Consider the following 56,945-nt stretch of genomic DNA (forward strand, 5'->3'; position numbering starts at 1 on the left):
GCGCATACTCTCTCTCAGCCTTCTCACCACCGCAGCCCTGCTGGCGGCGAATGCAGTCGCACAGCAGCCGGTGCTGACCGGGCAAGCAGCCTTCACCGACTACAACCAGCAGAAGCCTGGCGTTCGCCACAAGATCACCCTCGCCGATCTACCTCAGCCCAATCCCAGCGAGGCAGTCAACAACACCGCCCACCTGATCCCGCGTCCCGCCAATGCCTGGCCCATCGCCCCCGCGGGCTTCAAGGTCACCCTCTACGCCGGTGGAGACGCCGCTCCCCTGCAGCGCGCAGACAATAAGGAGCACATGGAGCTCAGCGGCGGCACCTTCACCCAGCCCCGCCTCATGCGCACCGCTCCCAATGGAGATATCTTTCTCGCCGACCCCGGTGCCGGCACGGTCTTCGTCCTTCGCGGCGTCCGTCCCGACGGCAAAGCCGCCACCCTTGAGAAGTACGCTACGGGCCTCGATCACCCCTTCGGCATCGCCTTCTACCCCGCTAAGAACCCCAAATACATCTACGTAGGCAATGCCACCACCGTCCAGCGCTTTGCCTACAAGGTCGGCGACCTGCACGCCTCCGGCTCCCCCGAAACCATGGTCCCCGATGTCCCCGGCTACGCCCAACTCACCGGCGGCGGCCACTCGACGCGCGACGTCGTCTTCACCGCAGACGACAAGCACATGCTCGTCTCCGTCGGCTCCGGATCCAACGTCGATGACCCCGACACCCATCCCAAAGAGTTCCACCGCGCCGACGTACTCGAGTACACCCCCGACGGCAAGTTCGTCGAGGTCTACGCTCACGGCATCCGCAACTGCGTCGGCGAGGCCATCAACCCCATCACCCATCAACTCTGGTGCTCCACCAATGAGCGCGACAATCTCGGCAACCACCTCGTACCCGACTACGTCAGCTCTGTCCCCGAAGGCAGCTTCTTCGGCTGGCCCTGGTACTACATGGGAGGCCACCAGGATCCGCGCCTCCCGCAACCCTGCGCCAACGGCACCGGCCCTAATCCCCAGGCGCCTGTACTAACCGCTGATCAGGCGAAGAACTGCAAACGCGTCGACCTTAGCTCCAAAGTCGTCACGCCCGACGTCCTCGTCCAACCCCACATGGCCTCGCTGGAGATGCTCTTCTATCCGGCGCACACCAGAGCCGATTCATTCCCCGCCGAGTATGCCGGTGACGTGTTCGCCGCAGAGCACGGCTCCTGGAATCGCAAGATCCGCGCTGGCTACGAAGTCATCCACATCCCCATGAAGAACGGTCACGCTACCGGAGAGTACGACGACTTCCTCACCGGCTTCGTAACCGCTGACGGCGAGGTCTGGGGCCGTCCCGTCGGTGTCACTGTAGGCAACGACGGCAGCCTCTTCGTCACCGACGACGGCTCACGCAGTGTCTGGCACGTTGTCTACACGGGCAAGTAGCTACAACCTGGGCACCCCATCTTCGGCACGATTTATGCGCCTAAGATGGGGTGTCTTTGATTTTGCCGTTGTTTGTTTTTCGTCGTCATCCTGAGCCATAGGCGAAGGACCCCCGCATTTACGAATGCGGGAGTCTTCACGCCATCCCAACCAACTCCCGCGCCAACCGATCCAGCAAACTCTTCGGATCGGACGAAAGCCCCGTCCGCACAGGCGATATCTGGATAACCGCACTACGCGGCGCGGTAAGCCAATAGAAGCGCTCCTTCTTAGACAGCCGCGCGATCGGCCCCGCTGCAGGATCACCCGCACAGATACGGCAGATGGCCTGAAGATGCCGCGCCACCATACTCACATCCAGCGCTGGCCACAGCGCCCGAAGACGTGCCTCATTCACCTCGATGCGTGCGTCCAGAAAGTTCTGTTCCGACGAATAGACGATCACTCCCGCATTCACAAACTCGTCCCGCTCAACGCGCGGAACCACGCGTACTGTCGCGTAATTAAACGATTTGGGAGCGAGCATGCGCGATCTCCTGTTCAAAGATATTCGACGCTTCCAGCCGCCACAGCAGAAACTCGCGATAGGAGCTGCGCCGTTGCGAAGCAGTAACGGCATCCCTCTCCGAAGTCAGCCAATCCTCAGGAAGCAGCTGCAGAATCGCCTCCAGCTTCGCATCCGTTATAGTCCTGTGTGCCGTCTCGGAAGCGGCCGCAATATCGCCGGCCCAGCGCAACAGAATGTGCTCGCGAATCTGCTCGAACTTCGATGTGGCCTTCTCCTTCGCGGTCGGCCAGTTATGGTGAAAGTACAGCGACGCTCCATGATCGATCAGCCACAGCTTCTCCTCCGACAACAAGAGGTTCGCGTTGCGAGCCGTGCGATCCACGTTCAGCACAAAGGCATCGAACCAGACACACAGTGAGGCCGTCAGCAGCGAGGCTTCATCACCCGCCGCCGGATCGAAGGTCGTCGCGCCAGGCAGATACTCCAGGCCAACATTCAAGCCCACGGAGGCTTTCAGCAGATCGCGAATCTCCGTATCGGGTTCATTTCTCCCGAAGGCCGGATCGATCTGAACGAAGACGATCTTCGGAACGCACAAGCCAAGCAGCCGCGCAATCTCTCCAGAAATCAACTCGGCCACCAGCGCCAGAGCCCCCTGCCCTGCTCCTCGAAACTTGACGACGTACATCCTGCCATCATCCGCCTCGACGATAGCCGGCAGAGATCCGCCCTCTCGCAGAGGTGCCACATAGCGGGTGCCGTTGACGGTGCGAAGAGGCATGAGCCTAGTCTAACCTTCACCGGGTGCCGTTCCTTTTGTCCGCATTACTGCTCGGTCGTGGAGCGATTGTCCGGGAAGGGCTGATGATCTCTTATCATCTCCACGAACGAGCCAATCTCTCGAATCACGAGATCGGGCCTATCGTTCTGAAGGTAATGGTCGCTTCCCTTAGCGATGATGCGTCTGCTCTGACCGGACAGGCTCTTCGCCTCCTCCTGCATCTGGTTCCACGCGATGGAGTTGGCCTTTGAAACGGCTGCCGGCCAGTTCGGGGCGAGAACGTTCGGGTCACGCGAAAGGATCAGGACCGGAAGGTTGCCAAAGGGCCCTGCGTGGATCGTCTCTTCTCCTGAGGCCCGCTCGGCATCCAGTTCGTTCTCCATCGCGTCCATCTGCGATGGAATGCACGAATCCGCTTTGATCCATGCGCTGTAGGCTTCAAAGCCCGGAGGGATGGACGTGCAGACTCCCTGTAGTCGATACCAGCCTAGGATCATCAGCAGCTTCTGCCACGGCATCTGACGGCGCTGCTCCTCTTGAATCTTTACCAGCTCCTTCGGAATACGATCGTCCTGAAGCGGAGTAGCGCCATCGACGAAGACCAGCCCGGCCAGGTCGTCAGGATAATGCGCTGCGTAAGACCGTAGATAGATTCCTGAGATGGAGTGTCCCACCAGCACGAAAGGCCGCTGAACACCGGCAGCCCCGATCAGCTGGTGAAGTTGCGAGGAGATGGCGTTGGCATCCTGAACACCTGGCCGCGATTCGCTCCAGCCGAAACCGGCACGGTCGTACGAGCAAACTCTCGTCTGCCGCACGAGCGCGGGTTGCACCTTCGCCCAGCCCGTAAAGTCATCGCCCAGGCCTGAACTCAGCACGATCGTCGGCGAACCTTCCCCCGTGCAGTACAGGTGCATGGAGTAGCCGCCTATGTCGTATAGCTTGCCGGGAACTCCAGCCATCTGACGATAGTGGCGAAGACTCAGCGCGTTGTAGGCAACTCCACTACCACCAGCCAACAGGCAGAGGAGAACAATCGTCGTCCCGATTCGGGCTAGGAGCTTGTGCGATCCCATTCAGATGTCATCGTACCGGATGATTCGGCCTGCATCAGTAGCGAGAAGTTGTCGTCTCGACGTTGATCCATGCGGAAGAACAACCCCAGAACTGTCATCTCGACCGAAAGCAAAGGCAACCGCCTAGGGGGGTCCAGGGAATTGCAATTGCCGTTGTTTGTTTTTCGTCGTCATCCTGAAGCGTAGCTGAAGGACCACCGCATTCATGGAGGCACGGACGCAAAGCGCGACACAAGCATTGGTGACGCGCTTTGCGTCTGCAGGCCTCCCCTGTGCGTAGTCGAACGGGCTGCGGCAAGAGCGCTGCCTTCAGTCGAGATGACAACGTATGGGAAGGGAAAAACACATCACACTAACGGGAAAAAACCTCACCCTGCCGCCAGCATATGCGCCTTCTTCTCCTTCAACTCACCCAACAGCCGCTCGACCTTTTCATCGCGTTCGAGCTTCGCAAAGTCGTCCTCCAGGGTGTCGTCTTCGAGCATCTGCTTGCCCGCATAGTTCTGAGCCTCCGCACTCTGGATACGCGCTTTGACGCGTTCCAGCGCCGGGCCACGTCCCAGGCTGACAGCAACCTGCTCCGCTGCCTCACGTGCCGTAATCGCCTTGCCCGCCATCTGCGCGCGGCGATGCTGCGCGACCAGCAGCACGCAATGAGCCTGCGTCGCTTTCAACTTGCCCTGCAGCTTGTTGTACGTCGTACGCATCCCATCGACCTCCTCGGCCTGCTCCTCGACCTGATGCACAAGATCCCCAGCCATCTGTTCGTGGCTCAGAGCACGTTCGAGCGCCGCTCGCGCCAGGTCATCCTTGCCCTTGTTCACCGCCAGTTCAGCCTTCGCACGCCAGTCCGCTGCTGTCTGCTCCTGCTCCTTCGTCTTCTTTTCGAGCAGGTGCCGATCGGCGATCGCAATCGCTACCTGCGTCTTCAATTGGAGTAGCTGGTTCTCCATGTCGAGCGCCAGTTGCTTCAACATCTTTTCGGGATCTTCGGCGCGGTCGATCAAGTCGTTCACATTCGCGCGCAGCAGAGTTGCCACTCTTTCCATTAGCGATAGTGCCATGACGGTTCTCCTTCTCAGTACATGATTCAAATGAAAGCGGCGCGTGAAGGGTTACCCTCACGCGCCGCACTGTTTACTCCCTCTTATCGCCTTCGATCGTCGGTGGAACATCGGACGCGCCGCCGTTCGGGCGTTGCGCCATCTGCTTGATGTTCCCCATCAGCTCGCTCATCTTCATGCCGCTGAGAGCCTCGAACAACGCGGGCACCTGTGCGGCAATCTCGGTCATCTCGCCGGTGAGCTTGTGCGCGCCGACGCCCTTCCCGTCGCCCGTGGACACGATCGTGATCTTGTCCACCTTGCTCAACGGCTCGCTCATCGCGCGAACGACATCAGCCATGTTCGTGATGAGTTTGTCGACGACCGCGGCCTGCGACCACTCCTGGTAGGCCTCGGCCTTGATGTTCATGGCCTTGGCTTCCGCCTCGCCCTTCTGGAAGATGATCGAAGCCTCCGCCTCACCCTGGGTACGAATGGCCTGCGCCTTACCTTCGGCTTCGGCAACGATGCGCGCCTTCTCGGCGTTCGCCATGTTCCCAATGCGCTGCGCCTCGATCTCCGACTTCTTCAGCACAGTTGCGATGAGTTCTTTTTCATTACGCAGAATCTCGGCCTCCTGCACCTTGACCTGCGCCTCTTTCTCAATCTGCTGCACGCGGACCTGCTCGGCGATGACCTTCTGCTGCATGACGTTGGTCTGCAACTCGTACGCCTTGTCGGCCTGAGCCTCCTGCTTCCGAGACTGCTCCGTGAAGGCAGCTTTCTGGATGTCGAGATCGCGCTGCGCCTCCGCCTGCTTGGCCAGCGACATCGTCTCCGCCAGCACACGCTCCTGATCGGCTGCAGACTTGGCGACTGCGGCCTCTCTTAGAGCAATGGCCCGGCGGATAGCTGTGTCACGTTCGGCTTCGGCCGTGGCAATCTCGGCATCGCGGCGGATGCGCGCAATATCCGGGCGGCCCATGTTGGTGATGTACTCATTCTTGTCGCGCACCTCCTTGATCGTGAAGCTCACGACCTCCAGGCCCATCTTGCTCATATCCTCGGCACAGGTAGCGCGCATGCGCTCACCCACCATCTCCGGCTCCTTCACAATCTGCTCGACGGTGAGTTGGCCGATGATGCCACGCAGATGACCTTCCATCACCAGGCGGATAAGACCTTCGCGCTGCGGCGGAGTCTTTGACAGGAACTGCTCGGCAGCGGTCATGATCGACTCGTTGTCCGAACGCACCTTGATTTGCGCCACAGCCTCTACCGTTACCGCAACGCCCTGCTTGGTATACAGGTCCTGCTGCGGAGCAACATCGAAGCTCATCAGCTCGAGCGAAAGCTCTCTGCAGTTTTCAACCACCGGGAAGATGACCGCGCCATGCCCCTTGATCACGCGAGGACCGCGAAAACCGTAGACGATCAACGCTTCATTCGGGCCGGCCTTGCGAAACATCTTGGCCAGCATGCCCATCAGCACAAGGGTTGCAAGAACACACAACCCAACGACGACAATGATTTGATTCGACATTTCCTGCCTCTCTCAATTCGTCCAGTTTTGGAGGGTACGGGCTTCAGCCCGTACGTTAGGAATCCGTGTGAAATAGGCGGCTTTAGCCGCTGAGGGAACTTCCGGCACGGAGTCCTTCTTTCTTCAGCCAAGCTGTTTCGCTCAGGCCTCTTTACGGCTCCTTGCTTTCTTTCTCAAGGTTTCTCACTGGCCCATCGGCTAACAGGCCATGTTCAAACTCATCCCAGCGCCGCACATACGCGACGCCGCGGGCATAGCGCATGACCACCACCTCCGCGCCGCGTTCGAGCGCTGTTCCATCGTCCGACCGCACGGCGGCACTGCGACGTACGCCATTCTGCGAGTACAGAATCTCGCCCACGCCGCTTTTGGGAATCGCTCCACTCAAGCGGCCGATCACGCCGGTCATCTCGGTATCCGAAGGTTCAAGCGTCCGCTCGCGCGGCAGCAGCACCCCGACCAGAAACCAGAACACCAGCGCTGCTCCCGCAACTCCACTCACCACCGAGAAGAACAGCACCAGCATGCCGCCAAAGATGTTGGCCCGATGCAGCAGGTATCCCGTACCGCCGAACCAGCACAGAAACGTCACTAACGTGAAGCCGTTGAGCGGCGAGATGTGCGTAGCTGCGCCTTGTCCGTGCACGCCCCCAACCTTGCCCACATGGCCGGCATGACCATGCAGGTGCAGATGCCCCGCATGAAGATGCAGAAAGCCTCCGAAGAAGGCGATCAGGCTCAACACCAGCCCTACGCCGAAGCACGTCAGGTAGATCGCATTCCAATCCCAGGTTCCCATCATCGCCCCACTCCTTTCTTCGACTTCTTCGCCTTCACAACACTCTTGCCTTTGCTCGCCGCCGCACTCGCTGCCGTCGGTTCGATCAGAGCCAGCGGCCTGGCCGCGGTCTTCTGTACGGGCCGCAACAGCTCCAGCAGACGCTCCGCAAGCGACGGTGTCTCCAACACGCTTTCCAGCAGCAGCAGGCACCCACGCGAATCCTCATGCCGCGCAACAGCCAGCAACGCCCGTCGCAACTCAGGATCGCGGCGGAAGCGCTCTGCCCCGCCAATCAGCCAGAGGTCGAGCTTGTCCTCCAGGCCGCGTACGTCACTCAGCAGCTCGGCGTGATAGCCCTCGGGGTCATCGACCAGATATCCCGGATGTACCTTGAAGAACTTGGCCAGCAGCAGTCGCGAGGTATTCGTTAGGTGCGGCCGGGCGCCGCTCTCGATCTGCGACAGATAGCTCTGGCTGATCGACTCGTCCATCTCCGCCGCGATCGCACGCACCAACTCGCCTTGCGTCATGGCGCGCCCCAGCCCACGCAAGCTGCCTTCTACCTCACGCAGGTACCGGATTTTGTCGCACAGTTTCATGACTCACTCTCCACTAATTGCGGATTGCAATAAATATATTGCTAATTGCAATATTCGTCAAGCCCCCTCAAAACCGGTCAGCGTGCGCAAGCCTTGTACCGCCTTTCCTTCGCCTAGCTGTCTGACAAATTTGCCTTCTTGTAAGAGCGTTCGATAGAGTCGGAAGCGAAGATTGAAGCATTTACTGCATAGTCCAACAGCAAGGAGTTATCCGTGCCCTGGTTCACCCTCGAAGAAGACGCCCTTTCGCAGCAGCAGATCGCCGAAGCCTGTACCCGCCTGCTCGCCGAAGCCCGCAACCGCATTAGCGGCAATCTGAAGCGCGTTCTACTGCTTCCGCCCGATCTCACCCGCGCCCACTCCGGCGCAGGCCACATCACCGAGCTGCTCTATCGCGAACTCGACGCAGCAGGAGCACACGTAGAGGTCATCCCGACACTCGGCCAGCATGTGCCACACACCGAGGCTGAGAACAAGTGGATGTTCGGCAGCATTCCCAACGACCGCATCTTCGCGCATGACTGGCGCGACGGCTGCACCCACGTCGGCGTAGTACCGGGCAGCTACGTGGACGCAACCACCGGCGGCGCCGCCGACTGGGACATTCCCATCGACCTGAACACCAAATTGATGACAGAACAGTGGGATCTGGTCATCAACATCGGACACGTCGTTCCGCACGAAGTGCTGGGCTTTGCGAACCACAACAAGAACTACTTCATCGGAGTCGCGGGCAAAGACACCATCTGCGCCTCGCACATCGCCGCCGCGGTCTATGGCATCGAGAACAACCTCGGCTGCCTGGTCACACCGCTGCGCGCCTGCTTCAACTATGCCGAAGAGAAGTTCATGAAGGACGTGCCCGACTGCTATATCCAGATCGTCATGCAGCGCGACAAGGAGAATAAGCTCGTCACCAGCGGGCTCTTCGTCGGCGACGATCTCGAGACCTACCTGCAGGCCGCGCGTCGCAGCCGTGAGCAGAACATCATCGTCTTCGACAAGCCCATCAAAAAGGTGGTCGCCGTCATGCAGGCCGACGAGTTCCGCGCGACCTGGGTGGCAAACAAGGCTGTCTACCGCACCCGTATGGCCATCGCCGATGGCGGCGAACTGCTCATCATTGCACCGGGAGTCGAGCGTTTCGGAGAGCAGCCCGAGGTCGATGCCCTGATCCGCAAGTACGGCTACAAGGGCACACCCTATACCCTCGCTCTCTACAAGACCGAAGCCGACATGCAGGCGATTCCTCACGGCGTCGCGCACCTCATCCACGGCTCCAGCGAAGGTCGTTTCACCATCACCTACGCCCCCGGCCATCTGACGAAAGCTGAGATCGAACAGGTCGGCTACAACTATGCCGATCTCGCCGAGGTGCAGGCGCGCTACAATCCCGCAACGATGAAAGAGGGCTGGAACACGATGCCCGACGGCGAAGAGGTCTTCTACATCTCGACTCCTTCAGCGGGTCTCTGGGCAACGAAAGAGAAGCTCAACGACCCACATCGCCGCGACCTGAGCAGCCCCGAGCAGTTGGCTGCCGCGGAGAAAGCAACACAGTGAGCATTCCGACCGACAACGCGACAACACAGGCTCTCGATAACATCGAGAGCCTGCGCGTGGCCTTGCGCACCATCCTCGCGCAACACGCCCGGCTGATGGTGGCTTACTCCGGCGGCGTCGACTCTGCCTACCTCGCATGGGAGGCCCACGAAGTGCTCGGCGCGAATATGCTCGCGGTCATCGCCGACTCACCCAGCCTGCCCCGCAAGGAATTGGCTGCCGCCATCGCCTTTGCGGAATTCCATGCAATACCGCTGCACATTCTGCAAACCCACGAGATGGAGCGCGCCGACTACGTACGCAACGATGGGCAGCGCTGCTTCCACTGCAAAGACGAACTCTTCGACGCCATGGAAGCTCTGCGCGCCGAGCTCGGCTTCGCCACCATCGCCTATGGCCGCAACACCGATGACTCCGGTGACTTCCGCCCCGGCCAGAAAGCCGCGGAACTGCATCACGCGGCGGCACCCTTAGCCGAGGCCGGACTGGGCAAGCAGGCGATCCGCGCTCTGGCGCAAGCAGCAAACCTGAGCGTGTGGGACAAACCGGCATCCGCATGCCTGTCATCGCGTCTGGAGTATGGACGACCCGTAAGTCGTGAGGCGCTGCTGCAGGTCGAGCAGGCTGAAGATGCGCTGCACGAGCTCGGCTTTCTCAGCGTGCGTGTGCGGCACCATGGTGAGCTGGCACGCGTTGAACTGGATCGCAACACACTCGCACAGGGGCTGACGCTGGCCATGCTGGACCGCATCACAACCGCCGTGAAAGCCGCGGGATTCACCTATGTCACGCTCGACACACAGGGTTATCGCTCCGGTTCGATGAACGCTGTTCTGCCGGTCGAGATGTTGATGGGAGCGCGTTCCAGCCATGCGTCGTGAGGCCGTGCTCGAGCTGCTGCGGCAGCTCGAAGCGAACAAGACCACCCCTGAAAAGGTCGCCGACAGGCTGGCCTCACTGCCCTTCGAAGACCTCGGCTTCGCCAAGCTCGACCACCATCGATCCCTCCGTTCGGGAATGCCGGAGGTTGTCTTCGCTGCCGGCAAGACGCCACAGCAGGTCGCATCCATCTTTGCGAAACTCACGGCCAGCGGTATAAGCGTGCTGGCCACCCGCGCAACACAGGAACACTTCTCCGCCGTCCGCGATATCGTACCCACGGCGCAGCACAGTGAACTCGCCCACTGCATCACACTCGCCCAGAACGCTCCACCTACGCAGGGCCACGTCGCCGTCGTCTGCGCAGGCACTAGCGATCTGCCCATCGCGGAGGAAGCCGCTGTTACCGCGGAGATCTTCGGCGCGGAGGTCACGCGCATCAACGATGTGGGAGTGGCGGGGCTGCACCGCCTGCTGGCTCAACTCGACAAGTTGCGGACCGCCGATGCCATCGTCTGCTGCGCCGGCATGGAAGGAGCGTTGCCCAGCGTCGTCGGCGGACTCGTGGAGGCCCCGGTAATCGCTGTGCCAACCAGCGTTGGCTACGGTGCTGCGTTTGAAGGTGTCGCGGCGCTGTTGGGGATGTTGAATGCCTGCTCGCCGAATATCACAGTGGTCAATATCGACAACGGGTTTGGCGCAGGCTATGTGGCAACACTGATCGCTCGCGGACCCCGCAATTCACGCTAATTCGGCTGAGCCTCCAGGCGAATCTGGCGCCAGACGCGATAGTGTGAAGCTTCGCCACAGGTTGCAAGGTCAGCGTCGTCGCAGGTTCGCTCCAGAACATCTACAGGGTTGTCCATGGTGGCGGAGAGGATACGGCCCGATAGCAACGAAATCTTGATATCAGCTTCAAAGGTCTCGAGACCAATGCCGGCAATATACTTCCCCTCCTGGGTCTTTTCCACCTGTACCCAGTTGTTCGGCCTGGAGCCGACGGGCTTGAGCATCCACGCAGTGGGCAACTTAAGTTGAAGTTCCGCAGGAGGAACGTGACGCACAATCAGTATGGCCGTGTGCGCTGCCTCGTCGACCGACTGTAGCGAGATGTCGAAGTCGATGACATCCTGACCAAGAAGAACGTGAGTGCCATAGGCCCAGGAGTTGGGGACGCTGCGTTTGACGAAGACATGATCGCCCACATGGATAAGGTCTTTTTGCCGCATCGCGAGCTGGACATCGGCGTAGAACGTAAGCAGGTCGGCGATGGGGCCGATGAGCACCGGCTGCACCGTTCTAAGGCTGGGCATGGCGAGACGATAGCCCGGATCGAGGGATACAGTCTGTTGAAGCTGCTGACTTTCAGGTGAGAGGGTGAAGGCTTCCCCGTCGCTATGGACATCTGACCAGTGAAATTGTTCGACGAAATTCCCTGAGGCATCCTTTGTTACGAGCCCCTTTGCAACGGCATCATATCGGCGGGTCGTGGATTGGCCTTCGTTGATTCCTTGCATTCTGTAGACAAGGGATTCGCCTTGTTCATAGTGCCGGGCGAGTGTGGGTTGGGTCACAGGAACAACTATCGTCTGCGAGAAAAGCGCGAAGGACCCTGACAGGGTAAGACAAAGGACGAGTCGAGCGAAGCGACGCACAGAACTCCTTTGATTGCTTTACAGATGCAAGGTATTTACAGTCCGCCTGCCGGTCCGCCGCCAAGCTGCGCCATGGTCGTCCGCAGATACTTATGCGGGTTTACGGCAGTGCCGCGAACCTGGACTTCGTAGTGCAGGTGCGAACCGGTCGCCCTGCCGCTGTGGCCGACGAAGCCAATTACCTGCCCCTTCACCACTTCCTGCCCCTCGGTCACGTTGTAGCCCTGCAGATGGCCATACACCGTGACAATACCGTTTCCATGATCGATCTGGATCTCGCGGCCATAGCCCGTACCCAGGCTTGCCTTTACAACACGGCCATTGGCAGGAGCATGCACCGGTGTGCCATCGGGTGAAGTGATATCGACGCCCTTATGGAATTCGCCGACCCCCATGCCCAGCACGGGGTCTTCACGCTGGCCAAAACCGCTGTTGATTGGGCCAAGAATGGGCCACATATCCGGCATATTGACGGAGTCCGAATCGGCGTCAAGGCTGGCAAAGCCGCTCAATACGCCACGAGCGCCAAGGTTCTGATCCAGGCCCTGCCCGATATTCCGTGCCGCCAGGCCTTGAGCAGCCGTGGTCCGAAGTGCATAAAAGGTGTCGAGCGACTTGTAGTAGCTGTCATCTGTAAGGTCGGCAGAGTCGTCCGTGAGGGGGGCCTTAGCAGCGTCGACGGCAGGAGTCTTAGCGGCATGCGAACCGTGCGACATCGTGAGTTTGCCCGCAGTCAAACCATAGATCGCGGAGACCTCGTTGGCCAGCGAACCGAGACTGGCGGCCTGCACATCTTTCTCGTGCGCGGTCTTTTCGAGGTGCGCGTAGTCCTTGCGGGTAAGCGCCAGTTCGTCACGCAGGTGGTTGATCGTCTCGGCCTTGGCCAGCATGCGCGAATAGGAACCCGCCATGCCCGCGATCGTGAACATACCGACGATCGCCGCTACGACAAACACAGTTACGTAGCGCATGGGAACCAGGACACGATCCACCGTGCCGTTCTCTCCGCGTGTGACGTATACGATGTAGCGTTTTTTCAAAGCGATGACAGCCTCGTACCGGTTTCGCACAACTGTAGAATGCAGCTTACAAATACCGGGCGATGTTCTTACTGGCGAGCAAACCCGACACGAAAGTAAAAGTCAGACTCAGCTCACTGAAACCCAACAGCCTCTCCAAGGTGAGCAGATTAGCTCTTTTCATCTTAACGGAGCGCGGCCTTGACGACAACCCTGAATGGAGGAATGGGCATCCGATTACGCCGATTTATGCTGAGGTACTGAGTCGCCGAAAACCCGGCAAAATCATTCGCGGCACCCGTTAATAGCGCGCTAGTTGCCGCATTCGGCCAGCGGGGCCAACTTTGTGCCGAACTGATGAAGAGCGTCGTCGAGTGTTTTTTCGGTTTCCGCGAGGGATTTAGCGCCAACAACCACCGCTTTGGGCGTGCCACAAACCTCCAACCGTTCTCCCTGGCTTCCCGTAAGTTGTTCAAAAATAGCTGGATCGCCATACATGGGCACCCCGCCGATCAAAACAAGCTGGAGATCCTGGGGAGAGGCGTGTGTAAGGCTCCAGTAAGCGTCCTGCCCACTCTTGCGGACAACCATAAGGTCTGCGGCATGGCCGGCGGCAAGCGAACCTAGTTGTCCCGATAGCCCTACCAGCTCCGCCGCATTCGACGTGGCCATGAGCACCAGGTCGCGTTCGGTAAAGAGCGGGGGCGATTGCGTCTGGTTCCAGATAGAGGCATAGTTCAACTCTCCCAGGAGGCCATCGCTGCCGGTAGGACTCCAGTCCGGGGCCAGCGCTATGCGCACACCAGCAGACTGCGCGGCGGCAACATTGGCGGTATCGCCGTAGAGTTCGATGTTGCTCCGCGGAGACCAGATAAAGCCGACATCCTGCTTCGCCATCTCCGCAAAGTCTTCGGGCTTCAGCGCAACACCGTGGATGAGCGAGACTCCGGGCCGAAGCAGGCCGCGGCCTTTGAGCATCGTGAATTCGCGCGCCGCCGAGGCATCATTCGGTGCACCTTCCGCCACATGGATCAGAAGCGCACCGCGAGGCTGCGCCGAAAGAACCTCTTTAGCGGCAATCAATTCCGGCTCACTCATCTGGAAAGGAAAGACGTCATAGAGAATCTTCCCCAAATGCCCGAAAGAGCCGTCTAGTTCCGGGTCGTAGTCGAGGTTGCGAGCCAAACCGTGTACACAAGAAAGATGCGGGCTACCGGTTACGCTGGTCTCTCCTTCGGAGATGGCTTTGACCTCCGCGTAGCGTTCCATCTCGCACTCCAGCCCTTCTTTGACCAAGGCATCGTGAGGCACTGTCAGCAGTATTTTGCTAATGGGCTTTTGCTGCCAGTCGTAACGGCTGCCGAACTCCTGGATGGGCTTCCAGCGAGGCAGGACATTCCACGTAAGGTGGTTATGCAGATCGATCAGGCCGGGCGCGATGACACCATCGGTATGCACCACCTTCGTTCCCGCAGGCAGCTTGACGTCGGCGCCCGACGCAAGGATGCGGCCGTTCTGGATGAGCACCGTGCCCTGCGGAACAACCTCCTGCGGTGTGACCAAGGTGCCGATCAAAGCGATGGGCGTCTTTTGCGCTGGTGAAGCAAACGGCACAAACAACAGACAGACAATGCAACACAACCGGAACAGTCTTCGGTGCATTCGGCGCATAAGACCCTCAAAGGAAGCTACAGCGGATGGGAGATGGCAACAGCGTGTCTGCGAGTCTACAGCACGGATACGCGACGAAAATCGGCGATTTGTTGCGAGCAAAGTATCCTGAGATTCATGTCGCGCTCTTCTCCAGTCCGGAATTCATCTTCACGTGTAGGTGGTGAACTTGCGCTGATCGAGCACATTCGCCGGCGGGCGGGTGACGGGCCTGCAACGTCCCTGCGGCTGGGCATCGGTGACGACTGCGCCATCCTGCGCCCTCGTGCCGGGCAAGACCTGCTGGTAACGACGGACTTCTCGCTCGAAGGGCGGCACTTCCGCCGTGATTGGCACACACCGGAGTCGATTGGGCACCGCGCCCTGGCCCGTGGGTTAAGCGATCTGGCGGCGATGGGGGCTCGCCCGATGGCAGCGTTTCTCTCGCTCGGCCTGCCACGTAGCGTGGCACAAGATGCGGATTGGCTCGATGGCTTTCTGGATGGACTGCTGGGGCTTGCGGCGCAGCATGGCGTGCCGCTCGCGGGCGGCGATACGTCAGAGTCGCCCAGCGAGCATGTGCTGGCCGACATCGTTCTCCTGGGCTCCGCGCCGCAAGGGCGTGCGCTGCGCCGCTCCGGGGCTAGGGTTGGCGATCTGATTTACTGCACAGGAGCGATCGGCGGCGCAGCGGTGGGGTTGTCGCGCTTGCAGAACAAAGGCAAAGATTCTGGACGAAGAAAGCAACAGTCACAGAGCACCTCGGAGAATCCGCATCTCTTTCCTCAGCCGCGACTGGCGGCGGGGCGGGCGCTGCTGCGGCGTAAGCTGGCGACAGCCTGCATCGATACCAGCGATGGACTTTCCACCGACCTGACTCATCTGTGCAAGGCCTCGGGGGTGAACGCGGAGGTGGATGCTGCTCGCCTTCCGCTGCATTCACTCGCTGAGCAACTCGGTGCGGGTGCAGCGTTGTCAGCGGCTCTGCATGGCGGCGAAGATTATGAGCTTCTGTTCACCGCCAAAGCCTCCGCGAAGATGCCGCGCAGTCTGGGCGGTGTAGCGATTACATGCATTGGCCGCATCGTGACAAAGAAACGTAATGCGCCGCCGATAACCCTGATTGCGGCCGATGGCTCGCGGTCTGCGCTTGCGCCACAGGGATGGGAGCATCTGCAATGAGCGCGATCGTGCACGAATCATTTCCGCATACGTGGTCGGCACAAGTGTTGGCATCGCCACCGTTGATCGCTCCCGCGCGGCAGTTCGTGTATCCGCTCTACGTGCCCGGGGAAGAAGATGCCATGGCCCGTGGAGCCTTGCTGCTCCATGTGAAACCTGCCGTGGGTGGAGCTTTCCTCGCAACCTGCGCCCTCGGGTTCCGCGACCCATCCCTCCCCTCTGGTGTTTACGCGTGTCCGCGCGGGGATGACATGCTGGCAGTCGCGGGAGGCTACGCGTATCTCGTCGACACGCTACAGCCGGAGCGTTGCCTGCATCTCCCGCTGCGTCCAGTGACACAGGTTCTCGCTGCGCCTGACGAAGGCCTGTTGCTGCTGGCAGGATTTCACCATGTTGCAGCCGTTAGTACCGAGGGGTTGCTGTGGCAGAGTGGACGTCTGAGTTGGGAGGGCGTGCAGCTTGGCGAGGTCTCCCAAGGGAAACTGCACGGCACTGGATGGAACATGAAGACAGACCGGGACGTTCCATTCGTACTCGACTTGAGCACGGGTCTGCATACGGGTGGCGGGTTTTAGACCGAACCCAGACCGGGTGCCCCATCCTCGACGCGCGGCAGGGTGGGCACCCGACCTGAGCAGTTACGACGGATACCTGTCCGCTACGGTTGCACCTGATAAAAGCTCAAAGCCGCATCCCCCTGTTCAAGCACACGCATGCGCTTGAGGTTGCCGTAGCTTTCCGCGAGAGACTTCTTGCGAGCGTGCTCTGCAATCACAACCGCACCCTCTGCCAATAGCGTTGCGTGATTCTGCGCCAGGAAATTCAACGTTGCGGTGTAGTCTTCGGCAGCCTCATACGGCGGATCGAGGAAGATGACATCGGCGGTGCGAGCGTTTTTAAGCATCGACTGAAGCAGACGTCCGACGCTGCGGTCCTCGATCGCATAGCCACCCTGAAGCTTCAGCGCGGCGACGTTCGCGCGAATGGCTGCGACAGCAGGAGGAGCCTTCTCGGCGAACCAGCAGAACGCCGCGCCACGACTCAGGGCTTCGATGCCTACTGCACCGGAGCCCGCATAGAGATCGGCGAAGCGAGCGCCTTCGATACGCGGCGCTAGGACGTTGAACAGCGTTTCACGAAGGCGGTCGCTCGTGGGCCGGGTCGCGAGACCACGTGGCGACTGCAAGACCCTCGACCGGAATTTACCTGCAATCACACGCATCGTATCCGAGGATACAGTGGACAACTGAGAACTCGGAGCAAGCCTACAATGGAAGTTATGCTGCGTTCGTCGTTCTCGGTCGGCAGGTTCATGGGCGTCGACCTGCGAATCCACATCTCTTTCCCGGTGCTGCTGGCGCTGGCGATTGGCTACTCCATCGCCGCGACTGGAAGTCCTGTACGCGGCTTTGCTCTATGGCTGGCGCTGGTGTTCGCGGTCGCAGTGCGCGAGACGGCGCGGGTGCTGGTGGCCGCCTATACCGGTCTGCATCTGCGCGCGCTATTCCTTCTGCCGGTCGGCGGCGTAATGGCGATGGCCCCACGCGAAGACGGCGGTGTTGGCTCGCCGCGCGCGGTCGTACTCGCCGCGCCGCTGGCCAACTTCGGCGTTGGCCTCCTGCTGCTGGGAATTAGCTACGCCATCGACCCACATGTGCCGTTGCTGGCGCAACCGTGGATCTCGATCGGCCACATTCTGCGCAGCTTTGTGTGGACACAGTTCGTGATGGGCGCAGTCAACCTGCTGCCGACCGCCGCTCTTCCCTCACCCCAGATGCTGCGTTCGCGTTCGGCACAGACGAATGCCCAAATTAGTGACCAGACGAGTGCCCAGACCGGCGCGAAAACAGCCCAGACACCGCGACTAAGAAGACCTTCTTTCGGGCTTGGCACCATGCTTGCCTTTGCGATGCTGGTAGCCGGAATCGCGCTGATGAACGTATGGATCGTCCTGTTCGGCTGCTTTGCCCTACTGGGAGCGCAGATCCAGTCAAGACAGACTCTCGACAGCAATGACGAGACGATTCTGGTCCGTGAGGTGATGCTGACGGAGTTTACCCTGCTGTCGAGTTCGGACACGCTGCAGGGAGCGCTCGACCGCACAACGCATAGCCTGCAGGATGTGTTCCCTGTCGTGCGCGGAGACCGTCTGGTCGGATCAGTTTCGCGGCAGACGATTGCAGACCACTTGCAGGCAACGGGCGATAGCTATCTGCAGGGCGTGATGACCCGCAGCCTGCAACTGGCAGCGCCCGCGGAGAAACTTGTGATTGCGCTGCGCCGGGCGGGTTCCCAGGGAGCGAGTGAGTTTATTCCGGTGGTCGAAGACGGAGCGATGCTTGGCATTCTTACGCCGCAAAGTCTCGCACGCGCTGTGCAGCAGATCAAGCTGACACGTCCGGCTCGCGAGGCGCAGGAGCGGTCGTGAGCGAAACAGCAGGCCAGCAAGTTAGCGAGTCGGCGAGTCAGCAGGTCAGTACGTCGGCAGACAAACCGCTGGCGCCGGGACTCTATCTCGTGGCCACGCCCATCGGCAATCTCGAAGACATCACCCTGCGGGCGTTGCGAGTGCTGCGTTCCGTAGATCGCATCGCCTGTGAAGACACACGGCAGACGGCGAAGCTGCTGGGCCACTTCGGCATTCGCACGCCGACGGTGAGCTATCACCTGCATAACGAGAATGCGCGGGCCAGCGAGCTGATCGAGACACTGCGAGCGGGTGGGCGCATTGCCGTGGTCAGCGACGCAGGCATGCCCGGCATCGCCGATCCTGGTGCGACGATCGCTGCCGAGGCCATTGCGGCAGGCATCGACGTCTTCCCAATTCCTGGCGCGAACGCGGCGTTGAGCGCCTTGATTGCGAGCGGGCTGCCCTCGGAGCACTTCAGCTTTCATGGCTTTCTGCCTGCCAAAGAAGGTCAGCGGCGGTCGGCGCTGGAGACCTTGCGCGCTGCCATGACAGAGGCAACGACTACGCACATCGTCTACGAGACACCGCATCGCGTCATCGATGCACTCGCCGATGTCGTCGTGGTCTTCGGGCCAGAGCAGCGCATCGTGCTGGCGCGTGAGTTGACCAAGCTGCATGAGGAGTTTCTACGAGGCACGGCGTCAGAGGTGCTTGCGGAACTCCGCTCCCGGCCAAGCGTGCGCGGCGAGATGGTGCTGCTGTTCGCAGGAGGACCGACGGGAGAGACTGCAGACAATCAAACTCCAGCCGGACAGCCGACCCTGGCCAAAGAAGTTGCAGCACTGATGATCGGCGAGAAGTTATCGGAGATGGACGCGCTAAAGCGTGTGGCTAAAACACGCGGTATTGGGAAGAGCGAAGCCTATCGCGAATGGCAACGATCGCAGACACGCCGTCGCTAAACGTGTTTTGCCCTTGAAAGACGCATCGCGAGGACCGTCGCAATGACGCTAGCCGATACACAAAGAACGATCTCATGCTCGGCGATGAAGTTTCGCGTCCGCAAATCTTCACCCCACGGAGCTACATTCATCCGCTGGCCGTTTTCAAAGGCAGCATGAGAATCCGCCCAACCTGCGATACCCGACATCAAGAGAAAGGCCACTCCCGCACAGAGAACTCCTCGAATTGCGAGCTTGCGACCAAAACGAGATCGGAATATCAATGCCGTCAAAGCAGCGCCAATCAAAGAGCCCATCAAGAACTTGATTGCTATCAATGACATTGCGAAGCCGGTTGTCATAAACATCGCTATGACCTCTTGCAAGTTAGAAGGCTACTCGCGCCCCTTGACCCGGTCATACATATAACGGTCACTGGTTGTCCCGAGAGCCTCGTTGTACAAGGTCTGTGCGCCGGCAGCCTCTTTCAGCTCTTCGCTGAACTTGTGGAGGTCGCGCAGGTGGTCAGCGGTGGCGGGAATCTCCAGGTGGCTGGTCTTGAGGAACTTCTGGTAGCCACGGTCCAGCAGCCGTGAGATCTCGCCGCCGAGTACGAAGCCCGGCTTGGCGACTATGCGCAGCGGAGCTTCTTTATCCGGGCTCTGGGCGATCTCCGCCGCACAGCCGTACTTGCTCACGCGGTATGCGCCCGAACCGTGGTTTGCACCCGCGCCGGCTGGTGCAACATCAAACCTCTCGTTGCCGAGGGAGGACAGTACTTCGTCGAAGCTGGGTATTTTTTTTGCCTTTGCCATCGGACCTTCAAAATTGCAGAGTTGCAAAGCTAGTTTTACCGCAGTATCCAGGGGTTGCAGACCTGCGGAGTTCCATTAGACTCAAACTAACTGTCGCACATCGGCACAGGCCGCTTCAATCCACAACGGCTTTTGCCACGTTTTTCGATATCTCTTTGCCACATTTTCTACACAAAGGACGCAAGATGAAAGCCCTCAGCGCGAAGCTCCTGCACCTCATCGATACCGCCGAGCCGGTGCTCGCCCGGATCGACGAGTCCCTGAGCAAGGAGCGGCTGCTCGCCGGGGGCTGGTCGCGCAAGCAGCTCGTCGGCCACCTCATCGATTCCGCCTCCAACAATCATCAGCGCTTCGTTCGCGCCAGCCTGCAGGAGTCCCTCACCCTTCCCGGCTATGACCAGGACGGCAACGTTCGCGTGCAAGCCTTTCAGCACGTCGCGTGGCCGCAGCTTCTGGCGCTCTGGAGCTCCTACAACCGCTTTCTCGCCCACGTCATCGCGCACCTGCCGGAGTCAAAGCTCCAGACCGCCTGTCATATCGGCGACGATGCACCCGTTACTCTCGAATTTCTGGCAACCGACTACGTTGCACACCTGAAACACCATCTTCAACAAATGGGCATCGCTGCAAAATAGCCCCCTTGAAAGCCATGACCTCTACTTCTGCTCCACCTAAATTATTCGGAACCACATTGCTTGACCGCATCGGCAACACGCCGCTGGTGCGGCTGGATCGGCTGACTCAGCACCTCCCCGGCGTACAGATTCTCGGCAAGGCCGAGTGGGCCAACCCCGGCGGCAGCGTAAAAGACCGCGCGGCCTCAACCATCGTGGGCGATGCCCAGCGCAAAGGGCTGCTGACGCCCGGCAAGGCGCTCCTCGACGCCACCAGCGGCAACACCGGTATCGCCTACGCGATGCTGGGCGCGGCGCAGGGCTTCCCTGTCGTGCTGTGCATGCCCTCGAACGTCTCCCCCGAGCGCAAACACATCCTGCAGGCCTATGGGGCTGAAATCGTCTGGACGGACCCGGCCGACGGCTCCGACGGAGCGATCCGCATGGCCCGCAAGCTGGCCGCCGAACAGCCTGACCGCTACTTCTACGCCGACCAGTACGGCAATGACAACAACTGGCGCGCGCACTACTACGGCACGGCCAATGAGATCTGGCAGCAGACCGAAGGCGCGATTACGCACTTCGTCGCAGGCCTGGGCACCAGCGGCACGTTTATGGGTACGACGCGGCGGCTGCGCGAGCTGAACCCTGCGATCAAGTGCATCTCCATGCAGCCAGACTCGCCCTTCAACGGCCTTGAAGGCCTGAAACACATGGCAACGGCGATCGTTCCCCCGATCTACGACGAGCACCTCGCCGACGCCAATATCGATATGCCCACCGAACGCGCCTACCTGATGGCCAAACGGCTTGGCCGCACCCAGGGCCTGCTGGTGGGGGTTTCGGCGGCAGCGGCGGTTGCCGCTTCGCTGGACATCGCCGAGGCTGAGGCCAAAGCCGGCCGTGAGGCGGTGATTGTGACCATCCTCTGCGATTCAGCAGACAAGTACCTGTCAGAACGCTTCTGGACAGAGAAGACGGAAGGCGAAGAAGCATGAGTTTGAAACTCTCACAGCAGCTTTATGACGAACTCCGCGCCCACGGTGAGGAAACCTATCCGCACGAGTGCTGCGGCATCATGCTGGGCAAGACCTCAGAGGATGGCCTGCATGTGGCATCGCTGGTCCGCGCGGGCAATACCCGCACCGACTCCGCGCACAACCGCTACCACATCGCCCCGCAGGAGCTTATCAAAGCCCAGCGCGAGGGACGTAAGACCGGCCATGACATCGTGGGCTTCTACCACTCGCACCCCGACCATCCGGCCCAGTGGTCGCCGACCGACTTCGCCGAGGCCCACTGGTTCGGCTGCAGCTACGTGATTACGGCAGTCGAAAAGGGTAAAGCGCAGATTACGAACTCCTTCCTGCTCACCGGCACCGGTGAGGACGACAAGGCCTTCACCAATCAACACATCACTGTCGAATAGGCGATAATCAAACTAATGGAAATTCACATCCCCACACCGCTGCGCACCTACACCGACAAGAAGGAAACCGTGTCGGTGGACGGCGCGACCGTCGCCGAGGGGCTTGCCGCGCTGGTAGCGGCGCACCCGGCCATGCAGCAGCACCTCTATACCGCCGAGGGTAAGCTGCGCTCCTTCGTCAACGTCTACCTGAACGACGATGACGTCCGCTATCTTCCCGGCAAGGAAGAGACCGCCGTCTCGGCAACCGACGAACTGACGATTATCCCTTCCATCGCTGGCGGCACCCCTTCCGCCGGCTGTTGTTGTCGCTAACCGCGAGAACACGCCGCTCCTCCGCACAACCGAATCGCAACCGCCACTGAGAGCATCTGCTCTCTGTAGGCCTTTTTTCTTTGACTTCCGAGGGAAACCTGCCTCTGGGCAGCTCCCGCCAGATAAACTTGAAGGACAACCATGAACGCCATTCTCGAACAACCCGAAACCGCCACCGAACTCCCGAAGCTCTCTAACGAAGAGATTGCCCGCTACTCGCGCCACCTGATCCTGCCCGAAGTGGGCATGGAGGGCCAGCAGAAGCTAAAGGCCGCGAAGGTCCTCTGCGTCGGCACCGGAGGGCTCGGCGCGCCGATGGCGCTGTATCTGGCCGCGGCGGGTGTAGGCACGATCGGGCTCGTCGACTTCGATGTCGTCGATGAATCGAACCTGCAGCGCCAGATCATCCACTCTCAGGCCACCGTCGGCATGCTCAAGGTCGACTCCGCCGAGGTGATGCTCAACGGCCTGAACAAGAACACGAAGATCGTGAAGCACAATACGATGCTCACCAGCGCCAACGCGCTCGAGATCTTCAAGGACTACGACGTCATCGCCGACGGCACCGACAACTTCCAGACGCGCTACCTGGTCAACGACGCCTGCGTGCTCACCGGGAAGCCTAACGCGTATGGCAGCATCTTCCGCTTCGAAGGCCAGGCTTCGGTCTTCGCCACCGAGGAAGGCCCTTGCTACCGCTGCCTGTACCCCGAGCCGCCGCCGCCAGGCCTGGTGCCCTCCTGCGCGGAGGGTGGCGTGCTCGGCATTCTGCCGGGCCTCGTCGGCGTCATCCAGGCTACGGAGGTCATCAAGCTCATTCTCGGCATTGGCGAGCCTCTGATCGGTCGCCTGCTCCTAGTGGATGCGCTCGGCATGAGCTTCCGTACCCTGAAGCTGCGCAAGAACCCTGAGTGCCCTGCCTGCGGCACGCATGAGATCAAAGAACTGATCGACTACGACCAGTTCTGCGGCATTCCCAAGGCCACAGAAGTAGGCCCGCTGGAGGTCGCTTCGCACGGAGCGGTGGCGGAACTGCCGGTCGTCGACGGTATTCCGCAACTCTCTGTGGAGCAGTACAAACTCGCGCTCGATGCCGGAGAGAAGCCGTTCCTGCTCGACGTACGCGAGCCGCATGAGTACGCCATCGTCGATATCGGAGCTCCGTTGATCCCGGTCGGCCAGCTCGCTTCGCGCATCGGCGAACTGACGATTCCGAAGAACACCGAGATCGTCGTTCACTGCAAGTCCGGTGCCCGTTCGCAACGGGCTGCGCTCATCCTGAAAGAGAACGGCTTTACGAATGTCTCCAACCTCGCGGGTGGCATCCTCGCGTGGGCGGACAGGATCGACAAGTCGCTGCCGAAGTACTAAGTAGCTCTAAATCAAAAGCGCCGCCTGCATCTGCAGGCGGCGCTTTTTTGTTTAACCAGTACCCATTCGTGTTGGAGAGTGCCGTAAATCATCCCTTCGAGAGCAGGCCACTCAGACAGATGTTCAAAAACGGCTGAGTATTTGACGAATAGGTCGCAAATTTTTCAAATTTATGACCTATTGATTGACAAGCTGCCTCCGAGCTTGTTTACATCTACTCGAACTCCCCTATCCGCATTTTTTGTCTTTGGAGGCATTTCCCATGCTCAATCTCAGGCCCAAGGTCCTGGCTTCTCTCTTCGTCGGCGGTATTTTGCTGGTTCCAGGCGTCTCCAGCAAAGCCCAGGTAGTCGTCACCCCCTCCACCCCGCAAATAGGATCAGGCAATCCGGTAAGTCCCGAGCCCACTGTTCCGAGGCCGAGCCACACTCAGCCCTGCACCGTGCAGCTCTTCCAGAATCTCGAGTTCGCCAACTACGACGTCAAATCGTTCAGCTACGCGCCCCCTGCGGACTGCCCAGGACCGTGGGAAAAGGTCGTCTTCACGGCGGATTTCACCGTAACCGCCGGCAACCAGTACGACCGCACCGCGCAGTTTTCTCTGGGTAGCACAAGCCTCTTCTTTGGGACCACCGCCGAGCCGACCCAGACGCTTAGCCCCTCCTGGCATGTTGAAAGCGATGTGACCGACCTGAGCGCCCTGCTTAAATCCGCGCAAACCGGCAGCGCCAATCTGGGCAACTTCGTTGGGGTCTCCGGCGGAGTCACGTACAACGGCATCATCTACGCCAATGCCCAACTGGTGTTCTACCCGGCCAAGTGGGGAGAAACGCCGCCCAAGACCCCCAACGTGGTGATCGGGCTGGGTAATGCGTTCCTGAACACCACCACCGACCAGCTCAGCCAGACGTTGACGCTGCCCACCAATATCGAATCGGCGTACCTCGATGTGCTGTCGCAGAGCCAGTCCGACGATGAGTTCTGGTATCTCTGCGTGCCGAATGCCTACGCCTCGGAGCTCGATAGCTGCGGAAACAGCGGGTTCCGCGAAACCGAGATCAGCGTCGACGGCAAGCCTGCCGGCGTGGCGCCGGTCTATCCCTGGATCTTTACAGGAGGAATCGATCCGAGCCTATGGGGGCCGCTACCAGGCTTGCAGACGCTCAACTTCAAGCCCTATCGCGTCGATCTGACTCCTTTTGCAGGCGTGCTTTCAGATGGGGCACAGCACACGGTAGCCCTGAGCGTCTTCAACGCGAATGCCGGCTTCTCGGTCAGCTCCAATCTGCTGCTCTATACCGATCCGTTGAAGGCGAAGGTGACCGGCGGCATCCTGAGCGACAACCTCGCTGCTGAACCCGTGCCGACCGTCACGCAGAACCTGACGACCGGCACCAACGGCAACGTGACTGGGACCGTTACGGTAGCCTCGACTCGGCAGTTCAGCATCTCCGGCTACGTAGAGACCTCTCATGGACGCATCGTAACCACCGTGGAACAGACCGTGGACTTCGAGAACTCGCAGAAGTTCAATGTCGGCGGCCTCACCGATGTACAGGACCTGACGCAGTCTGCAACGGTGAACTCCAAGACCACGACCAACGATGGGCTGTTGGTCTTTCAAGATTTGAAGACCGTCTCTTACCCCTTCACCTTTAGCTACAACCAGGTCGAGAATGCTGATGGAAGCGTCACGATCCCCAACATCTCCGACCAGAAGCTTCTCATCACAGAAAAGAAGACCTTCGAGGGTCTGGAGTATTTCTCCGAGAACTCATCGGAAGAGGTGGCCAGTCAGGATACGTTGAACTACGACAGCTCCCTCAACTTCACCGGGCATTCTGCACTCAGCTCCAAGGCAAGCTACTCCGCCAAGGACTCCCTGGGCTATTGCTATAGCCGGACACTGACTTCGGCCAATAACCTCTTGACCGACGTAAAGGATGGTCAGGGGTGCAATCCGGGTTTGACCATTACGTTGTTCTAACTCAGTTGTCAGTTCTCAGTTGTCAGTTCTCGGTGTTTTCAACTGAGAACTGATAACCGAGAACTGACAACCTTTTTGTTCGGCCGAAGAACTAGTCGGTATCCGGATCGTCCACGACAAGAATCTGCAGGCACAGCGGCGGTTCCAGCATGAAGTCCATCTTGGCCATCTCCGCAACCGCCTTATCGAGCGTCCCACTATTGCAGGGCTCCGTGGTCACCACAAACGGCAGCCTGTCGCCGCCGAATCCGCGATGCTGCAGGATGGAGTCGATGTTGACTTCGAACTTCGCAAGCGCGCCTGCAATCGCCGCGACGATGCCCGGCCTATCCGCCACGACGAAGCGCAGATAGTACGGCGCGACGACATTCCCAGAAACCTCGACCTTCTTTGCGGGCAGACGCACGGCGTGGCTATCCTCGGCCACGGCGCGCACATCGCTCATCACCGCAACGGCCGTCGGATGGCCTCCAGCGCCGTGGCCGCTGAAGACTACGTCGCCGCCGAATCTCCCGCTGGTCACCACCATGTTCTGCGTGCCGTGCGACCATGCGATCGGCGAGTTCTTCGGCACGAGCATCGGGCCCACACGCGCGCTCACCTTGTCTCCATCCAGTTGCGCACGCGAAACCTGGCGTACGGTGCAGCCCAGCTCCTTCGCATAGGCGAAGTCGATGGCCGAAACCTGCGAGATGGTCTGAGCGGGAACGTCGTCGGGATTGATCTCGGTGTGCAGAGCAATGCGCGAGAGGATGCAGAGCTTGGCACGAGCATCGAAGCCATCGACATCGGCCGACGGATTGGCCTCGGCGTAGCCCAACTCCTGCGCCGTCTTCAGCACCTCGGCATAGTCCGCGCCATTCTCCATGGAACTCAGGATGAAGTTGCAGGTGCCGTTGACAATGCCGCTGATGCGCTTAATCTGATCGCCGCTCAGTCCCTGCGACATGCCCGGAATCACCGGCACGCCGCCGGCGACAGCCGCGCCGTAGAGTAGTTGCACCTTCTTGCTCGCGGCAAGTTCGAAGAGCGAAGCTCCACGATACGCGATGAGCTGCTTGTTGGCCGTTACAACATGCTTGCCGGCATTCAGGGCCGAACGCAACCAGCCTTCTATAGGATCGAGTCCGCCCATCAGTTCGACGATCACATCCACATCCTCGGCTTCGAGGACCTCTTCGACGCGCTCCGTCCACGCGGCATCGGCAGGCACAAACTTCGCACGCTCATGCGACCGCTTGCGCTCCACGCCACGATTGAAGATGCGGGTGATACGTACATCCTGCGCTCCCGATGCGGCGAGCACCTCGGCAAACGAGCTGCCGACCGTTCCAAAACCAAGTAAACCTACGCGCAAAACATTCTCCACTTTTACTGGCATTAGTAGTCCACCTTAAATGCGCTCTTCTCCCATGCGGCAAAGCTCTCCCAGGCCTGCTCGGGCAGCATGCGCACGATGGGAATGGTGCGTTCGTTGAGGGGCTTCTTCACCTCTTCATAGAGGAAGGAGTCGTCGAAGCCGACCTTTGCAGCATCCGCGGCGCAGTTGCCGAAGTAGATCGCCCGGCAGCGTGACCAGTAGAGAGCGGCCAGGCACATGGGGCAGGGTTCGCAGCTGGTGTAGACATCGCAGCCGTCGAGCTGAAAATGGCCCAGTGAGGTGCAGGCGTTGCGGATCGCGGTCACCTCGGCGTGCGCCGTCGGATCGTTCGCTGCGGTCACCTGATTGGTTCCAGTAGCGATTACCTTGCCGTCCTTGACGACAACCGCGCCAAACGGTCCTCCACGGCCGCTCGTCACGTTGTCGGTCGCAAGCTGAATAGCCTGCAGCATAAATTCAGGGTTTCCCTGCATCGATTCCAATCCTCGTCCAGCCCCGCGCGTATCGCGAACAAGGGCATTGAGTAGTATCTCAATAATTGCAAGTGCGGCAACTGCGGTGCTGTTCCAGAACTAATAGTGTAATGTGGCTCTTCTCAACTCCACCCATACATTGTCATCTCGACCGGAGGCGGCGCATTTTTTGCCGCCGCAGTGGAGAGACCTGCAGGTTGCAGAGCGCGACGCAAATGTTTGTGGCGCGCTTTGCGTCAAGACCTGCAGGTTGCAGAGCGCGACGCAAATGTTTGTGGCGCGCTTTGCGTCAAGACCTGCAGGTTGCCTGCACCAGCACTATCGCCTGCGCAGACAAACTGCAGGTCTCTCCACTGCGCATGACGATAAAACCATCATGCTACGGTCGAGATGACAGATTTATGGTGATCCAGTTTCGATCACACCATTCGTGAAAGTGCTCTAATCAGCATCATGGTACACGCTCTCCGTTCACGACGCGTCATCACGCCCCACGGCATAAGTGATGCCGCCGTCCTCATCGATGGTGATTGCATTGCTGCCGTCAAGCCTGCCTCTGAACTCTCGGCGGAGATTCCGGTAGAGGACCTGGGCGATGTTGCGCTGCTGCCTGGCATGGTCGATGCACACACTCACATCAACGAGCCCGGTCGGACGGAGTGGGAGGGCTTTGCCACCGCCACCCGCGCGGCTGCGGCTGGTGGTTTTACGACGCTCGTCGATATGCCTCTGAACTGCCTGCCCGAAACGACGGATGTCAACGCGCTGGAGTTGAAGCGTGAAGCGGCGCGTGGACAGTGCATGGTGGACTATGCCCTGTGGGGTGGCGCCGTCCACGGCAACCAGCACGAGCTCGAACCACTGGCGCTGGCGGGGGTTCCCGGGTTCAAGAGCTTCCTCATCTATCCCGGCTGCGACGGCTTTACCGCCATCGACCGCGCCAACCTGGAGCTCGCCCTGCCTCACATCGTCCGCACAGGGCTGCCGCTGCTGGTCCACGCCGAGCTTGAGCCCTCCATCAACGCTGCCGTCGCACAGCTCAACGCCAGTGGGGCTGACTGGCACAGATACTCCACGTATCTCGCCTCACGGCCCGACCAGGCCGAGCTTGAAGCGATCGAGATGCTCCTCGAGCTCTGCCGCACCTACAGATTCCGCCTGCATATCGTGCATCTCTCCACCGCGAAGGCTCTGCCGATACTGGCCGCCGCACGGCGCGAGGGTCTGCCGGTAACCGTGGAGACGTGCCCGCACTATCTGCACTGCGCCGCCGAAGAGATCGCCGACAGCGCCACGCTATTCAAGTGCGCTCCTCCGATCCGCAGCGCAGCCAATCGTGAGGCGCTCTGGCAGGCTCTGCGGGATGGCCTGATCGATCTGATCGCCACCGACCACTCGCCGTGTCCGCCTGCGATGAAGCGGCTCGAAGCGACTCAGCTCGGCGAAGAGACCGGACGGTTCGATGAAGCCTGGGGCGGCATCGCGTCGCTTTCGACGGCCCTGCCCCTGCTGTGGACCGATTGCGAGCGTCGTGGACTTTCGCTCGAACAACTGGCGGAGTGGACCTCGGCTGCACCTGCCCGGCTGACGGGCCTTAGCACGGAGGTCGGCTCCATCGAACCGGGCAAGCATGCCAACCTCGTGGCCTTCGATACGGCCGCGAGCTTTACGGTCGCGCCAGAGTTGCTGCACTATCGCCACAAGATCTCGCCTTACAGCGGAGAGACCTTGCGCGGCGTGGTGCGCTCCACGTGGCTGCGCGGCGAGCGCGTGTTCGACAATCGAAGCGGCAAAGCCGCATTCCCCATTGCCCCGCGTGGGCGAGAGTATGCGTTATCCTGTTCGCTCAACACAGGGGAATAGAATTTTGGCCATGCTCATGAGACGCGCGTTCTGTATCGCCGGGATGATGGCAGGCTGGACATCGGCAGTGCCTTGCGCGATGGCGCAGACACAAAACCCGGCCACGGCACCAACAGCATTCGAGGTCGTGGCGATTCATCATCCACCGCCAAACCGGCAATCTTCGATGCTTACGATGCTCGGTGGGAAAGAGTTGCACGAGGAGGGCATCTGGCTTGCGGCGTTGATCCAGATCGCCTTTGGACTCGAGAACTACCAGCTCACTACGCCGGAATGGACGAACTCCGATTCCTTTGACATTACGGCGAAGACCGGGAGCGATCTATCCCTGTCGAAGGAACAGATGCAGCCCCTCCTCCAGAAGATCCTGATCGACCGCTTCAAACTGGCCTATCACCGCGAGACGAAGCTGTTCAAGGGCTATGAGCTGGTGACGGCGAAGGGTGGGCCAAAGCTTAAAGCTACTGGAGAGAACACAAGGGGCCCCTACATCATGCAGAACGAACTACACGCTCCAGGTGCCAATATGACGACTCTTGCAGCCATGTTGGCGATGTTGACCCACAAGCCGGTCACCGATAAGACCGGCATTGCAGGAAGTTATACGATCGACCTCAAGTTCGATCCGCAGCAGGGTGGAGGAACGGAGGATTCTGCATTGCCGTCCTTGTTTACGGCACTCCAGGAACAAACCGGGCTTCAGTTGAAACCTGCTGAGGTTCCAGTGGAGATGCTCGTCGTCGACCATATCGAAAAAGAGCCGACGGAGAACTAGGCAACGAACTATGGCACCCATCAGGAGCCAATCTCATCCGGACCGGCCACGTTATCGTTATTCCCATGAGTCAACAGCAGCCCGTAAACACGATCCTCGAAGACTGGAACCGCCTGGAGCAGGAGACGGCGACGAAGATCATCCTGCCCTGCAACGGCTCGCTCGCGTGGGCCATCGGGGTGGTGAATCTGTATCCATTTGAGACACCGGAGGAGTTCTTTGCCGCCTCGGACAAAGTATGGCTGGCGCTGCCGGAAGAGGACTGGCAGCAGGCATTCGACTCGCACCCGCGCATCGGCGAACACAAGGCCAAGGCCGCAACAGCACAGAGTTTGAAGTGGTCCGCAGGCGAACAAAGCGCGGCCAATCCAGACGAGGCAACGCAGGCCGCGCTTGCTGCAGCCAACAAAGAGTACGAGCAGAAGTTCGGGCGCATCTTCATCGTCTGCGCTTCAGGCAGGAGTGCAGCGGAGATGCTGGCGATCCTGCAGGCGCGGCTGGCAAACGACCCTGCAACGGAACTGAAGGAAGCCGCCGAACAACAGCGGCAGATCACGCAGATACGTCTGCGCAAGTGGTTGGGCGTTGCGTAGTAAACTTGCTTCTTCAATCTGGTATCTACTTGCTTATGGGACTTTCGACACACATTCTCGACACCGCGATCGGCCGCCCGGCGGCGAACGTCTCGCTTGCGCTCTCGAAGTTCGATGACGGCACGTGGCGCGAGATCGGCCGCGACCAGACCGATGCCGATGGCCGCTGCAAGACGCTGCTCGGCGACACGCCGCTTGAAGCTGCCACCTACAGGATCAACTTCGCGACTGCGGAGTACTACTCAGCACAGAACCTCACCGGCCTGTACCCCTGGGTCGAGATCGTCTTCAGCATCGCCGACCCAGCGCAGCACTATCACATCCCTCTCCTGCTGACAGCCAACGGTTACACCACCTATCGGGGAAGTTAAAGTCGGGAAGTTAAAGGCAAGGAAGTTAAAGAAGGAAGCTCAACTATGCCTGCAGGATCTGCCGAGAAGAGACAAGTGAAGCTAGTGGGAAACAGGTACGGCAAATCGCGCGTCCGCCTGATGCGTGTCACCAGGCACGAGAACCACCACGATCTCGACGAGTGGACCGTGCAGGTGCTTCTTACCGGCGACTTCGACACCGCCCATACGCTCGGCGACAACTCGAAGATCCTGCCAACCGACACGATGAAGAACACGGTCTACCACGTCGCGCGCGAGTCAAAAGCGACCAGCATGGAGGACTACGCGAAGGAGCTCATCGATTTCCTGCTGGCGCGCAATCCGCAGGTCGAGAGCGCCGAGGTCGTCGTCGAGTCCACGCTGTGGAAGCGGCTCACCATCGACGGTCAGCCCTACCCGACAGCCTTCATGCGCGGCTCCGACGAACGCCAGATCACCACGGTTTCGCGCGCACAAGGCGGCACCTTTGCGATTACCAGCGGCCTGGACCGGCTGACGGTGCTCAAGACCGCGCAGTCCGCGTTCATGGGCTACATCAAGGATTCCCTGACGACGTTGCCGGAGGCAAGCGACCGGCTGTTTGGCACCGCTATCAAGGCCGAGTGGCCGTACACGGCCGCTGCGATTGAAGCTGGTATCGACTTCAACAAGGTTCGCAGCCATCTGCGCGAGACGCTGATCACCACGTTCGCCAAGCACGATTCTCTCTCGGTGCAGCAGACGCTCTACGCCATGGCGGAGGCCGCGCTGCATCACACCGACATCATCGAAGAGGTCTACATGCTGATGCCGAACAAGCACAATCTGCTGGTCGACCTCGGCCGCTTCGGACAGCAGAATCCGAATCACATCTTTGTACCAACCGACGAACCGCACGGTACTATCGAAGCCACCGTGCGACGGGCGTGAGAGACAATGAGCCAGGCTGCTCCAAACCGTGCTGCTAAGGTAATCGAACGCTGCCGCGAGCTCGCGGGCATCAGCGACGTTCCCGGCGAGACGACGCGTCTGTTTCTTTCGTCCGCAACCCGCGACGCGCACACCCTGTTGATCTGGTGGCTGCGTCAGGCCGGGCTCGAAGCACGCACCGACGATGCCGGTAACCTGCGCGCGGTTCGCCACTCCGCCAAGGCTGACGCGCCGACGCTGGTGCTCTTCTCGCACATCGACACCGTCCCCAACGCCGGAGCCTTTGATGGCCCCCTCGGCGTGCTGATCGGGCTCGCAGCCCTGGAAGAACTCGGCGCAACGCCGCTGCCCTTTCACATCGAACTGATCTCTTTTGCGGAAGAGGAGGGCGTGCGCTTTAGTTTTCCATTCCTCAGCTCGCTGGCAGTTACTGGCCAACTCAGCGCGGAGCTGCTCGCGCGCACAGACGCTGCGGGTGTCTCTGTCGCGCAGGCCATCCGCGACTTCGGTCTTGATCCTGACCGCATTCCGCAGAGCTGCCCTCTCGCGCCCAACGTCTTTGCCGCGCTGGAAGTTCACATCGAGCAGGGCCCCGTGCTCGAGAGCGATAACGCCTCGCTGGCGGTCGTCGAAACGATTGTTGGGCAGTCGCGGCTGAATCTGACCTTCACCGGCCAGGCGAACCATGCGGGCACGACGCCCATGCCGTTGCGTCACGATGCTCTGACAGCAGCAGCGCAGTGGATCGTGGAAGTCGAGCGCTACGCCTCCGACCACACCCAGCTCGTCGCCACTGTTGGCCGCATCGAAGCGCTACCAGGCGCGATGAACGTCGTCCCCGGCACGGTGAACGTCACGCTCGATGTGCGCCATCCGAAGGATGAGTCACGTCACGCTGCGGTCGCGCATCTGCTGACCAAGGCCGAGGCTGCCGGAGCTCTGCGTGGTGTGCGGGTGAAGGCGAACCTGCTTTCAGAACAGAAGGCCGTACCGATGGATCGCGCCCTAACCGTGCATCTGCACCAGGCCGCCGAACGCACCGGGCACGACGCGAAGCCGATGTTCTCCGGCGCCGGGCACGACGCGATGATCCTCGCCCCACAGGTACCGACGACGATGCTCTTTGTGCGCTCGCCCGGTGGCCTCAGCCATCATCCGGAGGAGAGTGTTCGCGAAGAGGATGTAAAGGCCGCGCTGGCTACGGTGGTCAATCTATTGCTGCACCTGAAGCCGCATGGGAAACGCTAGTGTAGTGACCGGATGAAGAGTTGTTCTTGCTTTTGTTGTTGTCATTCCCGCAGGGAACCTGCTGTTGGTCCGTATAGCCACAGCCTTCTTGCCAGCGCAGGAGGAAGCAGATTCCCTGCGGGAATGACAACCAGAAAAACAAAGGCACCTAATTACGCGGTCAGGTTGCCGGTGTGAACACGGCGAGGGTGCCGGTGGCTAGATCTACCGTGACGGTGTCGTCCGGCGTCTTGGTGGTGCCTCCATCGGGCGCTGGGTGGTACTCGATGTGCAACTGCGTAGCGTTGACGACAACGCGACAGTAGCCATACTCGGTGAAGTCATAGCTGTTGAGCACAACGGAGTCGTTGCGTTCGGGTTGAGCAAAGACTGGCATAGAGATAGGTGTTCGTAGAGTGGTATTGATGCTCAACGATTGCAGGCCATGCCCGCCATTGCCGATGACGAGGAAGGGAATCTGCCGGCTACCGAGAGTACGAGTGTAGCGTTGGTAATTGTGGGCGTGGCCGCTGAGGATAGCGTGAGGCCAGACGCCTGTCGAGTCGCAGATCGCGTCGATCTCCTTAAGCATGACTGGAGAACCGGATTTGGTGCCAAAGGCATAGGGCGGATGGTGCACAGCAATGAGGACCGCCCCGGTGAACTTCTCCGTCTTGATCCGGGTAAGCGCGGCGGTGAGGTAGTCAAGCTGAGCGTCTGATAGTTGCGGGAAGCTGGGAGAGCCTCCCTTGGTTGGGTTGGGGGTGGAGGATATGACCCCGGGATTCTCCAGCATGTTGCTGTAAAGGCCAAGAATGCGCACCAGTGGCGCCTCCAGGGTAAAGTACACCCCGGGCTGGATCATGGTGGTGCGAGAGAGACCAACGGCGTCGATGGAGTGCGTGAAGGCGGGAGTGCAGAAGTTGGCACGAAATGACTTCAGCGAGTCCGTGGGGACGCCGGTACCGGCGGGTGGGGGCAACACGATGCCGTCATGGTTACCGGGGATCGCGAAGATGGGGCCAGGATAGTCGCGGAAGGCATCGTAAAACTGCTCATAGTAGTACTTGTCTTCCCCAAAGCTATAGACAAGGTCGCCGAGATGGTAAAAGAACTGCGGCACAGCGGCAGGAGCCTCACCGGTGAAGTCGGTCAGCATCTTGTCGACGACGGCGTTCTCCGATTTGGGGCTGGTAGTGGCGCCGGTATCACCAGCCGTATGGAAGACGATCTGCCCGGCGTTCTGGATCTTCGTGACGGAGGCGTTCCCGCCTGGGCCGAGCGCGGCAGCGAGCGTGAGTATGGGCTCAGTGACTCCCTGGACGACTGGGAAAGGCAGGGGAACGAACTGATTGGAGCTGATCAGCTTGTCCATCTCGTTATAAGCGGCCGTATCGGAAGAGTGCGGAACCGTGTACTTTGTGGGATCTGGTGTGGCGTGAAGCTCGGCGAAGACGGGTACTTTGACAGGGGTACCAGTACCGGGTTGCAACGCGGTGGGCACGGTGGGGACAGTGTTCCGGGGGGCCGGCTTCACGGCAGCTTTCTTCGCAGGTGTCTTCCGGATAGCAGATACGTGCTTTGCTTTTGCCGAGGTCTTCTTCTTTGTAGCAGAGTTTTTTGCGGAGGACTTCTTGATCGTTGCCATGGAACTCCTCGGGTTTGCAAGATCGGAGTTTCCGAAGAGTAGCTCCGTTGAAGGCCCTATGTATACGGTACATTGATGAATTTTTCGACGAATTAGCGACTCGCCACAATAGAATTAACCCCCATGCACAACCTTGGACAAACCCGCAGCGCGAATCGCCGCGATCACCTGCTTCTCACGCCAGACACCTTCATCCGCACGCCACTGCCGGGGCTGACCGGAGGCCTCGCCATCGTGCACGTCGCACCGCAGGCCGGAGCGGCGTTTACGCAGATGACCGTGGAATTCGAGCCGAAGGGCACGCTGACCCATGGGCCGACGCAGCGGCTGATCTATGTGCTCGAAGGCGAGCTCGCGCTTGAAGAGCCGGGCAAGCCGGTGCCGCATGAACTTACGCCGGGCAGCTATGCGTACTTCCCGACAGACTATCCGCACACCCTGACGGCCATTACCAAGGCGCGCGTCGCGGTGATCGACAAGCCCTTTCTGCCGCTCGATCCCGCACAGCAGGACGAGCTCGAGATGCCTTACCCGTGGTTCCTGATCGGCCGCGAGCAGGAGATTCCGGGAACCCCGCTCAATGGGGATGCAGACCTCCAGGTGCGTGCGCTGCTGCCTGACTCCATCGCCTTCGACTTCGCCTGCAACACGATGACCTATGCTCCCGGCGCAGCTCTCAGCCAGGTCGAGATTCACTACATGGAGCACGGCCTGCTGATGCTTCAAGGAGGTGGAATCTATCGGCTTGGCGATAGCTGGTATCCGACGACTGAGGGTGACTTCATCTGGATGGGGCCGTACTGCCCGCAGTGGTTTGGTGCCATCGGCAAGAAGCCGGCAAAGTATCTTATCTACAAGGATTTCAATCGGCACACGTTGAGCTAGCGAGGAAGATCGCAATGCGCAGAATTACCGTCGTGTTAACACTGCTGACCGTGCCACTCTTCGCACAGGGACGCAAAACCTTCAACTTCGTTGCGCCCAATACTCAAGGACGCATTATTGTTCCTCCTGGTCTAAATTGGGCTGCGAGTTCGGTCGCGCTCTACGACAAGGGCACGCGACCCGTAATCGCGTACAAAGACCCCAAGACGAACGTGATGCTCTCGATCATTCTCTTCGCCAACGACACCGGCGAACCTACCGCTGAATCTTGCCGTGACGCCGTAATCGGCCCCATTCTCCGGGACTTGAATTCCACCTCCACCGTCAAAGACGTGAAGCGAGACAGCCGTGTCACCTCCGGCGGAACGACTATCTCTACCGCTTCCTATCTGGTCACAAAGAGGGTGGACATGCCCATCGATCAGGAAAACGTCTTCGGGTTTTATGGCGACAGCCATACCTGTGCCGAGCTTCATCTCTCCAAGGCAAACTTCAAGCCAGAGGACTTTAAATTGCTCGAGGATGCACTCAGCCGCTTCGCCTTTGACGCAGCTTACGTTCCGGATTCGCTTGATTTCGGAACCATGGCTACCCTCTTCTATGGCGGCGTAAAAGACTATCGCTCCGCTGCGGTCTACTATCAACGCGCGCTCGATACTGTTCCGAATCCTGAGCCCAAGCCCAACTATCGCCGCATGATTACGGACCAACTGTCGATGTCTTACGGTATGTACGGCGACATCAGACGCTCGCGCGCTGTCAACGAAGCCGCTATCCTGCGCGACCCTGACTATCCGCTCTACTACTACAACCTGGCCTGCGCCGATGCCGAGGAGAATGACACAGCAGCGGCGCGCGCTCATCTCCAACAGGCCTTTGATCGCAGCGCCAATACACTGCCCGGCGAACATCTACCCGACCCTGCCACCGACAATTCCTTTCAAAAATGGAAGAACGACAAAAAGTTCTGGACCTTCGTCCAAACTCTGAGCGCCAAGACAAAATAATGACCCTGACTATCAATACCGAACGCCTCCTCCGTGAACTCGATGAACTCGCTCGCATCACCGACTGCCCGCCGACGCAGGACAAGTCGCTGCCCGAACCATCGCGGGCGGTGACGCGCATTGTATTTACTCCGCGCGATCTCGAAGCACGAGCGTGGGTCAAAAAGCTTGCCACAGCCGCAGGCTTTACCATCCGCGAAGACGCAGTGGGCAACATGTTTCTGCGCTGGGAAGGAACCGACCCAGGCCTCGGCGCGGTTGGAACCGGATCGCACACCGATGCGATTCCCTATGCAGGCATGTATGACGGGACGGTTGGTGTTCTAGGCGCCCTCGAAGCCATGCGCTCGCTGAAGGAGTCGGGGTTTGTCCCCAAAAGAGCGCTGGAGACACTGGTGCTCACCAGCGAAGAGCCCACGCGCTTCGGCATCGGCTGCATCGGGTCGCGGCTGTTGGGCGGAGTCATCGATCCGGAGGCCGCCGACAAGATGCACGATCGCCTGCCCGAGACCGATGCCACTGCACCCACCGGGCTTACTCTTGCAGACGTACGTCAGGCTGCGGGCTTTCACGGTACGCTCGCCAGCGTGAAGCTGCCTATCGGGCACTATCACGCGTGGGTGGAGGTGCATATCGAACAGGGGCCTCTGCTCGAACGCGAGGGAGTCCAGTTGGGGATTGTCACCAACATCGCCGCGCCGGCAAGCTATCGCTATACGGTCGAGGGCTTCGGCGGCCATGCGGGCGCGCTGCTGATGCCTGATCGCCGCGATGCTCTGTGCGCAGCTGCAGAGATGATCCTCTCGGTCGAGCGGCATGCGCGTGCGGCCAATGAAAGATCTGGTAGCGTCGATACAGTCGCTACCGTGGGCATGATCGGCGTGCATCCGGGCGCGGTCAACTCGGTGCCTTCGCGCGTGACGCTGATGCTCGACATTCGCGATACCGACGTTGCGCGACGCAACAGCGTGATGTACGCCTTCCATGCGGACATTGCAGAACTGGAGCAGCGCCGCGGGGTGAAGGTGCAGGAAGAGATCATCAATGCCGACGCGCCCGCTAAAAGTAGCGAGCACATCATCGAGACGGTGGAGACGATCTGCCGCGAGGAAGGTGTGAGCTATAAAAAGATGGTGAGCAGGGCGTATCACGACTCGAGTTTTGTGGCCGCAGTTGCGCCGGTCACCATGCTCTTCATTCCCTCCCGCAACGGTGTCTCGCACCGGCCGGATGAGTACTCGACGCCGGAGTCGATTGTGCTGGGGACGCGTGTGCTGGCGCTGGCGCTGGCGAAGCTCGCCAACGAGTAGCACCTGCGAATGGCTCTTCTCAATACGGGCGACACAACCGGGTGCCCCATCTTCGCGACGGCTTCATCGTCGCTAAGATGGGGCACCCGGATTCTCACCTGGATTGTCCCTCCGGCTTGTGTCCTGACTGCATGTACGATTAAAGGCGTGAACCCCTCACGCACAACCCTCCTGCTTGCCGCCCTGTCTTTCGCTTCCGTGGGCATCGCCCAGAGCCCTGCGCCCTATGACCCGCTGAAGACCTTCGCTCCACTCACGCTGCCCGACCCGGTGAACTCGTATCGTTCCTCGAACGGCGCACCGGGACCTCTGTACTGGCAGAACCGCGCGGACTACGAGTTGCATGCGACGATCGACACCGCGTCGAAGACCCTGAACGGCACCGAGGTCATCACCTACACGAACCACTCGCCGGACGTGCTGACTTCGCTGTGGCTCAACCTGGAGCAGAACATCTATCGCCAGGACTCGCGCGGAGCGGCTTTCGCTGAAGAGGCACGGCCTGCGCACGACTCCACCACCGGCTACTCGCTGGAGTCTGTCGAAGTGCAGACGGAGCCACGCAGAGCTGTGATCAAGACACACGCCGTCGTCTCCGATACACGCCTGCAGATTCAACTGCCCGAAGACCAGGCGCTGTCGCCCGGCGGGAAACTCCTCGTAGTCATCCACTACCACTACACGATTCCGGCCGCCTTCGGCGACCGTACATCGTGGGGTCCCGTGAAGCAGGGAGAGATCTACGACATCGCCCAGTGGTATCCGCGCATGTGTGTCTACGACGACCTGCACGGCTGGGATACGCAGCCCTATGTCTCGAACGAGTTCTACCTGGAGTATGGCCACTTCGACTACTTCGTCACCGTGCCCGCGAACATGATCGTCGCGGGCTCCGGCGAACTGGTGAATGCGAACGAGGTTCTTTCCAAGCAGGAGCTGTCACGGCTCGCCGAAGCTCGCAAGAGCGACAAGACTGTGATCATTCGCTCGGCCGAAGATGTCACTGCGGCTGTTGCCACTAAGCCGAGCGGCACCAAGACGTGGCACTTCGCGATGGACAACACGCGCGATGTCTCGTTCTCCGCCTCCGCTGCGTTTCTATGGGACGCCGCGCGGATGAACATCCCTGCAAGCGTCGAACAGCCCGCGCATGAGGCACTGGCGCAGAGTGTCTATCCGATCGAGAGCGCGGGCGTTGCGGATTGGGCGCGCTCTACCCAGTACCTGAAGGACTCCGTGGAGCACTTCTCCGCACGCTGGTATCCGTACCCTTATCCGAACGCGATCAACGTCGCGGGCGCGTCCGATGGCATGGAGTATCCCGGCATCCTCTTCGACGGCACCGACGAGAAGGGCAAAGACCTCTTTGCGGAGACCGCGCATGAGATCGGCCACACCTGGTTTCCGATGATCCTGGGCTTCAACGAGCGGCGTAACGCCTGGATGGACGAAGGCTTCAATACCTACATCGACATCTTTGAATCGGACGAGTTCAACCATGGTGAGTTCAGCCCGAAACGCGATCCCGAGTATGCTCCCGGCGGCGGCAACCCAGCCGATGAGATCGCCAAAGTCATCGCCGACCCCGAAGCTCCTGTCATCCTGACGCGCGCCGATGCCATCCACGAGAAGTATCGCCATCCGGTTACGTACTTCAAATCGGCCTTCGGGCTCAATCTGCTGCGCGAAGATATTCTCGGGCCGGAGCGATTCGACTTCGCCTTCCGCAAGTTCATTCGCGACTGGGCGTTCAAGCATCCATCGCCTTCAGACTTCTTTCGTGCGATGGAGTCGGAGGGCGGCGAAGATCTCAGCTACTTCTGGCGGGGATGGTACTTCAACAACTGGCAGCTCGATCTAGCTATAACCGACGCGCAATACGTCGATGGCGATCCCGCCAAGGGTTTGCACGTAACGGTTGCCAATCGCGGCCAGCTCGTTCTGCCTGCGACATTGCGTGTCGAGCTTCAGGGTGGAGAGCATGTCGATGTGAACGTGCCTGCCGAAACGTGGATGTTGAATGTCACGCACACCTTCACGGTCAATACGACGGCGCGCGTTAAGGCTGTAACCCTCGATCCCGAACACCATATTCCTGACAGCGACCGCAGCAACAACACGCGCACCCTGCAGTAAAAGCCTTGACGCAACGGGCACGACGGTACGCAAAGGTACGCTACGGCTTTCGTGGCGTTCCTTTGCGAACCGTCGCGCCCGTTGCGTCAGGTCGTTGCTTGTTCTTCCTGCTTCGGCAGTTGCATCGCTTCGATCACGCGTTCATAGAGCTTGTTACGCCGCTCGTACCGGGCGGTGGCACGCGTCACGTAGCGCACCTCCAGGTCCACTCCCGCACCTGAAGGCCGCAGATTGACCTCTGGCTCCGCTGAGTACTGGCTCAGGCCATGATGCCTTGAAGCTCTCTGCCACTCTGCCTCTGCCAGCCTTGAATCCTTCTCTGTCTCATCCGAGACTGCCTTTTGTATGCGGTCGATCGCCTTGTAGGTATCCTCACTGGCTGGAACGGTCACCTTCAGCTCGTCCCACATCCACTGGCCTGCGGTCGAGAAGTTGAAGAACTGCCCGCTGATCGCAAACTTGTTGTTGAATGCCACTCGCCGCCCTGTCGGGTGTCCATTCGCAGTCCAGTTGCCCGTCTCGAGCAGCGTCGTGCGGAAGAGCCCGATCTCCAGGACCTCACCGGTGACGCTGTTGATCTCCACTACATCGCCAACACCGATTCCGTTGCGTCCCATCAGGATGAACCAGCCGACAAAGCCCAGAATGAAGTCCTGCAGCGCCACCGTGAGACCCGCCGTCACAAGCCCAATCGCCGTCGATAACTGGCTTGGAGATCCAAAGATCACCAGCAACAGATTGAGCAGCGCAAACACATCAATCACCAGCCGCGCGATCCTTCTCAGAGTCCGCATCCTGCGCTGATCGAGCGTCTCGCGCTCGGTCAAACGGATCACCAGGGCGTTGACCAGAATCGTGAAGATCAAAATGACGACGATCCATGTCGTCTGCACGAGCATCAGGTGCACCAAAATCCGATGCTGCAGGTCCACCTGCATGGCCCACTTCGAGTAGACGTCGACCAGCCGCTGTTCGGTCGCGATTCTATCGTTGTAGATGCCCATCAACTGCCGCTGCAGACTCATCCGCTTCAGGCCTGCAACCTTGTCCGCCGCAGCTTCGGTGTCCGTGGTGCCCGGGGCCTGCCCGTTGGTGTCGGCTTGCAGGCGGTTATGCTCCGCAGTCAGCGAGGCCACCGTCTGCTCGGAGCTGGCCTTCGCTTCGAGGATCAGCGCATAGCGGCTCCGCTGCGCACTCCACGCTCCTATCAGTCCCGCCAGGGTGCGGTAGCGTTTCACCGAGGTGACCGCTGTCTCGCCAGCGCCGCTGGCATCGAACTTCTTCATCTCCGCCTGACGTGTCGTCAGCTCCTGCTGGATCTCGCCACGCTGGTCGCCTGAGGCCCGCGCGAGATCGTCCTGCGCATCGCTCAGCTCATCCTGATCGAGCCCCAGTTGTGCCTGCACGATATCCAGACCGTCGCTGTCGTTGGGGGCAACGGCTTTCACCGCGGCCTGATCGGACGCGACCTCGGCCTTGAGCATTGTGACCTTACGCTGATCTGCCAGCGCGCCGCCGGTCAGGGTCCGCTGCTTCAGGTTCGCCGCACGCAGCGCAGCCGCAAAGGCCTGATCAACATCGTGGTCGGCAAGACGCTCGGCCTCGTGCGCGTAGTTCAGCTCTTCCTGCGTGACCGCCAGCGCAGCCAGCGTCGATGCGGTCTGCCACGGAGTCTGGTCCACGAGCGTCTGCTGGCCCTGCACCAGCTTGCCTGCTGCTCCCCGCTGATGCAGGAAGGGCAGGTTGGCCATCGCGTCGTTCGTCTTCCATGTCAGGAGGAAGCCGATGACCAGCAAAGAGGTCAGCACCACTAAAGCGCCCGACGCCACCCGCCCAAACAGTGGTTTACGTACTGTTATGTTCTCTGTTGTGCTGATTGTCCCGTTGCTCTTATCTGGTATCTGGCCCATCCTCCTATTTTCGCATTTTGAGCCACCCTACCGCCGCCAAGCCAATCGCCCCTCATTCGGAGTAAGCTTTTCTGTTCGCATGCCAACAAGCGCTGCGGCACAGGAGAACATGCCCCGATGAGCAATCTGCACTACCAATCCGGCTTCGGCAATGAGTTCGCTACGGAAGCCCACCCAGGCGGTTTGCCGGTGGGCCAGAACGCGCCGCAACATGCGCCGCTCGGCCTCTACACCGAGCAGTTGAGCGGGAGCCCGTTCACCGCGCCAAGGCATCTCAACCGCCGCACCTGGACCTATCGGATACGACCCTCCGTCATGCACCCGCCCTACACCCGTATCTCCAATGGATTCGTGCGTTCCACGCCCTTCAACGAGGTCGAGACCACACCCAGCCAACTGCGCTGGGACCCGATTCCATTGCCTACGAAGCCGACTGATTTTCTCGATGGCCTGACCACGCTCGCGGGCAACGGCGACCTCTCCATGCATTCCGGCGTCGCGATCCATCTCTATGCGGCGAACAAGAGCATGACCGACCGTTTCTTCTACTCAGCCGATGGCGAGTTGCTCTTCGTGCCACAGTTGGGTGGTCTGCATCTGCACACCGAATTGGGCATCCTCGAAATCGACAACGGAGAGATCGCAGTCATCCCCCGTGGCATTAAATTTCGCGTGAAATTAACCGGCAAGGAGGCCCGTGGCTACGTGCTGGAGAACTTCGGACAGCCGCTGCGGCTGCCGGACCTCGGCCCGATCGGCGCAAACGGCCTCGCGAATTCACGAGACTTTCTTACGCCGGTCGCCGCTTATGACGACCGCGATGGCGCTAAGTTCGAAGTTGTCGCGAAGTTTCTCGGCAACCTGTGGACTTCGGAGTTCGATCACTCTCCGCTGGACGTCGTCGCATGGCACGGCAACTATGCGCCCTACAAATACGATCTCCGGCTCTTCAACTGCATCAACACGGTGAGCTTCGACCACCCGGACCCCTCGATCTTCACCGTGCTGACCTCACCCAGCGAACTGCCCGGAACGGCGAACGTGGACTTCGTGATCTTCCCTCCACGCTGGATGGTGGCCGAGCACACGTTCCGCCCACCCTGGTTCCATCGCAACTTCATGAACGAGTTCATGGGCCTGGTGCAGGGGCAGTACGACGCCAAGGCCGAGGGCTTCGTGCCCGGAGGGGCATCGCTCCACAACTGTATGTCCGGCCACGGACCCGATGCCGAGACCTTCGAGCGCGCGTCGAATGCCGAGCTCAAACCAGTGAAGCTCGACGGCACGCTGGCCTTCATGTTCGAGACCCGCTTCGCCTGCCGCCCAACGAAGTTCGCCATGGATACAGCCATGCTGCAACACGAGTACTACGAGTGCTGGCAGGGGCTGAAGAAGAATTTCAAAAGCAGTAAGTAGAGAAGAGATCAGAAACGAGAGATCAGAGAACAGAAAAGGCCCCCACTGCTGGAGGCCTTTGCTGTTTCCTGTTTGCTGTTTCCTGCCTTTAGAAGCTGAACGAGGTCTGCAGCGAGATACGTCGCAGCGCGCTGGTGGTCGTGTACGGGCTGCCGGTTATCTGTGTGGACTGGCCAAAGTCTTTAGAGGACAGTACTCCCTGCGGTGTCGCGAGGTCCTCATTGTTGAAGAGGTTCTGCACCTGCAGGCCAAAGGCCAGGTTGTAGCGCCTGCCGGTATTGGAGCCACCACCGCCAAATCCGGGGCCGCCACCACCAGGGCCACCGCGACCGCCGCCACCACCGTTGCCACCGCCGCCGCTACGGCTGCCACTGCCGCTGTGACTGCCACTGCCACCAGTGGGTTTGGGAGCCGTCGAAGGCCCAAAGCCAATGGTCTTGGTGAGGCGGAAGTTGAAGGTGAACAGCGTGGGGCCAGTGCAGGCATTGATCGGCGCCACCGACGCACCAGCGACTATGCCCGGCTGAGCGAACGTACCGCAACCTGCAATGGTCTTGATGGTGTTTCCGTTCGTCGCCACGCCCGTCACGATGTCGGGGCGATCATTGAAGTAGCTGTCACCATTGTTGTCGGTGCCTGTCGTGACGTTATAAGGGTTGCCGCTCTGCGCGATCATAAAGGGACTGAACTGGATGAACTTCGGCAATGTAATCGAACCCGCCAGGAAGAGGCGGTTCTTCACGTCGAAGGTTGTGCGTCCGTAGTCGTTCGCGATGTTGCCCGGAGTCGTGATCTCCGCCCCCGCACCCGAGGTGTCACCATGTGCCGAGTTCAGCGAATAGTAGCCGAACAGCGAGATCCGCTTCGACGTCTGCACGCGGCCATTGATGATCAGCTGGTTCTGGTTGAAGACACCTTCGCTGAAGTACTGGTTATTCGGAGCGCCCGTCGCGTGCGGCGTGGCCGCGTCGAAGTCGTAGTTGATATTCTGCGTCGCAAGCTGATGCACTCCCTGGGAGTGCAGATAGTTCACCGAGATCGTTCCATAACGCCCTACCTGCTGATCCGCGCCCCCGGCAAACTGCACAATATAAGGCGAACGCAGATTCGATGTCGCGGAGTAAGTGGTCTGCGCGGAGGCCCCGGTCCCACTAGGCACGCACGCCGCAATCAGGTTCGACGCGCTGGGCAAGCAAGTTGCAACGGGATTCGGCACCGTGTACACCGTCGTGTTGATGCCATTCTCTGCTTCCAGAGTCAGGACGTTGCTCTGCTGAAAGCGGTCATAGAACAATCCGAAGCCGCCACGCAGCACCGTCTTGGGCGCGCCCTTGCCGCCGAACAAGCCATAGTTGAACGAGGCACGCGGGGCGATGTCATGGTGATCCGCGAGATGGTTCTGCGTCTCATAGCGGAAGCCATAGCTGACCGTCAGATTCTGGCGAGCCTTCCAGTCGGTCTCGAGATACACGCCGAGGTCGGTGTCCGTGTCGCCGATCTTATGGTTGTTCACCTGCGTAATGGTGAACTGACTAGGCGTACCCGTTTGGTAGGTGTGATCATCAGCAGTCGCGACGCCTGTGCAAGGGGCATTGCTGGCAGTACTGCCGTCGACCGTGTTGCAAAGACCCGAATAGATAAACAAGCCGTTGGTGTTGCTTCCCGTGTCCTCCGCCTCTCGTGTAGCGCGCAGACGCCCACCGAAGCGAATGAAGTTCTTCTTCAGCTGGAGCGAGGTATAGTTCTGCACCTCGTAGTGGTCCTGGTGGTCGGAGAGGTTTTGGCTGCCATAACCGCCAGCGGTGAACGAGCCCGACACACTAACGGTCGGTGTATTGTTGAGCGCCGTGTCCTGCACATGCTCCCGTTCGTACTCGAAGCGTGTTTCGTTAATCAGCTTCGGACTGAAGGTTTCCGTGTCACTCATCTGCAAAATATTGCTGGTCGTGCTGCCGTTATAGGCTGCTGTCGGAAGCGTCAGGTTTCCGATACCCGCATTCGTAGAGTCGTTTTTTACATACTGATAGCGCGTGGTGAGGACGTTCTTGTCACCCAGCGCAAGATCCACTCGCGGATTGAAGTCGGCCCGCGTCTGCGGATAGTACGTCGATACCTGGTACGGGGTTAAAACACACGTTGTACTTCCAGGAGCGCAAAGTACTGTCGGCGCAGCGGCTGTCGCAAGAATATTCGTATTGGTGAACTGGTCGTCCTGAATCTGGCGATACGATCCACCCAAATTGTAGGAAGCTGACTTGTTCAGCGGCCCGGTCAGATTTCCGAACAGAAAGAGCGTGTGATACGGCGGTTGATAGCCGGTCGCCAGCGGATCCGACGAGTTGAACTGCGATGGATTTCCGTTGACCTGAATATTTCCGTGAATCTTGTCTGTACCAGGCTTGGTGAAGATCTCGATGCGTCCATAACCCAGCTTGTCGTACTGCGCCGAGAACGGATTCTGGTTGATGCGGATCTCGCGGATGGAAGACTTCGGAGGAAGCTGCCCGCCGGTGAATCCATCGACGTAGATCTGTCCGCCGTTGGGACCTGCCGAAGGACCGGCCAGGGCCGTCAGCTCACTCGATAGCTCGTCGGGATCGTCGGAGAGAGCGTCGAGGTCCTTGCCCGTAAGAATCGTCGCGCTCTGGTTCGAGTCGGGATCGACGCTGAGTTGGATCGCGTTCGCGTCGACGTTGATGACCTCGGTCTCTTCGCCGATCTTGAGCTTCGCATCGACGGTCGTGCTCGCCACCGCAGGGATCTTCAGATTCAGCATCGAGTACGACGCAAAGCCCTTCATCGCGACCAGGAGTGTATAGCTCCCTGGCGCAATGTTGACGCTGTAGCTGCCGTCACTGCCCGATGTCGCCGTAGTGGCATTGCCATGGGCCGGCGTAAGGGTAATGGTCGCGCCGGGAATCAACTCACCATCGGGATCGGTGACGGTTCCGTGAACCTTAGTAGCACTCTTGGCACCGGACTGCGAGGTAGCGACCTGCGGGGCAACAGCCTGCGGAGCCGATGCCGGAACAGTAGCGGCAGGACCGCTGGACGGAGTCTGGGGCGTCTGCGCAACCCCCGGCAGAGCCAGCAACGAACACACAAATCCCAAAATCAGCGCCTTGCGCAAAGACATCATCACTACTCCTAAACGTTCAAAAACTTACTTTGTCGGACTCGCTCGACGGCAAGTCCGTTATCCTCTTGCACCGCAACCGACGGCTTATTGTTGCCCGCCACCAGCATCGCCCCCGCCACCAATACTCCACGGCGACAGTGTCATGGCCTGGCCCGCAGGCTGTGCCGCAAGAATCGGCTCGACACCTGCCAGCAGCGTAACCGCCGTTGCCTTACCCGGCTGCGACGCACTCGCCACAATCATCACAGCCTCGCCCGTCTTCAGGCCGGCAAGGGTCTCCGTCGGCAACCGGGAGAGCATCTGCGAAAGATCCATCCCGGCGCGCCCGGCGCGGTGTTGGCCGTCCTCAGCAGGAGCTTGCCCACCAGCGGGGGCTGCTGCCCCGTTCGCTCCGGGAGTAGCACCGGGGGTCGATCCACCTCGCAGACGCGCCGCCATTCTCGTAGCTACCTCTACCGGAATGCGGTGAACATCGCTGTTCGGCGTGATCGCAACGATCACTGTCTTCTTCGTAGCAAGGTCCTTCAGGGTCAGCGTACCGGCAGTACCGTCGATAGAAGCGATCGTGCCTGAGAAGTTGCTGAAGGAACCGGTCACAATCTCATCGGCTGCAACGCTGCTGCCATCCGCCGACTTGGTGCCGCGAACGCGAAGCTGGTCGCCGGGCTGGATTGCACCAATCGAACTCTTCACGGCGTCCTCAAAGCGTACCGAACCGTCGGAGTAGCGGCGAATGATCGTCGCCGGCGTCGTCTGCACAGCCACAATCTTAAGGCCGCTGGAGATCGTGATGGTTCCAGCGGATGCGTTGACGGACTTGACGATACCGCCGCCGCCCTGGGTCCACGCTTCCGACTCTGCCGCATGCGTCTCCGCAATCGCGGCCGACTTCATCACAATGATCCGCTGCGCCGTCAGCGCGGTGCCTGTGTCGCCTGCCGCCCCTGTAACCAGCACCTTGTCACCGACCGCGATATCGCCCAGATGAGCGGGCGTCGCAGACTTCAGGTCGTGGCTGCCCGGGGCTACTTCCAGGATGCTGGCGGCGGCTGGCACTGCGACCGTGTAGTCCTGACCGGCGGTCGTTGTAACCGTAATACCCGTATCGGTCGTGGCTTTCACCGTACCCGACGCGTGCGGTGCGGCTGCCGGGGTCTGCGCACTCGCGCTAAACACTCCAGCCAACGCCAGTACTCCGGCGGCAAGTCCTGCAATCGTTTTCACCTTCGACGCTGCTCGCATCGTGTTGCTCCTAACATTCCCAGCTGGTTTCTCGTAACTTCAACCGCTGGCATTCATCCAGCGCAAAACAGCGCCAAGGGGCTCACATCTGACGCAGAGCGCGATGCAAATGCTTGCGGTGCGCTTTGCGTCACTATCCTTGGATACGCATAAGCACGATGAAAGTTTCTATTGAAGGAATTTAGGCGACGAATTCCATGTAAAGACTTGTCAAGATTCATCTTTTGCCTCTCAGGAGCATCTGCCGAGCGGGCCCCGATCCCCGGCAGATCCGGAAAAATCGCCGTCGCAGTTGGGCCGCGACGGCGATCTTTCACCAGACAAAAGGACTTCCCGTAAGTTATAGACCCGTAAGGTTCCCCGGGCTGGTCGTGCACTGCCATCCCTGCCGCGAGTGCGCGCCATCACAGAAGGGGCGCTTCTCGCTCAGGCCGCAACGGCAAAGGCTGATCGCCGGCTTGCCGGTCAGGTCCCACTCCTGGCCATCGGCGTCCTTCAAAATGATGTGACCTTCCACCCGCAGTGGGCCGTTGGGCCGTACCGTAATATGAACCGCTTCTTCTGCCATCTCTCAATCCTCCGTATAGGCCCAGAATAGCAGGGCGCCACCTGGGGATAACTCGGCAGGTGGCAAACTACTCGACGCTCTCCACCATGACCTCGTCGATATAGCACCAGCCCCAGCTTTCACCGGGCTCGATGGACCGCAGTACCGGATGTTTCGTCGCCTGGAAGTGTTTCGTCGCATGCTTGTTGGGCGAAGAGTCGCAGCAGGCAACATTGCCGCAGATAAGGCATTCGCGCAGATGAACCCAGTAGCTGCCCATCTTCAGGCACTCTTCGCAACCCCTCTTGGAAGAACGCTTGACTGGTTTCAGATCGTCGAAATGGTGACAGCTCATGAATCCCTCCAGTTTGGTTGTCAGTTCTCAGTTTAAAACTTACCTAAGAGGCCGCTTTTGCCGTTGTTTGTTTCTCGTCGTCATCCTGAGCCGTAGGCGAAGGACCCCCGTATTTCGGGGCTGCCACGAACGAATGCGGGGTCCTTCGTTCGCTACGCTCTCTCAAGGATGACGACGAAAAACAAGCAACGACAAAGCTTCCAGACAACTTTACGCCTTCGCCAAACACTCCCGCTGCGCCTTCAACAACTCCTGGATCCCCAGCCCGGCAACATCCAGCATCTCGTTCAACTGCGCCCGCGTATAGGTTTCACGCTCGGCCGTCGCCTGGGTCTCCACGAGGCCGCCATCCGCGGTCATAACGACGTTCATGTCCACCTCCGCGCGCGAGTCTTCCTCGTAAGCCAGGTCGAGCAGAACGCGCCCATCCACAATCCCCACCGAGGTAGCCGCCACCATCTGCTTCAGCGGAGACTCCTTGAGCGATCCAGCCTCAACCAGCTTGCCCAGCGCCAGCGCCAAAGCCGTGCAGGCCCCGGTGATGGCCGCTGTCCGGGTTCCACCGTCAGCCTGCAGCACGTCGCAGTCGAGGATGATGGTGCGCTCGCCCAGCAGCTTCATATCCACCACCGACCGCAGGCTGCGCCCGATGAGCCGCTGAATCTCGTGGGTACGGCCGCCGATCTTGCCGCGTTCGGACTCGCGGGCGGTGCGGGTGAGCGTGGCGCGAGGCAGCATGCCATACTCCGCCGTCACCCAGCCACGGCCGGAGTTGCGCATCCAGCCCGGAACACCGTTTTCGACCGTTGCATTACACAAGACACGGGTGTGGCCCACCTCGATCAATACCGAACCCTCTGCCGTGGCAACGAACCCCGGCGTCAAACGCAAAACACGGGCCTGACTGGCAGCCCGGCCACCGCTACGAAACAACTCTTCTTTTTCACTCATTCTGTTCATTATAGGAACCCATCGGCTCGACTTGGTACTCCAAGTACCTATGGACCCTCGCGCGGAGCCGAAAAGCCTTGACGCAACGGGCGCGACGGTACGCAAAGGAGCGCCACGGAAGCCGTCGCGGACCTTGGCGTACCGTCGCGCCCGCTGCGTCAAGGTTTTTTACAACCGATTCACATGGCCCCAGATCCGCGCGAACACCGCACACCGAGGCTGCGCCGCCACCTCGTCGCTGTGTACAATCGCAGTCGAAATCGAACGTTAAAAGGACATCGACCTCATGACCATCACTCCCGGAAAACTCGCTGGACTGAAAGCCGTCTCCGACGCGCGGAACGTCATCGCCGCCGCCGCTATGGATCAGCGTGGATCGCTGCAGAAGTCGCTGGCTAAAGAGCGTGGCGCAGCCGCCGATGCCCACGATCTCGAGGTCTTCAAGACGCTCGTGACCGAGGTACTCACCAAGCATGCCTCCGCCATCCTGCTCGACCCCGAATTCGGCCTGCCGGCTGCCCAGCAGCGCAACGGCAAAGGCCTCCTGCTGGCCTACGAGAAGACCGGCTACGATGCCGCCACAGCCGGCCGCCTGCCTGACCTGCTGGACCTGTGGAGCGTGCGGCGGCTTAAGGAAGCCGGAGCCGATTGCGTCAAGATTCTGCTCTACTACACACCCTTCGAGAAGCCCCGCATCAACGACCTGAAGCATGCCTGGATCGAACGCATCGGCGCCGAGTGCGTGGCTTACGATATCCCGTTCTTCCTCGAGTTCGTCGGCTATGACGCCGACGGTGGCGACGAAAAATCCGTCGCCTACGCCCGCAAGAAGCCCTCCATCGTTGCGGGCGCGATGACCGAGTTCTCCAAGCCACAGTACGGCGTCGATGTGCTGAAGGTGGAAGTGCCGATCGTCATGGAGCACGTCGCAGGCACGAAGTCCTTCAAGGGCGAATCCGCCTACACTCGCGCGGAAGCCCTGCAGCACTTCCGCGATGCTGCAGCCGTAACCGAGAAGCCGTTCATCTATCTTTCGGCAGGCGTCTCGAATCCGGTGTTCATCGAAACGCTGGAGCTCGCAGGAGAATCAGGCGTCGCCTTCAACGGCGTCCTCTGCGGCCGCGCAACCTGGAAGGACGGCATTCCGATCTACGCCGTAAAGGGTGAAGCCGCCTTCCGCGACTGGCTCAACACCGTCGGCGTCGAGAACATCGAGAACGTGAACAAGGCCCTCAAGGCCGCAACGCCGTGGACGGCGAAGGTAACTGGCTAACACTTCATTTACCCCAAACAAGGAACGGCAGCGGAATCTCCGCTGCCGTTCTTGTTTACGGATCTTGTTGCCGTCCCGTAGAACGGTTTCACCAACAGTGTGATTTACGGATGAACCACCCCAAAATTGTCATCTCGACCGGAGGCGGCGCACTTTGCCGCCGTAGCGGAGAGACCTGCAGTTTGTTGGCGCGGGCACCCTTGCAAGTGCGGGCAACCTGCAGGTCTCTCCACTGCGCATGAAGATAAAGCCATCATGCTTCGGTCGAGATGACAGTTTTGGGGTGGTTCATCTGCACATCACAAGAGCTGTGTAATCGCTCTGAGGAACTTGCTACTTCGCACGCGCGATTCCACTCACGCCCCCTCACGCTCACCCACCTCCGCCACCGCGTGCGCCACCAGAAACAGATACACCACATTGACCCCAAACAACACCCATTCCCCAAACGCCAGACTTTGGAAGAAGTGTCTATCGTCAAAGAAATTTTTGCCGTGGGTAGCCGACTCACCCGCCAGCAGATAAAACAGAAGCGCCAGCAGGCAGGCCAGCAAGACCTCCATCACCAGCAAAGCTCTCCCCCTCCCTGCCCGCAGTGCACGCCAAACTACTAAGCCAAGCAGAACCAGCATTCCCGCAGCCGCAGAGATAAATGTGGCATACGCCAGATCGATGTGAAGAGCTGAGTATCCCGCCTCAAACGGTCCCATCAGTCCGATCGCAATAGCCGCCATCAGCCCTGCGCCGAACAGCAGCGATCCAGCAGCAGCCAACCCGCGATGCACCCGCTGCAATCCCCGGAAGAACCACAGAGCAACGGGAATCAGCACAACGCCACAAAGCGTTATCCCCGCATCCGCAGCCAGATAGCCATGCGGATTGTCCCCGTGTGACGACAGGTTGGAGAGGATCGCCCGCTTCAGATCGATCGATTGCCCCGCGTAGTACGGAACCGTCGAGATCAGCATGCCGGCAAGAAAACTTAGACTGCTGATGGGAAGCAGCACGCGCTGCACGGTGCGTGCTGTGAGGAGTCTTCTCCCCACAGCACCCGCATCCGTTCTCGAGGTACTGCCCTCTGCTCGATCATGATGCTTCATGAATGAGCAAAGTTTATACGTCGATACGTCCTAGAAAAAGTGGACGATCGCCGCCTGGGCTGCCGGCAGGGTAAACGTGAACGTACCATTCGTCAGGGTTGACGGCGACCCGTACCCTCCCGTCCACGTTCCATCCGAGTTCATCGACGCGCCGCCGAACGTGATACCGCTCTGTGCGGTCACGTCGTTGTTCGCCTGCTTCAGCACAATCACTGCGGCCTGCGTATAGGTGCCGCCGGGAGTAATGGTCGCCGTCACGTTGACCGCTCCTGAGCCATACGTCTTGTTGATGATGTGAACCGTCTCTCCGCCGTTGCTCTCCAGCAGTCCATAAGCGGCCACATTGGCATTGCTGGGGTTCGACACCGTCGTAGCCAGCGGCTGGCCCTGGCTGCCATAGTGGTATGCCCACAGACCGTATCCCGGGCCTTCCAGCGTGTACGACGATGCCGCGCCCACCGGCGAGATCGCGTTATACGATCCAGCATCCGATCCAATCGGCCCAGTGTGCAGGTTCATCCCTGCAAGGTTTGTGTTGTAGGCCATGTAGCAGAAGTAATCCATCGCCCACAGCGCCGCAGCATAGGAGTTGGTCACACCATTGTTCGAACCGCCGTACGCGCTATTCGTCTCTTCAATGCGGACGTTGTAGCCGTTGTTGCTCGCGTTGTCGTTGAACTTGTTGTAGTAGCTCTGGTACGCCGCGTCCAGCGATGACGCCAGCAGATCTGCATCACCAGCGCTGACCGATCCGAAGTCCGCGGCATCGCCCGCCGGATAGGTGTGCGATGTAACGTACCCGATCGTGCTCTTCAGCGAACCCTGGTAGGTAGCGTCGTTGATGAAGTCCGTGGAGAACGTGCAACAGCCCGCCGTCGAAGGTCCCGTGGAGAGAATCCCGCTGTTGATCTGGGAGCGGAACGCGTTGCTGAACCCGTCATACCGCGACTGCCACGTCGACTGCGAGATGGCGCTGCCGGAGACGTCCTCACTGTTGTCCGGCTCATTGCCGACCTCGATGTTGGTGGGAAAGCTGTAGCTGTGGGTCACATGCTGGTCGTTGTAAAGCCCCGACACATACGACACGCTCGAACTCTGGTTGTAGAACTGCTTCACCGGAACCGTCCAGATCAGTTCCCCACCGATCAGGTTCACAAACGCATCGACGTTTGCACCGTCCTGCGCCGTCGCATAGGGCTGCCGCTCCGAGGAGTTTCCGCCAATCCGGATACTGCCCACGCCGATCTTCTGCACCATCGTGCTGTAGGCCGTCGAGGTTCCGCTCAACCACGCAGCCCCATTGTTATTGGCGGCTTCGATCGAACTCATCTCCAGCGAAAGGCCTAAAAAGTTAGTCGGGATCGCGCTCCGAAGCTGCGTCGAGTCCAGGTTGATCGAGATGCTAGCCGAGCTCTGCGCAAACAGCGGCGCCGCCAGCAACATTGCGACTGCAGCCAAGCCGCCGTTACGTGCGCGGCACATCCCACTCTTACTCCACAAGCTCTCTCTCCGCATAAAAACTCCCAATGGTCAGATTTGTTCGCAGTTCGGTCAAACCGGTTTTACAGAGGCAAAGATATGGCTGAACTTCGAGCGCGAGCATCTTAACCGTCAAGTAAAGCGCTTGTCTAGAGGTTTCTAAAAGAAACTTAGATATTCTTTTATTGGCAATACGAAATAATTTTCCCTATTGCTGAACTGCCGGCATGCTCAAAACATCGGTCGAAGAGCGTGTCATCTAACGCATGCGATTAGTTCGATGCCCACCTTAGCCACGCAAAGAGCGCGTGTCGAAGATGGGGCACACGGCTTTTGCGAACCGCATGGACATTCGATTACTCTGGCTCCAACCATGCCACGTCTCAATCTTGCTGCCGTCGCCCTGCTCGTCGCGAGCGTTCCCGCCTACGCGCAATACACCTCAGGAAAGATCATCTTCAAGAATCCCGGAAAAATGGCCCAGGCCGACCTCGAAGCAGCCGGCGGAATCCATAGTGGGCAGAAGGTTACGACCGCAAACCTTCAGACCGTGGCACAACGGCTGATGGATACCGGCTACTTCGACGATGTCGGGGTTGGCGTTGAAGGCCCAGCGAGTGCGCTGGCCGTCACCTTCACACTGAAGCCGCTTGATCCACAACATCTGGCCGCGACTGGCTTCGAAAACTTTGTCTGGCTCACGCCCGAGGAACTGACCGCAGTTCTGCACAAAGCCGCGCCGCTATTTCATGACCAGTTGCCCGATGCAGGCAATCAGCCGGACGCCATCAACACCGCTTTGCAGGAAGCGCTGGCAGCAAAAGGTGTGACGGCAACCGTAATCCACGAAACGCTCGAGCCTTCCACCTCGCAGCCCCTGCGGGTCGTCGAATATCGTGTCGAGCATCCGGGCGTGCGCATCCACGGCATCGCGCTGCAAGGGATTTCACCTGCCATGTCGAGCGACATGGAAAAGCTCGCACAGAAGCTGCGTGGCACTCGCTACAACGAAGGGCTGGCCGGTGTGACCACTGCCGGCGTTCTGCTTCAGCCCTATCACAACGCGGGCTACCTTGAGGCGAAATTGAAAAACGTGAGCCAGACCCTCTCCCAGCCGGAGCCCTCCATTGTCGATGTGGACCTCACCGCAACGGTGGATGAGGGTGAGCCTTATCATGTGGGCACTCTGGCGTTCGCTGGAACGCCGATCATCGCCTCCGACGCCGTGTTATCCACGGCCAAGCTGCATCCCGGCGATGTAGCTTCACGGAAGCTGCTTCTGGACACGCTCGCGCCGATCGACATTGCCTACAAGCGTCAGGGTTACATGGATGTCTTCGTCGAACCGAGCGCATCGCTCGATACCGCCGCGCACACGGTGAGCTACAACATTACAGTCGTTCCGGGTGAGCAGTACCATCTGCGCAGCGTGACTCCGCTGAACCTCTCGCCCACGGCGCAAAAGGACTTCGACACAGGCTGGCGCATGAAGCCAGGCGATCTCTACAACGCGGAGTACATCACGAGTTTTCTCAAGAACAACACCGCACTGCAAGCCCTGAATGGCTATTCAGCCGGATTCAAAGCCTCTGCCGATCCGCAAACGCACCTAGTCGATCTCACAATCACCTTCGTACGCGGCGCAGGCGCTCGATAACTCAGAGGGTGACCAGGGAGGTTGGAATGGCTATCGCAATCGAAGGTGCCGTGCCGTTGTTAACCGTGTTCGATGTCCCGACGTCCATTGCCTTTTACCGTGACGTACTGGGCTTCGAAGTTGTCATGACCTCCAAGCCTTTCACCGAGGCAAAAGACGATTACGGCTGGGCTATGCTCCGCCTGAACGGCGTCGAGCTGATGGTGAACAACGCCTACGAAAATAACATTCGCCCCGCCGCTGCCGATGCCTCACGCGTTGCTGCGCATCGAGACACTGCCATCTACTTTGGATGTCGCGACGTAGACGGGGCCTACGCCTATCTGCGCTCGCGTGGGACCACTGTGCAGGAACCAAAGGTTTCCTACTATGGGATGAAGCAACTCTATGTGAGCGATCCAGATGGGTACACGCTTTGCTTCCAGTGGCCGGTTGAGTATCAATTCAAGCCCTGAACATCTGCAACCACACCCTAAAGCCTGTCATTTCGACCGACCAACGGGAGCGGAGAAACCCCTGCATTTCACGGTTGCTCGTCTTACCGAAGGAACCAAAGGGACACGCTGTACGACCTTGCCAGTGATACCTATCGTCAACCTCTAAGTGACTTCTCGTTGCAGGCAAGCGTGCCCCACGGATATTTTTAAATACAGGGGTTTCTCCGCTCCCGTTGGTCGGTCGAAATGACGGTTTTGGTGCAGGCTCGCTGCGAAGATTTGTAGAGTTTACTTAGCGTCCACACCTCATCTGGTTCCTCAGCTCGCCCATTACCTACATAGGAACCGCTAAAACCCCGCCGGCCGCTCCTTCGCCACGCCAAACGCCTGCTCCATCGCCATTCCCACCTCGGCGAGCGTTCCCTCCTCAAAGAGCCGTCCGATCAACGTCACCCCATGCGGCACGCGACGCGGCGTAGCGAACTTCGGCAGCGGATGCTTCGGGTCCGGAGCCCAATCGCTGCGCGCCTCCGTGACCTCCACAAACCCCGCCCGCAGCGTCAGCGACGGATGTCCCGTAAAGTTCGGGATCACCAGCGCCTCATCGCGCAGGGACGGCACCAGCAGCACATCCACTTCGCACATCACTCGCGCCATCTCCAGCGCGACCTTGCGCCGCAACCGGTCGGCCTGCACAAAGTCCACTGCGGACAGAAACCGCGACTGGCGAAACGTATTCGGCCAGCCATCGGACACCTGCATCTTCAACTCATCGACCTTGTGGCTGATCGTCAGGTCCTCGAACGCCGCCGCCGATTCCGCGAACAGGATGATGTTGAGCGAGTCATACGGCCAGTCCGGCAGCGTCACCTCCACCGGCACCATGCCCAGCTTCTTCACCGTCTCCAGAGCCATGCGGTCCACATCCGTCGCCGGAGCTTCCTTCATCCACCCCGGGAAGTACCCCACACGCAGACCGGCAATACTCTTCCACGCAGAGAAATCCAGCGTACTCGGCACACAAGCCTCATCCCGCCCATCCGGCCCCGAGATGGCACTCAGCACTATCATCGTGTCCCCCACACTGCGCGTCATCGCCCCCAGCTTGTCGCACGTCCAGCTCAGGGTCATCGCGCCGGTGCGTGGAACGCGGCCATAGGTCGGCCGCAGGCCTGTAACGCCGCAGCGCATCGACGGGCTGACGATGCTGCCCTGCGTCTCGCTCCCGATAGCAAACCCCACCA

53 protein-coding genes (1 of these 53 cut by a window edge) are annotated in these 56,945 nt (G+C 59.9%); 28 read left to right on the plus strand and 25 right to left on the minus strand.

All coding sequences use genetic code 11. From position 1 onward, the window contains the following. The first annotated feature begins 4 nt into the window (after nucleotides 1–4). Nucleotides 5–1,435: a sorbosone dehydrogenase family protein gene (locus GSQ91_RS23940; protein WP_158824588.1), complete on the plus strand. Its 1,431-nt coding sequence runs from the start codon at nucleotides 5–7 to the stop codon at nucleotides 1,433–1,435. A gap of 136 nt (nucleotides 1,436–1,571) precedes the next feature. Here GSQ91_RS23940 and GSQ91_RS23945 read toward each other — a convergent pair whose 3' ends face one another. From GSQ91_RS23945 to GSQ91_RS23975, 7 genes are all read right to left on the minus strand, one after another. Then, nucleotides 1,572–1,961 (minus strand): DUF3037 domain-containing protein, encoded by a 390-nt coding sequence (locus tag GSQ91_RS23945; RefSeq protein WP_158824253.1) that lies wholly within the window; start codon nucleotides 1,959–1,961, stop codon nucleotides 1,572–1,574. Further along, nucleotides 1,939–2,724 (minus strand): HipA family kinase, encoded by a 786-nt coding sequence (locus tag GSQ91_RS23950; RefSeq protein WP_158824254.1) that lies wholly within the window; start codon nucleotides 2,722–2,724, stop codon nucleotides 1,939–1,941. The genes GSQ91_RS23945 and GSQ91_RS23950 overlap by 23 nt, the downstream gene beginning before the upstream one ends. Nucleotides 2,725–2,768: 44 nt before the next feature. Then, entirely contained in the window at nucleotides 2,769–3,800 is a 1,032-nt protein-coding gene (locus GSQ91_RS23955) for an alpha/beta hydrolase (protein ID WP_158824255.1), read from the minus strand. A gap of 368 nt (nucleotides 3,801–4,168) precedes the next feature. Further along, nucleotides 4,169–4,864 carry a PspA/IM30 family protein gene (locus GSQ91_RS23960; RefSeq protein ID WP_158824256.1) on the minus strand — a complete coding sequence of 232 codons (696 nt, stop codon included), beginning with the start codon at nucleotides 4,862–4,864 and terminating at the stop codon, nucleotides 4,169–4,171. A 73-nt stretch (nucleotides 4,865–4,937) separates the two neighbouring features. Beyond that, complete coding sequence (locus GSQ91_RS23965; RefSeq protein WP_158824257.1) at nucleotides 4,938–6,386, minus strand: flotillin family protein; 1,449 nt, start codon at nucleotides 6,384–6,386, stop codon at nucleotides 4,938–4,940. 151 nt (nucleotides 6,387–6,537) lie between these two features. Continuing rightward, on the minus strand, nucleotides 6,538–7,188 hold the full coding sequence (locus GSQ91_RS23970; protein ID WP_158824258.1) for a hypothetical protein: 651 nt from the start codon (nucleotides 7,186–7,188) through the stop codon (nucleotides 6,538–6,540). Then, complete coding sequence (locus GSQ91_RS23975) at nucleotides 7,185–7,766, minus strand: helix-turn-helix transcriptional regulator (RefSeq protein ID WP_158824259.1); 582 nt, start codon at nucleotides 7,764–7,766, stop codon at nucleotides 7,185–7,187. Before GSQ91_RS23975 ends, GSQ91_RS23970 begins: the two co-directional genes overlap by 4 nt. A 213-nt stretch (nucleotides 7,767–7,979) precedes the next feature. On the opposite strand from GSQ91_RS23975, the gene GSQ91_RS23980 reads away from it, so the two are divergent. The 3 genes from GSQ91_RS23980 to larB are packed head-to-tail and all read left to right on the plus strand — an operon-like array spanning nucleotide 7,980 to nucleotide 10,958. Further along, nucleotides 7,980–9,329, plus strand: a complete 1,350-nt coding sequence (locus GSQ91_RS23980; protein WP_158824260.1) for a lactate racemase domain-containing protein — start codon at nucleotides 7,980–7,982, stop codon at nucleotides 9,327–9,329. Then, entirely contained in the window at nucleotides 9,326–10,210 is an 885-nt protein-coding gene (gene larE, locus GSQ91_RS23985) for an ATP-dependent sacrificial sulfur transferase LarE (protein WP_254064857.1), read from the plus strand. Before GSQ91_RS23980 ends, larE begins: the two co-directional genes overlap by 4 nt. Beyond that, a complete protein-coding gene (larB, locus tag GSQ91_RS23990) occupies nucleotides 10,200–10,958 on the plus strand; it encodes a nickel pincer cofactor biosynthesis protein LarB (protein WP_158824261.1) in 759 nt (252 codons plus the stop codon). The genes larE and larB overlap by 11 nt, the downstream gene beginning before the upstream one ends. Here larB and GSQ91_RS23995 read toward each other — a convergent pair. From GSQ91_RS23995 to GSQ91_RS24005, 3 genes are all read right to left on the minus strand, one after another. Further along, on the minus strand, nucleotides 10,955–11,782 hold the full coding sequence (locus GSQ91_RS23995) for a hypothetical protein (protein WP_158824262.1): 828 nt from the start codon (nucleotides 11,780–11,782) through the stop codon (nucleotides 10,955–10,957). The genes larB and GSQ91_RS23995 overlap by 4 nt on opposite strands. 116 nt (nucleotides 11,783–11,898) lie before the next feature. Further along, entirely contained in the window at nucleotides 11,899–12,903 is a 1,005-nt protein-coding gene (locus GSQ91_RS24000; protein ID WP_158824263.1) for a M23 family metallopeptidase, read from the minus strand. A 291-nt stretch (nucleotides 12,904–13,194) separates the two neighbouring features. Further along, nucleotides 13,195–14,457 (minus strand): amidohydrolase family protein, encoded by a 1,263-nt coding sequence (locus tag GSQ91_RS24005; RefSeq protein WP_158824264.1) that lies wholly within the window; start codon nucleotides 14,455–14,457, stop codon nucleotides 13,195–13,197. 213 nt (nucleotides 14,458–14,670) lie between these two features. Here GSQ91_RS24005 and thiL point away from each other — a divergent pair, with 213 nt between their 5' ends. Next, a complete protein-coding gene (gene thiL, locus GSQ91_RS24010) occupies nucleotides 14,671–15,714 on the plus strand; it encodes a thiamine-phosphate kinase (protein WP_158824265.1) in 1,044 nt (347 codons plus the stop codon). Further along, a complete protein-coding gene (locus GSQ91_RS24015) occupies nucleotides 15,711–16,289 on the plus strand; it encodes a hypothetical protein (RefSeq protein ID WP_158824266.1) in 579 nt (192 codons plus the stop codon). The genes thiL and GSQ91_RS24015 overlap by 4 nt, the downstream gene beginning before the upstream one ends. Before the next feature lie 83 nt (nucleotides 16,290–16,372). Here GSQ91_RS24015 and rsmD read toward each other — a convergent pair whose 3' ends face one another. After that, entirely contained in the window at nucleotides 16,373–16,960 is a 588-nt protein-coding gene (gene rsmD / locus GSQ91_RS24020) for a 16S rRNA (guanine(966)-N(2))-methyltransferase RsmD (protein WP_371417139.1), read from the minus strand. Nucleotides 16,961–16,984: 24 nt separating this feature from the next. Here rsmD and GSQ91_RS24025 point away from each other — a divergent pair, with 24 nt between their 5' ends. Beyond that, nucleotides 16,985–18,142: a CBS domain-containing protein gene (locus tag GSQ91_RS24025; protein WP_158824267.1), complete on the plus strand. Its 1,158-nt coding sequence runs from the start codon at nucleotides 16,985–16,987 to the stop codon at nucleotides 18,140–18,142. Continuing rightward, on the plus strand, nucleotides 18,139–19,086 hold the full coding sequence (rsmI, locus tag GSQ91_RS24030) for a 16S rRNA (cytidine(1402)-2'-O)-methyltransferase (RefSeq protein ID WP_158824268.1): 948 nt from the start codon (nucleotides 18,139–18,141) through the stop codon (nucleotides 19,084–19,086). Before GSQ91_RS24025 ends, rsmI begins: the two co-directional genes overlap by 4 nt. Here rsmI and GSQ91_RS24035 read toward each other — a convergent pair. Further along, nucleotides 19,083–19,433, minus strand: a complete 351-nt coding sequence (locus GSQ91_RS24035) for a hypothetical protein (RefSeq protein ID WP_158824269.1) — start codon at nucleotides 19,431–19,433, stop codon at nucleotides 19,083–19,085. The two genes, rsmI and GSQ91_RS24035, sit on opposite strands and share 4 nt — an antisense overlap. 27 nt (nucleotides 19,434–19,460) lie before the next feature. Then, nucleotides 19,461–19,880 carry a hypothetical protein gene (locus tag GSQ91_RS24040; RefSeq protein ID WP_158824270.1) on the minus strand — a complete coding sequence of 140 codons (420 nt, stop codon included), beginning with the start codon at nucleotides 19,878–19,880 and terminating at the stop codon, nucleotides 19,461–19,463. Between the two features lie 185 nt (nucleotides 19,881–20,065). Here GSQ91_RS24040 and GSQ91_RS24045 point away from each other — a divergent pair, with 185 nt between their 5' ends. The 6 genes from GSQ91_RS24045 to GSQ91_RS24070 all read left to right on the plus strand — a co-directional run bounded on the left by GSQ91_RS24045 (nucleotide 20,066) and on the right by GSQ91_RS24070 (nucleotide 25,596). Continuing rightward, nucleotides 20,066–20,515, plus strand: a complete 450-nt coding sequence (locus tag GSQ91_RS24045) for a DinB family protein (RefSeq protein WP_158824271.1) — start codon at nucleotides 20,066–20,068, stop codon at nucleotides 20,513–20,515. Between the two features lie 14 nt (nucleotides 20,516–20,529). Continuing rightward, nucleotides 20,530–21,492, plus strand: coding sequence for a PLP-dependent cysteine synthase family protein (locus GSQ91_RS24050; RefSeq protein WP_158824272.1), 963 nt, complete (start codon nucleotides 20,530–20,532; stop codon nucleotides 21,490–21,492). Then, the gene (locus tag GSQ91_RS24055; protein WP_158824273.1) at nucleotides 21,489–21,923 is read left to right on the plus strand and encodes a Mov34/MPN/PAD-1 family protein; all 435 of its coding nucleotides are present in this window, start codon (nucleotides 21,489–21,491) and stop codon (nucleotides 21,921–21,923) included. Before GSQ91_RS24050 ends, GSQ91_RS24055 begins: the two co-directional genes overlap by 4 nt. A 15-nt stretch (nucleotides 21,924–21,938) precedes the next feature. Continuing rightward, a complete protein-coding gene (locus GSQ91_RS24060; RefSeq protein WP_158824274.1) occupies nucleotides 21,939–22,238 on the plus strand; it encodes a MoaD/ThiS family protein in 300 nt (99 codons plus the stop codon). A gap of 141 nt (nucleotides 22,239–22,379) precedes the next feature. Beyond that, a complete protein-coding gene (gene moeB / locus GSQ91_RS24065) occupies nucleotides 22,380–23,609 on the plus strand; it encodes a molybdopterin-synthase adenylyltransferase MoeB (protein WP_158824275.1) in 1,230 nt (409 codons plus the stop codon). Between the two features lie 262 nt (nucleotides 23,610–23,871). Beyond that, the gene (locus GSQ91_RS24070; protein WP_158824276.1) at nucleotides 23,872–25,596 is read left to right on the plus strand and encodes a peptide-N4-asparagine amidase; all 1,725 of its coding nucleotides are present in this window, start codon (nucleotides 23,872–23,874) and stop codon (nucleotides 25,594–25,596) included. 91 nt (nucleotides 25,597–25,687) lie between these two features. Here GSQ91_RS24070 and GSQ91_RS24075 read toward each other — a convergent pair whose 3' ends face one another. Together GSQ91_RS24075 and GSQ91_RS24080 are read right to left on the minus strand one after the other, a co-directional pair. Further along, a complete protein-coding gene (locus tag GSQ91_RS24075; RefSeq protein WP_158824277.1) occupies nucleotides 25,688–26,977 on the minus strand; it encodes a homoserine dehydrogenase in 1,290 nt (429 codons plus the stop codon). Further along, nucleotides 26,977–27,450: a nucleoside deaminase gene (locus tag GSQ91_RS24080; RefSeq protein ID WP_158824278.1), complete on the minus strand. Its 474-nt coding sequence runs from the start codon at nucleotides 27,448–27,450 to the stop codon at nucleotides 26,977–26,979. Before GSQ91_RS24080 ends, GSQ91_RS24075 begins: the two co-directional genes overlap by 1 nt. A 453-nt stretch (nucleotides 27,451–27,903) precedes the next feature. Here GSQ91_RS24080 and allB point away from each other — a divergent pair, with 453 nt between their 5' ends. The 6 genes from allB to GSQ91_RS24110 all read left to right on the plus strand — a co-directional run bounded on the left by allB (nucleotide 27,904) and on the right by GSQ91_RS24110 (nucleotide 33,230). Further along, nucleotides 27,904–29,313: an allantoinase AllB gene (gene allB, locus GSQ91_RS24085; protein WP_158824279.1), complete on the plus strand. Its 1,410-nt coding sequence runs from the start codon at nucleotides 27,904–27,906 to the stop codon at nucleotides 29,311–29,313. Between the two features lie 10 nt (nucleotides 29,314–29,323). Continuing rightward, nucleotides 29,324–30,088 (plus strand): TIGR03435 family protein, encoded by a 765-nt coding sequence (locus GSQ91_RS24090; RefSeq protein ID WP_158824280.1) that lies wholly within the window; start codon nucleotides 29,324–29,326, stop codon nucleotides 30,086–30,088. Nucleotides 30,089–30,153: 65 nt separating this feature from the next. Beyond that, entirely contained in the window at nucleotides 30,154–30,681 is a 528-nt protein-coding gene (gene uraD / locus GSQ91_RS24095) for a 2-oxo-4-hydroxy-4-carboxy-5-ureidoimidazoline decarboxylase (protein ID WP_158824281.1), read from the plus strand. Nucleotides 30,682–30,716: 35 nt separating this feature from the next. Next, the gene (gene uraH / locus GSQ91_RS24100; RefSeq protein ID WP_158824282.1) at nucleotides 30,717–31,052 is read left to right on the plus strand and encodes a hydroxyisourate hydrolase; all 336 of its coding nucleotides are present in this window, start codon (nucleotides 30,717–30,719) and stop codon (nucleotides 31,050–31,052) included. 45 nt (nucleotides 31,053–31,097) lie between these two features. Next, entirely contained in the window at nucleotides 31,098–31,982 is an 885-nt protein-coding gene (gene pucL / locus GSQ91_RS24105; RefSeq protein WP_158824283.1) for a factor-independent urate hydroxylase, read from the plus strand. A gap of 6 nt (nucleotides 31,983–31,988) precedes the next feature. After that, complete coding sequence (locus tag GSQ91_RS24110) at nucleotides 31,989–33,230, plus strand: allantoate amidohydrolase (protein WP_158824284.1); 1,242 nt, start codon at nucleotides 31,989–31,991, stop codon at nucleotides 33,228–33,230. 160 nt (nucleotides 33,231–33,390) lie between these two features. Here the strand turns inward: GSQ91_RS24110 and GSQ91_RS24115 are convergent, their stop codons facing one another. Next, a complete protein-coding gene (locus tag GSQ91_RS24115) occupies nucleotides 33,391–34,857 on the minus strand; it encodes a metallophosphoesterase (protein ID WP_158824285.1) in 1,467 nt (488 codons plus the stop codon). 123 nt (nucleotides 34,858–34,980) lie between these two features. Between GSQ91_RS24115 and allE the strand changes: the two genes are divergently transcribed. Genes allE through GSQ91_RS24135 form a run of 4 tightly spaced genes read left to right on the plus strand, consistent with a single transcriptional unit; the run spans nucleotide 34,981 to nucleotide 40,195 of the window. After that, entirely contained in the window at nucleotides 34,981–35,742 is a 762-nt protein-coding gene (allE, locus tag GSQ91_RS24120) for a (S)-ureidoglycine aminohydrolase (protein WP_158824286.1), read from the plus strand. A gap of 14 nt (nucleotides 35,743–35,756) precedes the next feature. Next, the gene (locus GSQ91_RS24125) at nucleotides 35,757–36,749 is read left to right on the plus strand and encodes a tetratricopeptide repeat protein (protein ID WP_158824287.1); all 993 of its coding nucleotides are present in this window, start codon (nucleotides 35,757–35,759) and stop codon (nucleotides 36,747–36,749) included. Beyond that, nucleotides 36,749–38,059 carry a M20 family metallo-hydrolase gene (locus GSQ91_RS24130; RefSeq protein ID WP_158824288.1) on the plus strand — a complete coding sequence of 437 codons (1,311 nt, stop codon included), beginning with the start codon at nucleotides 36,749–36,751 and terminating at the stop codon, nucleotides 38,057–38,059. Before GSQ91_RS24125 ends, GSQ91_RS24130 begins: the two co-directional genes overlap by 1 nt. Before the next feature lie 9 nt (nucleotides 38,060–38,068). Further along, complete coding sequence (locus GSQ91_RS24135; protein WP_158824289.1) at nucleotides 38,069–40,195, plus strand: M1 family metallopeptidase; 2,127 nt, start codon at nucleotides 38,069–38,071, stop codon at nucleotides 40,193–40,195. 86 nt (nucleotides 40,196–40,281) lie between these two features. Here the strand turns inward: GSQ91_RS24135 and GSQ91_RS24140 are convergent, their stop codons facing one another. Next, nucleotides 40,282–42,105, minus strand: coding sequence for a mechanosensitive ion channel family protein (locus GSQ91_RS24140; protein ID WP_158824290.1), 1,824 nt, complete (start codon nucleotides 42,103–42,105; stop codon nucleotides 40,282–40,284). A 117-nt stretch (nucleotides 42,106–42,222) separates the two neighbouring features. On the opposite strand from GSQ91_RS24140, the gene hmgA reads away from it, so the two are divergent. Next, the gene (gene hmgA, locus GSQ91_RS24145) at nucleotides 42,223–43,521 is read left to right on the plus strand and encodes a homogentisate 1,2-dioxygenase (protein ID WP_158824291.1); all 1,299 of its coding nucleotides are present in this window, start codon (nucleotides 42,223–42,225) and stop codon (nucleotides 43,519–43,521) included. Nucleotides 43,522–43,609: 88 nt separating this feature from the next. Here the strand turns inward: hmgA and GSQ91_RS24150 are convergent, their stop codons facing one another. The 5 genes from GSQ91_RS24150 to rph all read right to left on the minus strand — a co-directional run bounded on the left by GSQ91_RS24150 (nucleotide 43,610) and on the right by rph (nucleotide 49,755). Further along, nucleotides 43,610–46,660 (minus strand): TonB-dependent receptor, encoded by a 3,051-nt coding sequence (locus GSQ91_RS24150; protein WP_158824292.1) that lies wholly within the window; start codon nucleotides 46,658–46,660, stop codon nucleotides 43,610–43,612. An 84-nt stretch (nucleotides 46,661–46,744) separates the two neighbouring features. Continuing rightward, the gene (locus tag GSQ91_RS24155) at nucleotides 46,745–47,902 is read right to left on the minus strand and encodes a hypothetical protein (protein ID WP_158824293.1); all 1,158 of its coding nucleotides are present in this window, start codon (nucleotides 47,900–47,902) and stop codon (nucleotides 46,745–46,747) included. A 340-nt stretch (nucleotides 47,903–48,242) separates the two neighbouring features. Beyond that, nucleotides 48,243–48,470, minus strand: a complete 228-nt coding sequence (locus GSQ91_RS24160) for a CDGSH iron-sulfur domain-containing protein (protein ID WP_158824294.1) — start codon at nucleotides 48,468–48,470, stop codon at nucleotides 48,243–48,245. Nucleotides 48,471–48,537: 67 nt separating this feature from the next. Beyond that, entirely contained in the window at nucleotides 48,538–48,804 is a 267-nt protein-coding gene (locus GSQ91_RS24165; RefSeq protein ID WP_158824295.1) for a UBP-type zinc finger domain-containing protein, read from the minus strand. A gap of 210 nt (nucleotides 48,805–49,014) precedes the next feature. Further along, a complete protein-coding gene (gene rph, locus GSQ91_RS24170; protein WP_254064858.1) occupies nucleotides 49,015–49,755 on the minus strand; it encodes a ribonuclease PH in 741 nt (246 codons plus the stop codon). Nucleotides 49,756–50,041: 286 nt separating this feature from the next. Between rph and GSQ91_RS24175 the strand changes: the two genes are divergently transcribed. After that, the gene (locus GSQ91_RS24175) at nucleotides 50,042–51,028 is read left to right on the plus strand and encodes a tagatose 1,6-diphosphate aldolase (RefSeq protein WP_158824296.1); all 987 of its coding nucleotides are present in this window, start codon (nucleotides 50,042–50,044) and stop codon (nucleotides 51,026–51,028) included. A gap of 356 nt (nucleotides 51,029–51,384) precedes the next feature. On the opposite strand, the gene GSQ91_RS24180 is transcribed toward GSQ91_RS24175, so the two are convergent. Both GSQ91_RS24180 and GSQ91_RS24185 read right to left on the minus strand, forming a co-directional pair. Continuing rightward, the gene (locus GSQ91_RS24180) at nucleotides 51,385–52,074 is read right to left on the minus strand and encodes a hypothetical protein (protein WP_158824297.1); all 690 of its coding nucleotides are present in this window, start codon (nucleotides 52,072–52,074) and stop codon (nucleotides 51,385–51,387) included. Nucleotides 52,075–52,158: 84 nt separating this feature from the next. After that, the gene (locus tag GSQ91_RS24185) at nucleotides 52,159–53,610 is read right to left on the minus strand and encodes a glycosyl hydrolase family 79 C-terminal domain-containing protein (RefSeq protein ID WP_158824298.1); all 1,452 of its coding nucleotides are present in this window, start codon (nucleotides 53,608–53,610) and stop codon (nucleotides 52,159–52,161) included. Between the two features lie 370 nt (nucleotides 53,611–53,980). Between GSQ91_RS24185 and GSQ91_RS24190 the strand changes: the two genes are divergently transcribed. After that, nucleotides 53,981–55,264, plus strand: a complete 1,284-nt coding sequence (locus GSQ91_RS24190; RefSeq protein WP_158824299.1) for a POTRA domain-containing protein — start codon at nucleotides 53,981–53,983, stop codon at nucleotides 55,262–55,264. 26 nt (nucleotides 55,265–55,290) lie between these two features. Beyond that, entirely contained in the window at nucleotides 55,291–55,719 is a 429-nt protein-coding gene (locus tag GSQ91_RS24195; RefSeq protein WP_158824300.1) for a VOC family protein, read from the plus strand. Nucleotides 55,720–56,049: 330 nt separating this feature from the next. On the opposite strand, the gene GSQ91_RS24200 is transcribed toward GSQ91_RS24195, so the two are convergent. Continuing rightward, nucleotides 56,050–56,945, minus strand: partial view of an amidase gene (locus GSQ91_RS24200; protein WP_158824301.1) — the 3' portion only. It continues 919 nt past the right edge of the window; 896 of the gene's 1,815 nt are visible here — the last part of the coding sequence; its start codon lies beyond the right edge, outside the window — the gene reads right to left on this strand; the stop codon is at nucleotides 56,050–56,052.

Source organism: Granulicella sp. S156 (assembly GCF_009766105.1).
GTDB lineage: Bacteria > Acidobacteriota > Terriglobia > Terriglobales > Acidobacteriaceae > Granulicella.

Excerpts from the sequence above, each read along its gene's own strand:
- GSQ91_RS24115 (WP_158824285.1), bottom strand. The coding sequence starts at position 34,857 with ATGGCAACGATCAAGAAGTCCTCCGCAAAAAACTCTGCTACAAAGAAG.
- GSQ91_RS24055 (WP_158824273.1), top strand. The coding sequence starts at position 21,489 with ATGAGTTTGAAACTCTCACAGCAGCTTTATGACGAACTCCGCGCCCAC.
- GSQ91_RS24155 (WP_158824293.1), bottom strand. The coding sequence starts at position 47,902 with ATGCGAGCAGCGTCGAAGGTGAAAACGATTGCAGGACTTGCCGCCGGA.
- GSQ91_RS24130 (WP_158824288.1), top strand. The coding sequence starts at position 36,749 with ATGACCCTGACTATCAATACCGAACGCCTCCTCCGTGAACTCGATGAA.
- GSQ91_RS24150 (WP_158824292.1), bottom strand. The coding sequence starts at position 46,660 with ATGATGTCTTTGCGCAAGGCGCTGATTTTGGGATTTGTGTGTTCGTTG.
- GSQ91_RS23955 (WP_158824255.1), bottom strand. The coding sequence starts at position 3,800 with ATGGGATCGCACAAGCTCCTAGCCCGAATCGGGACGACGATTGTTCTC.
- GSQ91_RS24060 (WP_158824274.1), top strand. The coding sequence starts at position 21,939 with ATGGAAATTCACATCCCCACACCGCTGCGCACCTACACCGACAAGAAG.
- GSQ91_RS24185 (WP_158824298.1), bottom strand. The coding sequence starts at position 53,610 with ATGTGCCGCGCACGTAACGGCGGCTTGGCTGCAGTCGCAATGTTGCTG.
- rph (WP_254064858.1), bottom strand. The coding sequence starts at position 49,755 with ATGAGTGAAAAAGAAGAGTTGTTTCGTAGCGGTGGCCGGGCTGCCAGT.
- GSQ91_RS24160 (WP_158824294.1), bottom strand. The coding sequence starts at position 48,470 with ATGGCAGAAGAAGCGGTTCATATTACGGTACGGCCCAACGGCCCACTG.
- GSQ91_RS23950 (WP_158824254.1), bottom strand. The coding sequence starts at position 2,724 with ATGCCTCTTCGCACCGTCAACGGCACCCGCTATGTGGCACCTCTGCGA.
- GSQ91_RS24075 (WP_158824277.1), bottom strand. The coding sequence starts at position 26,977 with ATGCCAGTAAAAGTGGAGAATGTTTTGCGCGTAGGTTTACTTGGTTTT.
- allE (WP_158824286.1), top strand. The coding sequence starts at position 34,981 with ATGCACAACCTTGGACAAACCCGCAGCGCGAATCGCCGCGATCACCTG.
- GSQ91_RS24195 (WP_158824300.1), top strand. The coding sequence starts at position 55,291 with ATGGCTATCGCAATCGAAGGTGCCGTGCCGTTGTTAACCGTGTTCGAT.
- GSQ91_RS24025 (WP_158824267.1), top strand. The coding sequence starts at position 16,985 with ATGGAAGTTATGCTGCGTTCGTCGTTCTCGGTCGGCAGGTTCATGGGC.
- GSQ91_RS24110 (WP_158824284.1), top strand. The coding sequence starts at position 31,989 with ATGAGCCAGGCTGCTCCAAACCGTGCTGCTAAGGTAATCGAACGCTGC.
- GSQ91_RS24015 (WP_158824266.1), top strand. The coding sequence starts at position 15,711 with ATGAGCGCGATCGTGCACGAATCATTTCCGCATACGTGGTCGGCACAA.
- GSQ91_RS23975 (WP_158824259.1), bottom strand. The coding sequence starts at position 7,766 with ATGAAACTGTGCGACAAAATCCGGTACCTGCGTGAGGTAGAAGGCAGC.
- GSQ91_RS24165 (WP_158824295.1), bottom strand. The coding sequence starts at position 48,804 with ATGAGCTGTCACCATTTCGACGATCTGAAACCAGTCAAGCGTTCTTCC.
- pucL (WP_158824283.1), top strand. The coding sequence starts at position 31,098 with ATGCCTGCAGGATCTGCCGAGAAGAGACAAGTGAAGCTAGTGGGAAAC.
- GSQ91_RS23945 (WP_158824253.1), bottom strand. The coding sequence starts at position 1,961 with ATGCTCGCTCCCAAATCGTTTAATTACGCGACAGTACGCGTGGTTCCG.
- uraD (WP_158824281.1), top strand. The coding sequence starts at position 30,154 with ATGAGTCAACAGCAGCCCGTAAACACGATCCTCGAAGACTGGAACCGC.
- GSQ91_RS24040 (WP_158824270.1), bottom strand. The coding sequence starts at position 19,880 with ATGGCAAAGGCAAAAAAAATACCCAGCTTCGACGAAGTACTGTCCTCC.
- GSQ91_RS24090 (WP_158824280.1), top strand. The coding sequence starts at position 29,324 with ATGCTCATGAGACGCGCGTTCTGTATCGCCGGGATGATGGCAGGCTGG.
- moeB (WP_158824275.1), top strand. The coding sequence starts at position 22,380 with ATGAACGCCATTCTCGAACAACCCGAAACCGCCACCGAACTCCCGAAG.
- GSQ91_RS24035 (WP_158824269.1), bottom strand. The coding sequence starts at position 19,433 with ATGTTTATGACAACCGGCTTCGCAATGTCATTGATAGCAATCAAGTTC.
- GSQ91_RS24135 (WP_158824289.1), top strand. The coding sequence starts at position 38,069 with ATGGCTCTTCTCAATACGGGCGACACAACCGGGTGCCCCATCTTCGCG.
- GSQ91_RS24045 (WP_158824271.1), top strand. The coding sequence starts at position 20,066 with ATGAAAGCCCTCAGCGCGAAGCTCCTGCACCTCATCGATACCGCCGAG.
- GSQ91_RS23960 (WP_158824256.1), bottom strand. The coding sequence starts at position 4,864 with ATGGCACTATCGCTAATGGAAAGAGTGGCAACTCTGCTGCGCGCGAAT.
- uraH (WP_158824282.1), top strand. The coding sequence starts at position 30,717 with ATGGGACTTTCGACACACATTCTCGACACCGCGATCGGCCGCCCGGCG.
- allB (WP_158824279.1), top strand. The coding sequence starts at position 27,904 with ATGGTACACGCTCTCCGTTCACGACGCGTCATCACGCCCCACGGCATA.
- hmgA (WP_158824291.1), top strand. The coding sequence starts at position 42,223 with ATGAGCAATCTGCACTACCAATCCGGCTTCGGCAATGAGTTCGCTACG.
- GSQ91_RS24080 (WP_158824278.1), bottom strand. The coding sequence starts at position 27,450 with ATGCAGGGAAACCCTGAATTTATGCTGCAGGCTATTCAGCTTGCGACC.
- thiL (WP_158824265.1), top strand. The coding sequence starts at position 14,671 with ATGTCGCGCTCTTCTCCAGTCCGGAATTCATCTTCACGTGTAGGTGGT.
- larB (WP_158824261.1), top strand. The coding sequence starts at position 10,200 with ATGCGTCGTGAGGCCGTGCTCGAGCTGCTGCGGCAGCTCGAAGCGAAC.
- GSQ91_RS24190 (WP_158824299.1), top strand. The coding sequence starts at position 53,981 with ATGCCACGTCTCAATCTTGCTGCCGTCGCCCTGCTCGTCGCGAGCGTT.
- GSQ91_RS24175 (WP_158824296.1), top strand. The coding sequence starts at position 50,042 with ATGACCATCACTCCCGGAAAACTCGCTGGACTGAAAGCCGTCTCCGAC.
- GSQ91_RS24070 (WP_158824276.1), top strand. The coding sequence starts at position 23,872 with ATGCTCAATCTCAGGCCCAAGGTCCTGGCTTCTCTCTTCGTCGGCGGT.
- GSQ91_RS23970 (WP_158824258.1), bottom strand. The coding sequence starts at position 7,188 with ATGATGGGAACCTGGGATTGGAATGCGATCTACCTGACGTGCTTCGGC.
- GSQ91_RS23965 (WP_158824257.1), bottom strand. The coding sequence starts at position 6,386 with ATGTCGAATCAAATCATTGTCGTCGTTGGGTTGTGTGTTCTTGCAACC.
- GSQ91_RS24140 (WP_158824290.1), bottom strand. The coding sequence starts at position 42,105 with ATGGGCCAGATACCAGATAAGAGCAACGGGACAATCAGCACAACAGAG.
- GSQ91_RS24125 (WP_158824287.1), top strand. The coding sequence starts at position 35,757 with ATGCGCAGAATTACCGTCGTGTTAACACTGCTGACCGTGCCACTCTTC.
- GSQ91_RS24050 (WP_158824272.1), top strand. The coding sequence starts at position 20,530 with ATGACCTCTACTTCTGCTCCACCTAAATTATTCGGAACCACATTGCTT.